This is a genomic window from Streptomyces sp. NPDC005393 (assembly GCF_040606675.1).
Taxonomy (GTDB): Bacteria; Actinomycetota; Actinomycetes; order Streptomycetales; family Streptomycetaceae; genus Streptomyces.
The window spans coordinates 1-57671 of the sequence record NZ_JBEXFG010000030.1 but is presented as its reverse complement, the minus strand read 5'-3'; the positions used below and the strand labels follow the sequence as shown (position 1 = coordinate 57671).

Sequence of the window (57671 nt, the reverse complement as noted above, 5' to 3'; positions counted from 1 at the left end):
CGTGGCCATCAAGGGCCTGATCAACAACGAGGACGAGGCGGCGCTGCGCGCGGCGGTCGAGGAGCGCCGCTATCTCACGATGCTCGACCACCCCGGCATCGTCCGCATCATCAACTACGTGACCCAGCCGGACCCCCGGGGCAGCGGCCGGCTGACCGGCTACATCGTGATGGAGTTCGTCGGCGGGATGACGCTCGCCCAGATCAGGGACCACATCGCGGACGCGGTGCCCCCGTACGACGGGCCGCGGCTGTACGAGCACATCCTGGCGTACGGCTGTCTGGTGCTGCGCGCGGTGCGCTATCTGCACGGCGAGAAGCTGCTCTACTGCGATCTCAAGCCGAGCAACGTCATGCACTACGAGGACCGGGTCAAGGTGATCGACCTGGGCGCGGTGCACCGGCTCGGGCAGTGGGACGGCGGACAGCCCGTCATCACCGAGGCGTTCGCCTCCCCCGAGGTGCTGACGCGGGGCGCGGCCGCCCTCACCGAGCGGCATGACCTGTTCGGCGTCGGCAGGACGCTCGAAGAGCTCTCCGACCACGCCGCGAAGGACGCGCAGCGGCCGCCGGGCCTGGGCGCCGAGTCGTACCGCCGGGTGCTGGCCCGCGCCACCGCCGGCGAACCGGCCCGGCGGTTCGGGTCGGCGGCCGAGATGTCCGAGCAGCTGTGGGGGGTGCTCCGGGAGATCCACGCGCTGCGGCTGAGCCGGGAGCAGCCGGAGCCGTCCACGCTCTTCGCCCCGACGGCGGCGCTGCTGGACTCCGCGCTGGGCCGGATCCCGGGCCTGGAGCGCTGGCTGGCGGGGGATCCGCGGCCGGTCCTCGCGTCCGGTCTGCCCCGGCCCCAGCAGGTGCCGCTCGGGCTGCCGGTGCCGTTCCCGGACGCGGCGGATCCGGGCGCCGCGCTGCTGGGCGTACCGAGCGACAGCGGGCCCCGGCGGCTGATCGAGCAGTTGAACGCCTTTCCCCGCCGCTCCGCCGAGATCCGGCTGCGCACCTGCCGCGCCTATCTGGAGCTGGGCGAACGGGGCAATGCGGCGCGCGAGCTGGCGACCGCGCGGGAGTTCATCGGGTCCGCCGCCCCGTACGACTGGCGGCTCTCCTGGCACCGCGCCCTGCTGCGGCTCGCGGACGGCGCCGTGGCCGAGGCGCGGGCCGAGTTCGACGCGGTGTACAGCGCGCTGCCCGGTGAATACGCGCCCAAGCTGGCCCTCGGCTACTGCGCCGAGCACCTGGGCGACCACGAGGCCGCCAAGCGGTTCTACGACGCGGTGTGGCAGCGCAACCGCTCCCAGGGCAGCGCCGCCTTCGGGCTGGCCCGGCTGCGGCTCGCGGCGGGCGACCGGAGCGGCGCGGCGGACATACTCGGCGGCGTGCCGAAGGTCTCGCGCCACTACGACGCCGCGCGGATCGCCACCGTACGGGTGCTCGCGGGGCGGCTGGGCCGGCCGGAGGCGCTGCCGAGCGCCGAGGACCTGATGGAGGTGCTGACCCGGCTGCCCCGGCTGTATCTGGACGACGGGCGGGCGTCCGGACCGGCCCGGGACCGGCTCACCGCCGAGGTACTGGAGGTCGCGCTCGACTGGACGCTGCGGCAGCAGTCCGACGGCCCGGCGGACGGTGCCCGGGCCTGGGGGCACCTCCCAGCGGTAGCCGGGGGCGAGCCGAAGGAGCGCGCCGCTGTCGAAAGGGAGAGCGCGCGCGGGCCTCGAGGGCTGCGATCGATATGCGGCTACCGCCGCGCGAGGGGCCGAGCACGGTCGACCGTCGACCGGGGGTCCCCCCGGCCGACGACTGGGGGAGGCTGGAGCGCCCCGGAGGCGAACCGAGCCGCAGTAAAGGGCGAACCCGGGCCGCTCTTCGGCGAGGCGGACGACGAGCTCTCGGCGCGCACCAGGCTGGAGCGGACCCTGCGCCGGCTGGCCCGGCAGGCGGACAGCCCCGAGGCGCTCGGTGTGCTGGTCGACCGCGCGAATGGCATCAGGCCCATGACCCGCGTCTGACAGGGGGATCAGATGAGAGCGGACCGTACGAGACAGAGCGCCGTCGCCGGGACGGGCGAGGGCGCTGCCATCACCCTGCGGGCGCACCAGAACAAGTATCTGCCCGCCGCCGCGGGCCGCACCGAGATGCATGCCGTCCTCAGCGTGGAGGCCCGGGGGCTCGGCCCGGCCGCGGCCCGTACCGCCGCGTCCGAGGTCATCGTCATCGACTGCTCCGGTTCGATGAGCTGGCCCCCGACGAAGATCGCGGCGGCGCGCCGGGCCACCGCCACCGCCGTCGGCATACTGCGCGACGGCACCCGCTTCGCGATCGTCGAGGGCACCGAACAGGCCCAGGTCGTCTATCCGTTCACCGGGGGCATGGCGGTCGCCGGACCCGACACCAAGGCCGCCGCCGCCCGGGTCGCGGCCCGGCTGCCGGCCGTCGGCGGCACGGCGATCGGCTCCTGGCTCGATCTCGCCCGCCGGCTCCATCTCCGCGAGCCCGCCGCGATCCGGCACACCCTGCTGCTCACCGACGGCAGGAACGAGCACGACGACCCCGGCTATCTGGATCAGGTGCTGGACGCCTGCGCCCCCTGCTTCACCTGTGACGCGCGGGGCATCGGCGACGGCTGGGACGCCGCCGAGCTCAAGAGGATCGTGCGGCGGCTGCACGGCAAGGCCGACGCGGTCCTGGACGACTCCGCGCTGGCCGCCGAGTTCGAGGAGATGGTGAGCGCCTCGATGGCCAAGGCGCTGGCCGGGGTGCGGATCCGGATCCGGACCAGGGCGGGCAGCCGGGTCGGCTTCGTCAAGCAGGTCCATCCCACCCGGGTGGACCTCACCGACGAGGGCACCCGGCCCGACGAGCGCACCTGGGAGTGCCGGACCGAGGCGTGGGGCGACGAGACCCGCGAGTACCAGGTGTGCGTCCTCGCCGATCCGGCCGGCGACCCGGCGGACGAGGATGTCGAACTGGCCGCCGTGGACCTGGCGGTGGACGGCGACGCCACCCTGCCGCTGCCCGAGCCGCAGTCCGTGCTCGTCCAGTGGACGGACGATCTGCTGCTGTCGTCCCGTATCGACCCCCGGCTGGCGCACTACGACGCCAACTCCGCACTGGGCCACGCCATCACCGCGGGCTGCGACGCGTACGAGGCGGGCGACCGGGAGGAGGCCCGCGACCAGTGGGGGCGGGCGGTGCGGCTCGCACATGAGCTGGGCAACGAGAAGACACTGGACCGGCTGCGCGGGCTGGTCCATATCGTCGACGCCGCCACCGGCGAGGTACGGATCCGCGAGCCGATCCGCCCGCTCGACCTCAACTCGGCGATGATCCTCTCGGAGGAGAGCGTCCGCTTCACCGGTGTCCTGCCCGTGGAGACGGCCGCGCCGCCCGGCCCGGATCGCATCTGCCCGGTCTGCGAGCGCCATTCGCCCGCCGCCGCCGCGTTCTGCCAGCGGTGCGACACCCCGCTGCGCGCCGAGAGGACGAACGGCACGGACGGCGCGGCATGAGCGGCACCCGCGCCTTTCTCGTCCGCCGGCTGATCGCCCTGCTCGTGGTCGCGGCGGTGGCCGTGGCCGCGCTGCTCGCCGCGTACTACGGCGTCAGCCGCAACTCCCGTGCGGTGAGCGACGAGTCGACGCCCGCCATACTGCAGGTCGCCGCCGCGACCGACGCTCTCTCCCAGTCCTACCGGACGGCCGAGCTCAGCCTGGGCGGGTCCACCTCGGACGTCGAGGGACTGGGTGAGAACTACCGCGACGCGCTGTCGACGGCCAATCAGAACCTGGCCCAGGCCGTCAAGAGCACCACCGGCGGCACGTCGGCCGGTCAGTCGCTGCTCACCATCGCCGGGCTGGTCTCCTCGTACAGCGACATCATCGAGCAGGCGTATGTGAACCGGACCAACAACGATCTTCGCGACGCCTATCTGAGCTACGCCGAGACCATGCTGAAGCGGCACGGCGACGGCATCCTCGCCCGGCTCAAGAAGATCCAGGACCGCCAGTTCGCCCTTCTCGACCAGCAGACCTCCTTCGGATGGCTGCTGGGGTGCGCCTGGTGGGTGCTGGTGCCGGTGCTGTTCGGCACGCTGGCGGTGCTGCTCGTGCGTACCCAGCGGTTCCTGCGGCACCGCTTCCGCCGGCTGGTCAACCCCTGGCTGGTCGCGGCCACCGCGCTGCTGATCTCGGTGGTGCCGCTGGCCGTCTTCACGAATCAGACACAGGACCGGCTGGTCTCGGCGCGGCACAGCCTGCACCAGACCGGCATCGGCAGGAACGGCGGCCCGACCGCCAAGAAGGTGGCGCATGTCATGCGGGACACACGCTGGCGGGCCGACGCCGTCGGCTATATACCCCTGGGCGGCGCGGTGCTCGCGGCCCTGATCCTCATCGGGCTCCAGCCGCGCATCGACGAGTACCGGTTCCAGTCCCGATGAGCGCCGCCCACCGCTCCCGGAATGTGACCGCCGCCGTCCTCGGGCTGTGGCTGGTGGTGCTGAGCGCCGTCGGCGCGGGCGACATGCGCGGCCGTCAGTCGAACGCGAGCGTCACCGTACTGGCCTCCTGGACCGGCCAGGAGGCCGCGGCCTTCCACGCCCTGCTCGACCGATTCACCGCCAGGTACGGGATCCGCGTCGACTACCAGGGCACCACCGCGCTGCGCGAGGTCCTGTCCTCGGAGGTCAAGGCGGGCACCCCACCGGACATCGCCGTGCTGCCCAGCCCCGGCGATCTCGCCGCCTACGCGGACATGCTGACCCAGCTCGACACGGTGCTCTCGCCGGGCCGGCTCGACGCCTACGGCCCGCTGTGGAAGCCGGCACCGCGCGGGGACGGGGCGGTCTACGGCATCGCGATCAAGGCCGATCTGAAGAGCATCGTCTGGTACGACAAGGACCGCCACCAGGAACGCGAGTTGCCCGCCCTCGCCACCCGGGGCGGCCAGTGGTGCGCCGGTATGGGCGGCGACGCGACCTCCGGCTGGCCGGGCACCGACTGGATCGAGGACATCCTGCTCCAGCAGCAGGGCAAGGCCGTCTATCAGGCGTGGGCGACGGGCGGTCTGCCGTGGACGGACCCCCGGGTCAAGCGTGCGTGGGAGACCTGGGGTTCCCTGTTCACCAGCACCGCGCGGACCGCGCTGCTCACCGACTTCCGTGACGCCGGAAAGAAGCTGTTCGCCCCCAACCCCCCGTGCGCGCTGGAGCACCAGGGATCGTTCATCCGCGGCGCCTATGACGCCTCCCACCGCCCCCGCGCCTCCTTCGTGTTCTCCGCCGGGCTGTTCCCGCAGGCGGACCGTCGCTCCACCGCCCGGGAGGTGTCCGGGGACTTCGCGGCGATGTTCCGCAAAACCCCGCAGTCGGAACAGCTCATGGACTTCCTCGCCTCGGCGAAGGCCCAGACGGCGTGGGCCGCCAAACCCACCGGCAACGGCACCCGCCCGTTCTTCGCGAACAACGAGGTCCCGGTCGGCGTCCAGCCCGACGACGGGGTCGCCCGGCGGATCGCGCGGACCCTCAAGGACTCCGGTTCACTGTGCCTGGACGCCTCCGACGCCATGCCCACCCGGATGCGGCTCGCCTTCCAGCGCGCCGCGCTGGCCTACCTCAGCGATGTCGGCAAGAAACCGGACCGGCTGCTGACCAGCCTGGACAAGGTCCGTACGAGCATCCGCCAGGGGCCGGGCCAGGCATGGCTGTCGACGGTCTGCGGCTGATCAGCGGCCCCTTTTCGCGGCTCGGTTCGCCTCCGGGGCGCTCCAGCCTCCCCCAGCCTTCGGCCGGGGGGACCCCCGGTCGACGGTCGACCGTGCTCGGCCACTCGCGCGGCGGTAGCCGCATATCGACCGCAGCCCTCGCGGCCTGCGCGCGCTCTCCCTTTCGACAGCGGCGCGCCCCTTCGGCTCACTTGCCGGCTACCGCTGGGAGGTGCCCCCAGCCTGCGGAGCCATCTCGTCCGGGCAGGGCGTGCCGCGCGGCAGCTGGTACTTGCCCGCTATCCGGTAGGTGCCGGCGCGCGGGGCGTGCAGCACGGTCCACTCGTCCTCCGGCTGGCCCTCCTCACCGCCCTCGATCTGCTTGGTGAGGCAGCCCTCGCGGTTGACCGGCAGCGCCTCGCCCCCGTTCACCTTCGGCGCCCTGACGCTGTGCCCGTCGGCGTCCACCAGGCCGAGCCACGGCGAGTACGGGATGCGGATGAGCACCGGGCCCTCGGAGCGCACCTTCAGCACCAGCTCATCGGCGCCCGCGCGCTCCACCGTGGCCGGCGGGTCGGCGATCTGCGTCGGGTCCTTGACCTCGTACAGCTTCCAGTTGGCGTCCGACCACACCTGCCGCAGATAGGGCAGCCTGGTGGACAGCAGGTCGGCCTCCTGCTCCGCGGCGGTGTCCGGGTCGTCGGCGGGCAGCACCACATAGTGCACCGCCCAGCGCTTGAGCCATTCGTGGTAGCCGGCCGGGGTGAGGGTGTTCTCGCCGTAGAAGATCGGGTTGCGGTCCAGGTCCCGCTGCCGGTTCCAGCCGCGCGCCAGATTGACGTACGGGGCGAGCGCGGAGGACTCGCGGTGGCTGCGCACCGGGACCACCTCGATCCGGCCCCGGTCCGCCTTCTCCCGCTTCAGGGTGTCGATCAGCGGGGCCAGTTCACGGGCCCAGGACGCGGAAGGGGTGGTGTGGATGACATCGTCGGCGGTCTTGACCCCCTGCCAGGCCGTGACGGTCGTCAGGGCCAGCACCAGCCCGGTCCAGCGGCGGCCCGCGCTCGTGGTGCGCAGCTCGGCGCGCGGCGGTCTGCGGACGGCGGGCACCACGGCGATCAGCACCACCCCGCCGAAGATCATGCCGAGGCGGGAGATGTTGGTGCCGACCTGAGAGGGGATCAGCCAGGCGAGCACCACACCGAGGCAGTAGAGCCCCGCGCCGACCCGCACCGTCGGCCACTCGGGCGGGGCGAACAGACAGATCGCGGCGCCGGTGACGAACGGGAGGATCACCGACCCGATGGACATCGGCTGCTCACCGGAGAACGGGAACAGCCATGCGGACAGGCCCACCACCACGACCGGTGTGATGCCGAGCGCGTACGCGGCGGGGCGCCGCCTGGTCAGCCACAGGGCGGCGGCCACTATCCCCACGAACAGGCCCGCCACCGGGCTGGACATGGTCGAGAGCGCGGCCAGCACGGCAGCCAGCAGAAACCGCCCGAACCGGTGATGCCAGCGCCGGGACCGCCACTTCGCGGGCCACGCGAAGATCACGGCCACGGCCCCGAGCCCGAACATCGCGCCGAGCCCGAAGGTCACCCGCCCCGAGATCGCGTTGCAGGTGAGCGCGAACGCGCCGTACAGGGCGGGCCACAGCGGCCGGGCGACGGCGCGGCTGCGGACCAGCAGCAGCGCCAGCAGCCCGGCGGTCAGCGTCCCGGCGATCATCATCGTCGAGCGGACGCCGAGGACCGCCATCAGATACGGCGAGATGACGCTGTAGGAGACCGGGTGCATCCCCCCGTACCAGGCCAGGTTGTACGCCGAGTCCGGGTGCTGGAGCGCGAACTCCGCCCACGCGTCCTGCGCGGCGAGGTCACCACCGCTGTTCGCGAGCAGCGCCACCCACAGCAGATGCAGCAGCGCGGCGGCGGCCAGGGCGGCGGGGACGGGATGACGCAGGGTCTGCCAGCCGCGCCGGAGCAGCCCGCTCCGTACACCCTGCTCACCACCGCGCTCCGCCTCCGCCGGGCCGGTCGGCTCGGCAGGCCAGCGCTGCGCGGGTAGGTGTATTCGCGCGGCGGTGCTCTCCTCCGAGCTTCCGCCTTTGTCAGCCCGTGTCGGATCCACGGTGGTCACTGCGGCTCTCCCCGTCTTCCCCCGAGATCTGCCCCCATCTTCCCGCAACCCCGTCCCGGTTTCCCCCGGCTCGCCGCGGCGGGTCGAGGCCGGGGACGGACGCGACGCTAGCACGCACGGGCCCTCCAACTGCCCCGGGCCCCGGCGCGGGTGGCGCGCCGGGGCCGGTCGTCACAACCCGTACCCCTGATGCCCCGTGGGGTCAGCCGATACGGGTCAGCTTTGAGCCGAACGACGGCTCGGACAGGTCGCTCTGCAGGGCCACCGGCGCCTTGAGCTGCCCCGGGCCGGTGCCCACGGTCAGTTCGCCGACGACCGTGCCCGCCTTGGCCGCATGCGGAACGGTCTTACCGCCGTCGGTGATCTTGATGTCGACGGTCAGACCGGCCCAGCCGACCGCCGTGAGGTGCTTGGTGGCCACGACCGGCGTCGTACCGCCGAGACCGTCGTCGACCTGGCCCACGACATCGCCCTTCTTGATGACGGTGGCCGAGGTGAGGGCATCCTGCACGGTGGTGATCAGCTTGTAGCTGTTCGTCTGCGCGAGCTGCAGGCTGGCGTCCAGCGTGGTGGTCGCGCGCTGTTCGAGGACGACGCCGAGGATCCGCTGCTTCTTGCCGTCGATCGTCCGCTCCGCACCCCACATCAGCGCACCGCCGGCCGGGGTCGACGAACCGGTCTTGATGCCGACCACACCGGGCTTCACCAGCAGATTGTTGTTGTTGTAGATCCTGTCCTTGAGGCCGGGGATCTGTATGTTGGGCGTCGCCACGACGGCCCGGAACGCCTCGGACTGCATCGCCGCCTTGGCCAGCTTCAGCTGGTCCCGCGCGGTGGACTTGGTGGTTTCCTTCAGACCGCTGGGGTCGGTGTAGGTGGTGTTCGTCATCCCCAGGTCCTTGGCCGCGTCGTTCATCTTCTTCACGAACGTGTCCAGCGACCCCGCGTCCCAGCGGGCCAGCTGCCGGGCGATGTTGTTCCCGGAGGGGATGAGCAGCAGCTCGAGCATCTGGCGCTCGGTGAAGGTCTGCCCCTCCTTGACCGGCACCCGCGACTCGTCCTGGGACCCGGCCTCCTTGCCCGCCTGAGCGTCGATCCTTATCGACGGACCCTTCTGGTCGGCATTCAGCGGATGGCCCCTGAGCACCACATACGCCGTCATGACCTTGGTGACACTGGCGATCGGCACGGGCTTCTGGTCCCCAGAGATGCCCAGGCTGCCCACGCCCTCGACCTCGGCCGCGGACTGGCCCTGGCCGGGCCAGGGCATGGAGAGCTTGCCACCGCTGAAGGAATAGGTGTCGTCGCTGCTGAGCTTCAAGGACGGGTCCGGCAGCGGCCGCACCGCCTGGATGACGCCCAGGACGACGACGAGCAGCAGGGCCAGCGGCGTCCAGATCTTGACCCGCCGCACCGCCGTACGCATCGGCGTCTCGGGCTTGGGCGGGGTGTTCGTCAGCTGCGCCAGCAGATCGAGCGGCGCGGGCTGCTTCCCGTCGGGCGTCGCGGGCGGCAGCGGCTGCTGCTTGGTGCGCTCGGTCTCGGGCAGCGCCGACGGCTTCGCGGGCGGGGCCGATGGCTTCGCGGGCGGGGCCGACGGCTTCGTCGGGGCCGGGGCCGACGGCTTCGCGGGCGGGGCCGACGGCTTCGTCGGGGCCGGGGCGTCGGCAGACCGAAGCGGTACGAACTTGCTGGTCCGCTCGTTGTCCGACTCGCCGATGGGCTTCTTGCCGGACGTCTTCTCGTTGGACGTCGCCTTGCCGGACGCCGCCTCGCCGGACGCCGTCTTGCCGGACGCCTTCTTCTCGGACGTCTTCTTCCCGGGCGCGCCGATCGCCTTGATGGCGGTGGTCGGCTGATCGACGCCCTTCTCGCCCGCCTCGCTCTTTGTGCCGCCCTCGTCCTTCGTCTCGGACGTCTCGGACGTCTCGGACTCGCTCTTCTTGTCCGCGGCGGGCTTGTCCGCGTCGTCGCCCCTGGCGGAGCCCTTCCCGGCCGAATCCTTTTCCCGCAGCACACCGAAGGCGGCCGTGGGCCGGTCGACCGGCCGCGCGGGGGCGTCGTCGTCCGCGCTGCCGTCCGCGTCGGACGCGTCGCCCTTCTTGGGCTCGCCGTTCTTGGGCTCGTCGTCGGCGGCGGGCCTCGGCTTCACCGTACGGAACACCGCGGTCCGCTGATCGATCGACGGTTTGTCGTCGTCCTTGTCCTTCTTGTCCTTGCCCGCGACTGCCTCATCGGCACCGGCGCCGGCGTCCGTACCCGCCTCGTCGTCCTCGTCCGCCGTGGCGACCCATGCCGCCACCGCCTCGCGCAGCCGGGCATCGCGCCCCTCGGGTACGTCCCCTTCATCCGACTCATCCGACGCGCTGGACTTCTCGGCCTTCTCCGCCGAGTCGGCCTCGCTCTCCGACGTCTCGCTCTCGTTCTCGCCGCCGTTCGCCATGGGGCGGGCCGGCAGGCCCGAGGCGCTCTCCGTCGGCTCCGACCCGGCCTCCGGTTCGGCCTTCGCGTCCGCCTTCTCTGCTGCCTCCGACGCCCGGGAATCGCCGCCACGTTCGCCATCGCGAACACCGGACGCCTCGTCACCGCCCGCGGCGGCCGGGGCCTCCGGCTCCACTTCGGTCTCCGCTTCCGGCCCCGCGCTCGGCTCGTCGGAAGCCGGCTCGGGCTCGGCCTCCGGGCCCTTGGGCGCGACGGCGACCGCCGACGCGCCCCCGGCCGCCTCCCCTTCGCGGGAGACCGCGAGCCGCGGATCGCGGTCTCCCCGAGCCGTCTCCCCCGACGACTTCTGCTGATCCGACCTGCCGGGGGACTCGCCCGCCACCGATGCCTCCTCGAAATGTGTCGCGGGACGCCCCACGCCTTGTGTCGTCACGTCCCGCAGCCCAACCTCTACCAGTGTCCTGTCTGTCCGGCACGCAGCCGCGCAACACCACCGCCGGAGAGTGCTTTCAGGTACTCGCCCACCTGCTAGACGAGAACGACATACCTACCGGTTCCCACTCAAATCCACCAGGCACTCTCGACAGACCAATGTGAGAGGGGTCACCCTGTCATTCATCCACGCGGGGAGGCATGGATGGGCAGGAGCCGCAGAACAATTCCGGAGGAGCTTCTGCTGCTCGCTTTGGACCCGACCACGGGTACCACGGCGCAGCCGCAGTCGCTCGACCTCGGTCTTGCCGGGGCACAGCTAGTAGAGCTGGCTCTGGCCGGACGGATAGCCCCTGACGGGGATCGTATCGCCGTGGTGCTGCCACGGCCGACCGGAGATCCGACTTTGGACTCCGCGCTGGAACTGCTGCGCCGTCGCGGCAGTCCGGTTCGCGCGGTCCACTGGATCGGCGGGCCCCGACTGGGGCTGCGCCAGACGTATCTCACGCACCTGGAGCGGTGCGGCATGGTGCATGCCGTGGCGGGCCATATGTGCGGGGTACTGCCGACGACTCGCTACCAGGCGACGGACACGGCGATCAGCCGGGAGATCAAGAACCGGCTGGACAGTGCGATCCGTACCGGCGTACCGCCGGACCCGCGGACCGCCGCGCTCGCCGCCCTGGCCCATGCGGTCGGGCTCGGCAAGCACCTGTATCCCGGGAACGAGGGGCGCTCCTCGCGCTCCAGGCTCCGGGATCTGATTCGGCATGACCCGATGGGCGGTCTTGTGGCGCACGCCGTGATGGACGTGCAGAACGGTGTCGCGGCGCAGCCACGGCGCGCACCGGCCGCGGGCCGACAACCGGGAGCACGGGCCACAGCGGAGCCCGCGGTCGGGGTTCCGGCCCAGCCGTCCCGCCGCGGGAGCATGGACCGCGTCGGAGCGCGCTGAAGCCTTTCGGGGCCCCTCGGGGCACCGACGCACCACCAGCCCGTCAGCAGGGCGGCGGGCGCCCTTCCGGCACCGTCCGGGCGCAGAGCACGACCGAGCAGGATTCACGCAGCATCGAGCGGTATCAGCACCAACACCGTGCACCACACCGCTCCACCCGACCGCACCGCAGTCCCCACCGATCCGGTTCGGGAGCCGCTGAAGCGCGGGGTGGTGGGACGGCCGACCCGGACGACCGGCCGCCCCACCACCCCGCGCGCGCGTTAGTGCGCCTCTGTGGGGCCATTTCCCAGCGCGGCCCCGTCCGGTAGTGGCAGGCTGCTGAACAGCAGAAATCAGCAGTATGAAGCCGGAGGTGCACGTCCCGTGACATCGAACGTCGGCCCCACTGTCCGGCGACGCCGGTTGGGCCAGGAACTGCGCAGGCTCCGCCAGGAGAAGGGCATGACGGCGGAGGAGGTGGCGGAGGAGCTGATGGTCTCCCAGTCGAAGATCAGCCGACTGGAGAACGGGCGTCGCAGCATCAGCCAGCGCGATGTGCGCGATCTGTGCCGCGCCTACAAGGTCGAGGACAAGGCGCTGGTCGATTCCCTGATGCAAATGGCCAAGGAGTCGCGCCAGCAGGGCTGGTGGAACGCCTTCGGGGACGTCCCGTACAGCGTGTACATCGGCTTCGAGACGGACGCGGCGTCCCTGCGGGTCTACGAACCCCAGGTGCTCCCGGGCCTCTTGCAGACCCCGGAGTACGCGGAGGCGGTCATCAGCGGCGCCCTGCCGGAGGCTCCACAGGAGCAGATCGCCCAGCGGGTGCAGGTCCGGCTCAGGCGGCAGGAGCGCATCACCGATCCACTGAGCCCGCTGCGGCTGTGGGCCGTCGTGGACGAGGCGGCGATGCGGCGCATGGTGGGCAATCCGAAGATCATGAGCGATCAGCTGGAGTATCTGGTCCGCATGAGCCATGAGCCGCATGTGACCGTGCAGGCGCTGCCGTTCGGGATGGGCTCGCATCCGGGCATGAGCGGGCAGTTCACCATCCTCGAGTTCTCGGACGAGTCGGACACGAGCGTCGTCTACCTGGAGGGCGTGACCAGCGACCTCTATCTGGAGAAGCTCACCGATGTGCAGAGCTACAGCATGATGTACGAGCATCTGCGGGCCCAGGCGCTGAACGTGGACCAGAGCCGCCAGTTCATCAGCGAGGTGGCCCAGGACCACGCGCGCCGGCACGAGGAGGGCTGACGGCGCGGCCTCTGCCTCTGCCTCTGCCTCTGCCTCTGCCTCAGGTATACCGAAGGGGCGGAGGCTACACCTCCGCACCGCCCCGCGGAAGGGGCCAGGGGAATTTGCCATCCGGTCGAGTGAATGGCCCACTTTCCGGACGATGTTGCCGAGTAACGTCGGTCTCGCCTCCAAACAGGAGTGCACCTCGTCAACAAAACGCATCGGAGCAACCGTGTCCATTCAGCAGGGAAAGACGAGTATGTGGGTGAAATCCTCGTACTCGGCCGGCAACGGCGCGTGCGTGGAAATCTCCTCCCCGGTCGCCGGCGAGATCGCCGTGCGCGACTCCAAGGACCCGCACGGACCGACCCTCGGCTTCGCCCCCGCGTCGTGGTCGGCCTTTGTGTCCGACGTCAGCCGTGGCGCCTACGACCTCGACTGATCTTCGTAGCGCCGGACCGCGGTAGCGCGGTCGGCGGCGTGAAGCCGCAGCAATGCCACCGAGCCCTCCCGACCGGCCGCCGTCCCTGCCGAGAGGGCTCGCTGCATTTCAGCTTCAGCGAAGTCGGTCGACGTAGTGGTCCGTACCGGGAATCGTCGGAATGAACGGCGCGACGAATTCGACATGGCCTGGTCCAGCGCTTATGACATCGGTGTCGAGACCGGTGAAATATCCCTCCCAGCATTCCCGGGGATCCCGCTCCAGGAACCAGAGCAGGGTCAGCCGGGTGCCGACCCCCTCGACCTGCTTGACGTACGCCATCCGGTCCGCCGCAAGCGGTGTCGGCCGGAAGACGGTGACCATCGCGGCGGGTGAGCCCGCCAGGCGTCCCGGCAGATGGCGGGAGCGCAGCCAGGCGAGCAGTTCCTCCCGCCGCTCGGGGCTCTCGCTGTCGATGACCTCGACGACCAGCCCGGCGTACGGATGGTCGAGGGCGTGATGGTCGCGCGGACCGGCCGCCCCGTCCCGGTAGACGGTCGCCGCATGATCCTGGAAGGCCGTGAAGACATGGGTACGGCCCTGGTGGACCCGCCCGTCCCGGTTCAGCCGCTGGTTGATCCCGACCGTCCACCGCAGGTGTTCCGCGTGGCGGCCCTCGGTGAGGCCGGTAGACGGAGAGATAGCAGCCCGCGGTCACCGGCTGGGCGACCGCCGACTTCTCCGGGTAGCGCAGCAGCTGGAGATCGCGGGTGGCGACCCAGCGGCGGCCGGCGTAGATCCAGGGCATGGCCATCGCGCCCGCGATGAAGTGATCGTCCTCGTAACAGCGGTAATTTCGGCGCACCCCTCTGACCGGGGCTTATGAAGGCCGAAACGGCTGTGACCTGCTAGGACGGGCTGCAGAGGCGATCGGAGGCAGTCAGAGGAAAACGCTCTGATTCGCCCCGGTTCGACCCGGGCCGCTCGGAGGCAGTCAGAGGCTATCCCTCTGCAACTTGCCTCCCAGAAACCTGAGTTGGCAGTGCGTCGATCGGTAGTGTCGATCTCTACGGCTCTCCGCTCCGACCCCGGTCGAGCTGCGATGGGGACGCCTGCCTCCAGAGCGGAGCCAGACATACGAATGCCTCCAGGACCGGAAATCCTGGAGGCTTCGCTGGCACCGTTTGGAGGTCGGTTCCGGACACCACCCGTGGTTTTAGCGGGCCTGGGTGGCGTCCACGTCCTTGCGAGACGACCCCACGTGCCACACCACAACGACCTGGCAGAACCACAACAACAGACCTCTCGCCCGTTCGGCCGACTGGGCCTCCACCGACTCCCACCGGCTGCTAGACCACCTCGGCCTGGTTTATCTCCCTGTACTACGCCGTCGTCCTCGGCCTGCCGACACTGCTGCTGGACGCGGACGCGGCCAGCCCTCGCCGAGTACGACCGCATGGCCACCGCCGGCCTCAGCCTGGACAACCCCCTCGTGGACGGCGAGAACTACACCTCCACCCTCACTCCACCCCCCGGCCACGGCCCCCGCCACCCCGCCTGACAACTCGCCCCAGAGACAGGAGCGCCACGGACCATGAGTAACCCGCAGTACCCGCAGCAGCCCGATCAGCTGCCCTCGGACTACGAGCTCGCGGCATGGCAGGCCGTCTAGCAGTTCAAGGGCCGCCCACTGTCACGAGCGATGAGAAACGCCGGCGAGCAAGTGGCCAACGGCGTCGCGGAACTCGGCAAACGTGCCGCGAAGCAACTGGAGAACCACCCACGGGCGAAGTCGGCGCTTTCGCGTGGACAGGAATTCGTCGCCAAGGGCGCTCAAACGGTCGGCGCTGGGGCGCGCGGAGCCGCCGACGCCCTGCCGGGCTGGAGCGGCACTGCCGTTCAGTCCATACGGCAGACGGTGGGGCGGGCGTCGCGAGCGGGCCTCTCCTCCAAACGCGTGGTGGCGCTCCACAAGAAGCGCGGGCGCGACGTCGCGTCGCTGCCCGACCTGCGCCGCCTCGACCTCGAGCAGGTCGACGCGGTCCGTGGACGGGCGGCGAGCCGGTACTACCCGGCCGTCGCGGCGCTCTCGGGAGCGGGTGCGGGGCTGGTGATCTCCGGAGGACAGCTCGTCATCGCCGCCTCCGCCGGCGCCGCGGCAGCGCCTTCGGGGGGTGCGATCGTCGGCGCTTTTACTGCCGATACCGCAGTCGTCCTCGGACTCGCGTCCCGCGCCGTCGGCCAGGTCTCGCTGTTCTACGGCTACGACCCCGAGGAGCCTGCCGAGAAGCTCTTCGTGATGTCTGTCGTCAACGCCGGGACGGCAAGTTCGGCTACCGCCAAGAACGCCGCGATGGCCGACATCTCGCGGCTCACCCAAGCACTCTTCCGCGGCAAGACGTGGGAGGTCCTGAACGACGCGGTTGTCGCCAAGGTCTCCGCGCAGTTCGCCAAGGCATTCGGCTTTCGCCTCACCAAGAAGGGGCTCGGCAAGGCGGTACCCGCAGTCGGGGTCCTCGTCGGAGGCACCCTCAACTGGATTACTCTGGAGGGGATCGTCGACACCGCCGAGATGCGTACCGGCGGCGGTTCCTCCTGGAGAAGTACCCGCATCTCGCTGACGGGGAGGCATCCGGATCGTTTCCCGACACCGGCCCCGGACGACGCCGACGAGGAGATCAGTCTGCTCGACGAGATAGCCGAGGCGGGCGGACCCGACCTCCACTGACAGTGAGGTGTCCCGGCGGTGAACGTGACCACGCGACCGCCGGGACGACGCGGCTCAGGACCCCGCCGCGAACCCCACGAACCGCGACCACTCCTCACACCCGACTGCGAAGTGAGGACGCGTCACATCCTTGGAGTCCCGGACGCATATGGCCTGTTCGGTGACGGCGACCTCAACGCAGTCGTCGCCCGAGCTGCCGCTGTAGCTGGACTTGAACCAGGCGAGTTCCGTCGTGCTCATAGCTCTCCTCGCAGTCGCTCCAGCAGGCTCCGTGAGTCTTTGGGGTTCAGGGCCTGCGAGCGCAGTGTGTCATAGCGCTGGCAGAGGAGGCTCACCTCTTTTGGGTCAGAGATCAACCGGCCGTTTTCCTGGCCTTCGGAGTACGCGAGCCGCCGCCCCTGCGGGGTCTCCAGGAGTCGTAGAGGACCATCCATGCACGCATGGAACTCGGCGTCCGTAGGCATGACTTGGAGCGTCACGTTGCGAAGCGCTGTGCGCTCCAGCACAAGGTTCAGCTGGTCCCGCAGCACCTCGACACCGCCCAGCCTGCGCCGGAACACAGACTCCTCGATGATGAAGCTGAACGGCACCGTCGGCCACTCGTCCAGCATCCGCTGCCGCTCCAACCGCGCAGCAACCTGCGCCTCCAACTCCTCATCCGTAAGCAACGGAATCCGGTTCTCGAACAGCGCCCGCGCATACCCCTCCGACTGCAACAACCCCGGCACCAGCCTGCACTCATACGTACACAGACTGACCGCCACCCTCTCCAACCGAGCCCACCGCCGAAACCAGGCCGCCAGCCCCGCCTCCCCCCGCGTCAGATACCGCGCCGCCTTCCGTAACGCCCCCGTGTTCCCCGTCGCCTCCTCCGCCCGCTCCACGAACGCCTCGTCCGGCATCCGCCTCCCCAACTCCACCGACCCCACGGTGTGTTTGGAGAACCGAACCAGGTCACCGAACTCGGCCCTGCTGTACCCGGCGTGCTCGCGCAGGGCCTGGACGACGGCGCCGAAGGTCCGCAGACTGTCGGAGGGATCAGGCTCCCGCTCCACCTCACAGCCCGTCAGGCAGTCGTCGCCGTCACTCTCACCGACACCGTTCGTCATACGCGGCCACCTCCAGGTACGTACGCGCGCTACTCCCTGCGATCGACTCACCCAGCGTGACGGCAAGGTCCCCGTACCGTCCACCGATTGTGCCCGTACGCTGACGCACCGTACGGGTCACGCTCCTGGTCCGCGCTCTGGTGCGCCTCCGCATGCGGGAGTTTCGCTACATGCGGCCGAGAGACGACCGGCCGGGCCGCCTGAAGTCTGGGTTCCCGGCGTCACCCGCCGGGCCGGGAAGCCCAGGGGGTGGGGTATGACCCCTGACGGCCTCCACGGACATCGAAACGTGATAGCGACTCTGTCTCTGTACGGGTTCCAAGGTCTGTGAGAGACCCGAACCGACGCCACACGCGCCCCCCTGGCCTGGGCGGATGCCGTCTCGGGTCGTACGCCGGAGTGGGCCGTAACAGGGCTTTCGCTGCGCACCCCAAGGGCCCCGAACCTTCCCCGCGTGGAACTGGTCGGGGCCCTTTGGTGTGCCGAAGCCGGTTACGGAGCGCTCAGGCGGCCGTCAGCCCCGAGTGACCACGCTCGCCAACTTCGTGGCTCCAGACGCCCTTGACGGCCTCCGTCGGCCGGGTGATGGTCGTGGAACGTCATAGAACCCACAGGAGGGTAGAGAAGCCATGGCGCTACGGTTCATCGCGAAAGACCCGAACACCAACGGGACGCAGTGCCCCACGGCCTGGGTGGACGACGAAGCGGAAGAGATCGTCATTCAGGGCTGGAAGGCCGGGGAACAGCTCTTGGCCCAGTGCCGGGAGACGGGCCCGATCCCGGCGACGGAGGCAGTGGTACGGCTGCCCATCCGCATGGTGCCCGCACTCAGGGAGGCATGTGATGTCGCAGACCGACTTGGCGTTCACTGATCTACTCGCCAACACACACCACTCAGCCGTCCATCTGGAGATGCGCGACTCCTACGGGATCGGGGAGGAGGCGGCCGAATTCGAGAGGTGGCGGTCCGGCTGGCGGCCCGACCCGGACCCGGCCACCTGGTGGAACGATTTCCATACCTGGGTCCGCGAGGCGACGGCCCGGGGCGTGGTGTTCCGCCGGGCACGCATCGTGTCCGAGCCGGTGAGCGAGTACATCCGATATGAGAACGCCTGTACGTACCAGAACGTGGCGGCCGGGGAGCTGGTCCGGTGGCTCCCGCGTCGCCAGGCGTCGGACATCGCACTCCCGGGGAATGACTTCTGGCTCTTTGACGGCCGCTTGGTCATGTGGAACCACTTCACCGGTGAAGGCGGTTCGGCTGGGCCGGAGTTGGACGAGCGTCCTGAAGTGGCGAAGCTGTGCACCTCCGCGTTCGATGCTGTGTGGGAGCGTGCGACACCGCACGAGGACTACAAGATCCGATAGACCGATCAGTACATGCCCGCGTCCCCGTCATCAAGCGTCCAGGCAGCCCGTAAGGCGGTTGCCGACCGGCTCCGGGAGATCCGGAGGGACGCGGGCCTGTCCGGCCGTGTCCTGGCCGAGAGGGCCGGTTGGTACAAGTCCAAGGTCTCCCGGTTGGAGAACGCCGTAACCCCACCATCGGACGACGACATACGCCGATGGTGCGCCGCATGCCAGGCGGAGGACCAGGCCGCCGACCTGATTGCGGCGGCCCGGTCCGCCGACAACATGTATGTGGAGTGGCGGCGGGTCCAGCGCACCGGTCTGCGCAGGCTCCAGGAGTCCTATGTCTCCCTCTACGAACGCACCCGGGTGTTCCGGACCTACTGCGCCAACGTCGTCCCTGGCGTCCTTCAGACGCACGAGTACGCCACGGCGCTACTACGGTCCATCAGCCAGTTCCATGAGACGCCGGACGATGTGGCGGAGGCCGTGGAGGCCCGGTTGGCACGGTCGGCGCGGGTTGTCCGCGAGGGAGACCACCGGTTCGCCTTGCTCCTGGAGGAGTCGGTCCTACGGCACCGCGTAGGCGACGCGGAGACGATGGCAGGTCAGTTGGGTTATCTGCTGTCCGCCATGGCGTTCCCGTCTGTGTCCCTGGGCGTGATCCCGTTCTCCGCCGAACGTCGCATGTGGATGATCGAGACGTTCACCGTCTACGACGACGAACAGGCGGAAGCGGAGTTGTTGACTGCACGAGTGAACGTGACCGCACCCACCGAGGTGAGGCAGTACCTGAAGGCGTTCGGGGAGTTCTCCCGTCTGGCGGTCTACGGAGCCGAAGCGCGGGCCCTGATCACAGCAGCCATCAACGCCCTGGAGTGATCTGCGTGGAACTCCGTGGAACTCCCTTGGGGTGGCTCCTCTTCCGTCTCTAACGTGCTGGTCATGGCAACTACCGAGAGAGCCCAGGAAGCGACGGCCGGTAGCGATGTGCCGGAAGTGGGTCGGCTCGCCTATGACTGTCCGCCAAGAAGGTGGGCGTCCTGATGGGCGAGTGGGCCGGGCGGTACATGCTCCGCCCGCTGGAGGGAGGCCGGGAGTGGGACGCCGTGAACGTGCGTCCCGTGACCGCGCGGGAGGAACTGAGCGCACGTCTCGCGGTCAAGAACTCCGGCGATCGGTGGGGGAAATGATCCGGGCGTTAGGCCGGTACGCGGGTGTCCTGTTCATCATCATGGTGGCGGGATCGTGCGGGCCGGTCATCGGCGTGGCCATCGCGTCGTCCGGACCGTAAGCGGCCCGCCCTGGGGGTGCTGGGGCATTTCCAGGGCGGATCATTCACGCACGACCTACCAAACAGGAGCGGTGAGACGACGATGAGGGTACGCATCGACTTGCGCGCCGACGGCGGCGACGACGACAAGGCACCCGGCCAGCCCTGGCAGCCTCCGCAGGACCCGCCGAGCCCCGACGGTTCCAGCCCGGAGGGCGACGGGAAGCACCGCAAGTGACAACCGACGCTCTACGTACGGACCGCCCCAGCCGCAAGGAACTGGGGCGGGTCCTCATGGATTCCGGGGCACTGTCCTCGGACTGGAAGCCGACGTTCGCGGCCGTGGACCGGGCCCTGTTCCTCCCGGACCTTATGTGGCCCTACGACATGAAGGCTCGCGCGAGTGTCCCCGCCGACCGGCGGGAGGACCCGGACGCCTGGTACGACGCTGCGGACAGCAACGTCCCCATCGTGACCCAGTGGGACGACGGGGCCCACCTGGGCCCTGGTCCGGGGAAACTGTCCACCAGCTCATCGTCCATGCCGTCCGTCGTTTACTCCCTGCTCCAGGACCTGGAGGTGGAGGAGGGCATGCGCGTCCTGGACGTGGGCACGGGCACGGGCGAAACGGCCGGCGCATTGGCCCACCGCCTGGGCGGCGAGAACGTGACCACTATCGAGGTGGACGCGTCCGTGTCCGGGGTGGCCCGTGAGCGGCTGTGCCGACACGGCCTGTACCCCCACGTGGTCGTGGGCGACGGGTTCAAGGGCCACCGGGACGCGGCTCCCTATGACCGCATCCTGGCAACGGTCGGCGTCCGCAGCGTGCCCCCGGTGTGGATCGAACAGACCCGGCCCGGCGGGGCGATCCTCGCGCCGTGGGGGACGCTGTACACCAATGCGGACGCCATGGTCCGGCTGGAGGTCACCGGGGATGAGGCCGTGGGCCCCTTCACCCGCTCCGTGGAGTTCATGAAACTCCGCGCGCAGCGGGGCCCCACGGTCCACCATGCCGACTACCTGTCGGCGGGCCCCTTGGAGGACGCGGAGCAGACCACCACGGACATCACGGAGGGGGAGTTCGTCACCGGCCGGTTCTCAGACCTGCCGTTCGTGCTCGGCCTCCGGGTGCCCCAGTGTCGCCAATCCGTGGCGGACAAGCGTGATGGACAGCGACCGGTGTGGTTCTACGGCCTGGCAGACCAGTCCTGGGCGTGCGTGATGTTCCAGGACGGGGAGCGGCATGCGTCCGTCTGGCAGTCAGGCCCCCGGTGTCTGTGGGACGAGGTGACCGACGCCTACCGCTGGTGGAAGGACCAGGGGTCTCCCGAACTGACCCGGTTCGGACTCACGGCCACGGCGCACGGACAACGCGCCTGGTTGGACGACCCGGCAAACGAAACCTGGCACGTCCGACCGCCTGCATGACCCACCTCGCAGGACCGGCCCGCCCGTGCGCCTCCCTCGTAGCGCATGGGCGGGCCTTTGCGCTGCATGGCTATGCGGCGGCCTCCACCGCATCGCCACCTTGCGGAACTACCGGAGCCTGATGCCCTTGGCGCACGACGCACGCAAGCCCATGTTCGACCTGAGACCGGCCGACGGCGCCTTGGGCAGCACCCAGCAGTACGTGAAGACCTGCTTCAAGGAATTCCGGGCACTGGCCCATGAGGTCCTCGCCAGGCTCGGCGAGTTTCCGGAGGAATCCCACCGATCACCAACGGCCAACCGACGTTAGCCCTCCGCCGCGTACCGCACGAACCGTGCCCAACCGTCACGCCCGACCATGAAGTGCGGCCGCGTCACGTCCCTGGAGTCCCGTACGTGGATCGTCGCTGAGCTCGCCGCCGAGATCGGCAGCCCCGGAGTGAGACGCGTTCACCCCCGGGGTGAACGCCTGGGCTTTGTGCAAGAGTCCCGGTAAAAGTTCTGCCGCGCGTTTCGCCGGGCGTGCGGGGTGACCGTGTCGGGGGCCTGCGGCTGCGGGGTGACGTTGGGGTGTCAGGTCTCCCGGTGCCCGCTCAGAACAGTGCCAGGCCCTCGCCGCTGGTGTCCGCGATGACTGGCCGGGACTGGGCGGGGAGGCCGTCCAAGCGGTCAGGACCGGCCGCGGCGGCCACGGCAGGGGCCGTCTCGGCCAACCAGATGCGAAACCGCTCGGCGGCTTCGCGGTAGGGGACTCGCGCCAGGACACGGTGCTCGCCGGAGGGGCAGCAGTCGACGGCGACAGTGAGCAGGCAGGAACGGGGGGCGTTCTGACTGCCCGTCCAGAACACGCGCAGGACACCGCAGGGCTTGCGCCCGCGGGGGGCTCGGTGGGTCGGGCGCAGCGATCGGCAGGCTATGTGGGCGGTCCATGCGGCGAGGTGCGGCAGGGGCAGGGTGGTGCGTGCGCGGCAGCCGGGGCAGCGGTGCCAGTGGCGGAGCCAGTCGTCGGTGTCGGTGTGGAAGAGGCGTGTGTAGCGGTTCGCCACCCGGATGTCGTTGCTGTACAGGTGGTCGGGACGTTCCAGTGTGTTGCAGGACTGGCAGACGGGGGCGCGGACGTAGCCGTGTTCGTGGCAGTGGTCGAGGACTGCGGCGGGCGCGCCGCGGCAGACGGCGCACGCCCACCCGGCCACCCTGCCGGAGGTACCCGGCTTCCTGCTGAGCACCGAGTACAGCTGGCCTTCCAGCTCTGCGTTGTACGGGCGCGGTGAGGCGGTGGGGCCCTCGGGGCTCGTCGTCTGCCGACCGTCGGCGTCTCGGGCCCGCCGGGGGTGGGAGGGCGGCTCGGTGGCGGCTGCGCTTGCCCGGCGGGTCCGCGCGGCTTGCACCCACTGCGCTTCGGTGTGCTCGGCCGCGTCGAGCAGCCTGACCACAGCGCGCGGCAGCCACCACGTCCGCTGCGTCCCGTCGCGGGTCTGCTCCACGAGCATCTGTCGCCAGTCGATCCCCGCCAGATGGTACGGCCGGCCGAGGTCACGTCGTGCTGCCCGCTCGGGGCCGCCCAGCTCCTGCAGTTCCCCCGTGATGCGCCGGCGCCAACGCAGCGGCGTCTCCTCGTCGCACTCCTGCCTCGGCTCCCCACGAAACGGACCGATGCGGACCAGGTCCTGCCGGTCCATCCCCACCGCGTTCAGTTCCGCGGCCGCCCGGCGCACCTCACCCTCCGGGACACTCCACTGACCGCCGCTCGCCCTCACCGTCGCCACCACATGGCCGCCGAGCAGGACGTACCCCAGCCGGGCATGGGCAGGAGAGGAGGTGAATGCCCCAGAAGCCGTCGGCACAGCACTGTCGGCCGTCAGATCGACCCACAGAGCGTCCGCGGCACCCAGGGTGATCAGGCCGTCCGTGCGACCGGGCATGACACGCTCTGACATACCCACAGGCTAACGGCACCGACGCGGCAACGGGTCTCCAAGCGCCTCGGTCAGCCGGGCCGCCCTCCGCAACTCGGCGGCGACGACGCGTCGTGCGACTTCCGATCACCCCGCGTGACGGCAAGATCCCCGTACCGTCCGCGAGTACATGTACAAGATCATCAACAAGGTCGACGAACCCGGGACTGCCCACTGGTGACCTCCATCAGGTCCTGGTTCCTGTTCACGGCCCTCCGCTCTCACCTCGCCCGGCAGCCCGCCTCACGGTGAGCCACCGGTCCAGCTGACAGGACGCCTTGGCCAACAGATCGGCGAGGGTTCCCCGTTCACTTCCGACGGACGCCTTCGACACGCTACGGTCCCGGCAGGCGAACACGAGGGGACGGGACGCCCCTCGGACGCGACATACGGTGACGACGGGGGCGCAGTGGAAGAGGACGCGACGGCTGGGGCGGACAACCGAGGCCTCTTCGACGACTTCGGCGCCTTCCGGACCTCGACCACCGAGGACTTCACCTCCGTACTGACCCACGGTCTGGTCGCCCCCGACGCCAACGTCCTGCTGAACCTGTACCGCTACACCGAGCAGGCACGCGGCGACCTGCTGCGCGCGCTCGGCGCCGTGGAGGACCGGTTGTGGGTGCCTCACCAGGTCCTCGTGGAGTTCTGGCGGAACCGTGAGAGCACCCTCAGCGACGCACGGTCGTCCGGTGCGCAGGCCGCCGAGGACATGGCCGGTCACGCGGCCCAGGCGGAGCGCACCCTGCGCACCTGGGCCAATCGCGTGGCCCTGCCGGAGGAGGAGACCGACCGTCTGCGCAGTCAGCTGAACGAGGTCTTCGACGACGTGCAGGAGACGATCGTCAAGGTCGGCGAGGGCGAGTGGCAGAACATCACCCACGACACGAGCACTGATCCGGTCATCACGGAACTGGAGCCCGCGCTCAACGGCCGGGTCGGCGCTCCGCTGAGTCCGGAGGACCACGACAAGGCGATCGCGGAGGGCATGCGCCGCGTCGAGAAGCGGCTGCCCCCGGGCTACATGGACAAGACGAAGGAGGGCGTGGGAGCCGCCGCCGACTACCTCGTGTGGGAGCAGATCCTCCGGGAGGCCGGTGGCCGCCAGTGCGACGTGCTGTTCGTGACGGCGGACGTCAAGGAGGACTGGTGGCGCAAGGAGCAGGGCTTCAACCGCGGCCCCCGGCCTGAACTGACCGAGGAGCTCAGGACCCGGGGCGGCGGACGGCTCTTCATGCTCACGCCCAAGCGGTTCCTGGAGGTCGCCGCACCGATCCTGGAGTTCGGTCTCCAGGAGGGGTCCGTCGAGGACATTGAACGCGTCGAGCGGATCGGGGCCGAGGACGGAACCTACGGGGGCTGGACGACCGACGCGCTCCAGGAACTCTTCGACCGGCTGACCTACGAGAACTACGAGGACAGGGTCGCCGTCATCAAGTACGCCGCCGAGATGGACGGTGTCGCGGACGCCAAGAGCGTCTACGACATCTGCCAGTACCCCGAAAACCGCTCCCTGAGAGGCTTCACCAAACCGGTCACACGCATTACCGGCCTGCTCCGGAGCCTGGGAAAGATCCCGGAGTCGGCCGTCCAGGCCCTGAAAGCCGAATACGACGCTGGCCCCGGCCCCGCGTCCGGCTTCTCCGTCCACCCGCTCCTCGTACCGCTCGTCAACGAGCTGGAAGACGAGGACGAATCGTGACCGCCGACCGGGCATCTCACGGCACGTGAGAAGTCGGCGAAGCCGCGTTGTCCTACCGGCCATTGAGCAACAGGGCGATGCGATCTGTTCCATGGCCTCGCGCGGCGACTGCGACCACAAGCTCGTCGCGGAGGTGCGCCCCGAGTTCAGCGACGGCACCACACCCCGCTGGCGGGTGTGCGGCGAGTGGCTGACCAGCCACCCGTCAGCCATCGCCCACATCACCACGAACGGCTTCCGGGAGCCCGCCGTCCCTTGACGGGTCAGTGCCGGAGCCCTGCGGTGGCGACTACGTCGGCCGGTACACGGCCTGATCCGGATCCGGCCTCACGATCACACCGTCCTGGGCGAGCTCGCGGAGGTTACGGCGGGCCTCCTTGCCCGCGGCATCGTCGTCCGCCGGTCGGTACCCGGCAACTCGTAGGGCCAGTACGGCACGTTCGGTGTCCCAGGTGCCTCCCAGTGCCGGGATCACCTTGGCGAGCGCCTGCTTGTGCGTCAGCGACTTCTCGGTCATCTCACCCTCCCCTTCCGGAAACCGCCACAGCATGGCATACGGCGGCAGGGCTACTGCTGGCCGGACCAGCTCAGAATCGGAAACCGAAGAGACCGCCCTCCTCGCTCGCGTCCGTCAGCCGTGGGCCGATGACGCGGTCCTCGGCGCTGAAACCGCGCTGGACCGCTACCCGTCAGCAGTCACACCTTGATCAGGCTTCACACATACCCCTTCGCCCCAGTTGTCCGGCGTTTGCCAGTTGCCGTGTCATGGGCATTCTGTATGGGTCTGATCACCTGCGTGGGTGCAGCCTTGGGGGGCCGATGTCACGAGGGGACGTCTGGACAGCGAAGGGCACCACTAGATCGGTCGCAGACCTCGTCGCTCAGTTCGGCCAGGAGGTCCGGGCCAAGCTGCAAGGTCCCGCCGGGGCGGTCAGCAGCAAGGAGGAGAGCCTCACCGCGCCGGTGGAACACCTGCTGCGCGGCATGGCCTCGCGGCAACGCCTCAAACTCATCGCCCACGGTCAGAGTCGCGTCAAGAGACTCGGGATTCGACCGGACTTCGCCATCAGCTGCGGCGGCAGGACCATAGGGCACGTCGAGCTGAAGCAGCCGGGCAAGGGGGTCGATCCGGAGAAGTGGTCGGTGAGGAGCCACGACCGGAAGCAGTGGGAGAAGATCAAGGCCCTCCACAACGTGCTGTACACCGATGGATATGAGTGGGCGGTCTACCGTTTCGGCGTGCAAGTCCGCCCTACCGGGACCCTCGTCGGAGATCTGGAATCCGGAAGTCGGCAACTCGTCGTCGCGGACGACGGGTTCGAGCGTGCCCTTACGCACTTCTTCACGCCGGCGCCCCTCACCCACGGCAGCATCGACGAACTGGTCAAGCGCATCGCGGGAATCTGCGCCCTGCTGCGCGACGAGGTCACCGAACGTCTCACCCGCGAGGAACACGGAGAGGCCGACGCGGCGTTCTCGATCCTGGCCGGGAACTGGAAGGATCTGCTCTTCCCCGACGCTCGTCCGGAGGAGTTCGCGGACCATTACAGCCAGACGCTGACGTTCGCCATCCTGCTGGCCCGCCTCGAGCGCATCGATCTGGAGAGGCTCTCCCTCCCCGATGTCGCGATCCGATTTGGCAAACGGCACTCCCTGATGGGCAAGGCGCTGGCGGTACTGACGGACGAAGCCCTCGATGATCTGCGCGGGATCATCGACACGTTGATCGACGTCATATCCGCCGTCGACCCCGAGATGTTCAAGGACGAGACCGGAGACGCCTACCTCCACCTGTACGAGGGCTTTCTAAGCGCCTACGACCCGGAACTGCGACGGCGGACGGGGACGTACTACACACCCGGCGAGATCGTCCGCTTCATGGTCGGGTTCACCGACGAGGTGCTACGGGACCGGCTCGGCCAGGAGGACGGGTACGGAAGTGAGGACGTCACCGTGGTCGACCCGGCCATGGGCACCGGAACCTTCCTCATCAACATCATCGACCACGTCGCCAAGAACTTGTCATTGAAATACGGCAAGACGCTCAAGTCCGGACTTCTCCGGGACCTCTCGACTCGGCTCGTCGGTCTGGAGAAACAGACCGGGCCGTACGCGGTGGCCGAACTCCGTGTGCACCACGCCTTCCAGTCCCATGACACTGATGTCACCGGTCACCCACCGAGGCTTCTGGTGGCCGACACACTCGACGATCCCTCCGTCGAGCACCACCTGGGCTTGATGTACGAGGCGATCGCCCGCCACCGCCGTTTGGCGAACAAGATCAAGGCGGACGAGAAGGTCATGGTGGTCATCGGCAATCCGCCCTATCTGCGGGGTGCGCGACAGTCGGGCGTCGGACGCTGGGTCACCGACGGCAACCCGAACGATCAGGGCCCGATCCTCGCCCGTTTCCATCCCGAGGACAACGGGCGTGTCGGATATGCCCTCGACAACCTCTACGTCTACTTCTGGGCGTGGTCCACCTGGAAGGTCTTCGACCAGGTGACAGCTTCCGGCACACCGAAGGCGCCCAGCGGAGTCGTCGCTCTCATCACCAACTCCGGATACCTGGACAGTGAGGGCGCGGCCGGCATGCGTCACTACCTGCGCGAGGCGGCCGACGAGGGCTGGGTTATCGGTCTCTCCCCCGAAGGCCCCTACTCCGACACACGCACCCGTGTCTTCCAGGACGTGAAGCGCGAGGTCTGCATCGCCGTCTTCGTCCGCCGGGGTTCCCCGGACGCGAGGAATCCGGCGCGGGTGTGGCGACTCGACGTCCCGGCGGGTACGCGCGAGGAGAAGTTCGGCTGGCTGGAAGGGCTCGGCGTCGAGGGCCACCGGAACGGGACCTCCTGGCAGCTCTGCCCCACGCAGTGGACCGCGCCTTTTCACGTCCCGTCCGACTCCGAGTGGTCAGCCATGCCACCAGTGGACGCCTTGCTGCCCTGGACGAGCTCCGGCAACAAGAACAACCGCAGTTGGCCTGTCTCACCCAGCGGGGACGTTCTGGAACGGCGCTGGCTCAGGCTCGTCCAGGCTCCGGCAGCGGACAAAGCGACGCTGCTGAAAACCACCAGAGACCGCCGTCCGGACAAGCCGGAACCACCACTGCCCGGCCAGCAGGAAAGAGGCAGCCTCGCCGCGGAGAAGGAGACGGTGCCGGTCATCGTTCCCTACGGCCGGATGACCTTCGACCGGCAGTACATCATTGCGGACAGGAGAGTGATCGACTTTCCGCGACCCGCCCTGTGGTTCGCCCACAACGACCGACTCCAGATCTACCTCTCCGAGCTTCATACAGAGTCGGGTCGCCCTGGCCCGGCGGTGGGGTTCACCGCCCTCCTACCCGACATGCATCACTTCAAGGGCACGGAAGGCGGTCGTATCGCGCCCCTCTACCGCCACCCTCACCGGGCGGAACCGAACGTGACCCCCGGACTGCTGCAACTGCTCACCAAGACGCACGGTGTGACGGTTACCGCCGAGGACCTCTTCACATACATCGCGGGAATAGCCAGCCACAGCGGCTACACCGGCCGCTTCGCCACAAACCTGGCCGAGCGTGGCGCCCGTATCCCCCTGACGCGTGACCCGGCCTTGTGGACGGAGGTAGTGGAGGTGGGCAGGCGTACCGTGTGGATCCACACGTACGGCCAGCGTTTCGCCTCTCACCACCACGACAGCCCGCCCGGAACGACCCCGAGACTCCCGCCGGCAGAGCAACCGAGGTGCATCGTCGCAATCGGAGAAAACGACGGACTGCCGGACAGCATCTCCTACGACGTGACAACGCGAACCCTCACGGTGGGCACCGGCTCCATACGTCCTGTGGCGCCGGAAGTCTGGGACTACCGGATCGGCGGGGTGCAGGTGATCCGCAAGTGGTTCAGCTTCCGCAAGCGCAAGCCGGACGTGGAGCGACAGACCCCGTTGAACGACATCCTGCCTCCGACCTGGCCTTCCCGGTGGACCCTTGAGCTGCTGGACCTCATCAACGCGCTCGGCCTCCTCGTAGCCCTCGAGCCCCGACAGGCCCGGCTCTTGGACGCCGTGAGCAGCGGCCCGCTCATCACCACCGACGACCTCCGGGACGAGGGCATCCTGCCCGTGCCTGCCTACGCGACCAAGGAACCGAAGCCACCGCGGAAGTCCCGGCGCACCCCCGGGCCTGGTCAGGAGAGCCTCGACTTCCCGAACTGACATGCGCCCGGCCTGAGTGCCCGACGCCCGTACCGTCAACGGAATGTGTCCGTACGATGACACACCGTACGGATTTCACTCATGGAACGCGCCCCCGCGCGCCCGTCACCGTGGTTCCCATGAGCGCAACCACGCCCCAGGTTCCCGTCGTCCAGCGGACGTTCACGCAACTGCTGTCCTCCACCCGCCGCGGCGCACTCCTCGCTCGGATGCTCGACAGTGCCGCGCCTGGGAGGTGTCACCCGCCGTCACCGAACGCGTGGAGCAGATCGTCGCCGAACTCGCCGCCAACGCCTCTCTGCACGGCAGGGTGCAAGGCCGCGACTTCCGCCTCGCCCTCACCCTCGACACAGCGGCCGACACCCTCCGCATCGCGGTCACCGACGCCCGCGCGGCGACCACCTCCCGGTGCCCGCGCCGGCGGCCCGACCGGAGGAGGAGGCCGAGCCGAAGCGATCGTGGACGCAACGTACGCGCCCCCGACCTCCGCTCCTGTCGGGGTGGAATGGAGGCTCGGCTCCCCGCGGTAAGGGAAACTCCGCCCCTCCCCTCAAGACGGTCTGGGCGGAACTCGAAAATGGCCGCCCTCATCAGCAGGCGAACCGCTCCCTCACAAAAGGGGCTTGACCCCCGGTACCCACTCGAAGCCGAAACCGTACGCCTGGTCGATGAGCTGCTGGTTCGACGACCACGGCTGGGCGGTGAACCAGCGGACCTCCCGCCGGAGGTCGAAGGTGTCGCGCCCCGGCGTCAGCAGGGCGATGGCGCACGAGGTCGCTCCGGCCGGGGAGTCGTCGAGGTGGATCCGCCAGGTGCCACTCTGCGCACTGATGGTGACGATGCCTCCGAGTGTCCGGAAATCGGCCGCACCCTCGTAGATGTACACGTAGACAAGGAGCTTGGTGAACTGGCGCCGGTGCTCAAGACTGACGCGCAGCGTCTCCCCGTCGGAGGTCTCGCCGGTCCGGTCGTCCTGGTCGAGGCTGACGTAGGGCCAGGTGTCGAGATCACCGAACGCCGCTCCGAGAGGCTGCACGGCGGTGCCCATGCCGTCGCAGGTGAGAACCATGCAGCCCAGATCGAGATCGGCCTCGGAGGCGACCGACCAGTTGAGGTTGACCTGGAGGACACCCCGCCCCGCGATCTCGGCGCGTGGTGTCCGCCGGGTGAGATCCACCGTGCGCGGCACCGGCTCCCGCGCCGTCCGCCTCTCGGACTCGGCGGGAGCCCCGCCTCCGGTCAACTGGATGACACCCCGTCGCCTGCCGTCACCGCTCAAGGAAGCCCCCCTGGTTCAGCGCTCCACATGACCGCTTCATGCCACGCCGTCCGCCGATGAGATCGTCGTCTATTATGGCGCGACTGGTGAAGAAGATGTGAGAGTCTCCATCAGTTCGTTCTGCGCGGCAGGGGGCACGCGCCGCTGATCCCGGCCCGACCATCGCCGCACTTGGATACGCAAGAACGTCCCGGCGTCACCGGGCAGGGGTGGGAATGTTCGCGGGGATACAACTCGACAAAGGGGTGACGGCACGTCACCTCGAGGACCTGGCGCAGGATCCTGCGCTCGCACCGCGCGCCGAGGAGCTGCGCGCGCTGGCACAGGCCCTCGGCTCCACCGACACGCAGGCCCTCGACGCATGGGTCGATCTCGACCTGATGGGGCATTTCGCCCGGCCCGAGAGCGTCGCCGAGCCCGTGGTGGAAGGCCGGGGCGCACGGTTCGACTCCGTGCTGGACTGGGTTCTCGGAGCCCTGGTCTTCCTGCCGCTGCTTTTCACCTGGTTCGGCCTGTGGCAGGCGTCCAGTGCGTACGGGGCGCTCACGGGCGACGACCCCAAGGCTGCGGGCCGGCCGTTCCTGCAGCTCTGGCAGTCCGGTTTCGACGGACACCTGGGAGAGGTCTTCCGGTTCGGACACGTCGCCGTGGGCGGGTGCCTGACCCTGGCGATGCTGTTCGTTCTCACCGCCGTGCACGGCTACCGGCGTACCGCGGCCGAACGCCGTGCGGAGGAGGCTCGCGGACGCACCCGTGCGGCCCTTGCCCGCCTGGTCCCGGTCCTCACCAGGGCACAGCTCTCGCTCAACGAACACCGGTTCGCCTCCCCGCAACGCTTCGCGGCAGAGCTCAACTCGGCGGCCGGCCGGCTCCAGCGCATGCAGACCAAGGCCATCACCACGCAGGAGAAACTCACCCAGGCCGCCCAGGTGGTGGGTGAGGCCATGGACAAGGCGGAGCAACGTCTTGCCCAGGCGGAGGCGTACGTGCGGCCGATCGAGCAGGTGGTGCTGCGGATCGAGGAGACCGTACGGGACAGCGGGACGGCCATCCAGACCGCCGTACAGGGCTTGGACGATCCGGTGACGCAGGCGGGCCGGCGGCTGGCCGACGCGGTCAACGGACAGACCAGTGTGCTCGACAAGGCGGCGGAAGAGCTACGGGCGGCCGGTGACGCGATGCGCGATCTCCTCGCCCGTACCGCGGACCGGCTGGAGACCGCGGTCGGCGCCAACGGCACCAGCGTCCACGAGGCGCTGACGGACGCGGCTCAGCAGGTCGAGGACTCCCTGACGGTACTGGCCGCCTCGCAGCGCGGGTTCACCACCGGCATCGAGGTCGTCGCAGATGTCAACGGCCGGCTGCTCAACGACCTCGGTGCGGTGGCCGAACGCACCGGTGAGGCCGCGGAGGTCTCCCGCGAGGCGCTGCTCGGCATCGAGGCCCGCAGCCTCGCCCTGCACGAAGCGGCCGACCGTTTCACCGGTGTCACCGACGCCCTGGTGCGGGCCCTGCGCGAGACCGAGACGGCCCGCGCCGAGACCGAGGCGGCGCGGGTCGAGGCAGAGGCGGCGCGGGCGGGAGCCGAGGCGGCCCAGAAGCGGGCCGAGGACGAGCTACGGCAGGCGAAGGAGCTGCGGGCCGGGATCGGATCCGGACGGTGAGCCCGGTGAGAAGGAGGTTCCGCTTCACTCCGATGCATCTCGCCGGGTGGCTCTTCGCCGACATGCTGGTCGTACTCGCCCTCGTGTCCATGGGAGACCGGGGCGATCCGCTGGCCGCGCACCCCGCCACGCGGCCTTCCCCGTCCGCCGCGTCCCCCGACGCCGAGCCGTCGCCCGAACCGAGTCCGACTCCGCCGGGTCCCCGGTCGGTCGAACGCAAGCCGGTGAAGGTCCATGTGACGGCGACGGTGGGTGACACGGCAAGGATGGTGAAGCAACTCCGGGCCGCCACCGCCCGCTACGAGGGCCGCGCCGCCGCCTTCGTGCTGACCTTCGGCCAGGCCCCCGAGCCCGGTGACGGTCAGGCGTACGCGCGCGAGATCAACACGTCGCTGCGCAAGGCGCGTCCGGACATGTTCACCGACGCGACGACGCGGGACTTCTGGAACGGCGGTTCGGCGAGTTCGGCCGACCTGGAGATCTACTTCTACACCCGTTGACGGCTGAGCCGTCACCTACGCCTACGCTCAGGAGAGCTCATGCAGATCCTGCCCTTCTACATGGTGTGCGATGAGTCCGGTTCCATGGCGGGAACCGGCGTGGACGCCATCAACTCGGGCCTGCCCGACCTGCACCACGAGATCAGCACCAATCCGAGTGTCGCGGACAAGACCCGGTTCGCCCTGATCGGGTTCTCCACTCAGGCGTCCGTGCTGCAGCCGCTCGCGGACCTGAGCGAGCTGACACAGCTGCCGTCTCTGTCCGCGGGCGGGGTGACCTCCTTCGGAGCCGCCTTCAGTCTGCTGAAGGACACCATCGAGAAGGACGTCACGGCGTTGAAGGCGGAGGGCCACGACGTGTACCGGCCCGTGGTGTTCTTCCTGTCCGACGGCATCCCCACGGACGACGGCTGGCGCACCGCGCTCAAGGAGCTGAACGGGTTCCGCTACGCCCCGAAGATCATCGCTTTCGGGATCAGCGACGCCGACGCCGCGATCATCACCGAGGTGGCCAACTTCAAGGCGTTCATACAGCAGGAGCCGTCCATCACGCCGGCCGTCGCACTCCGCGAGTTCGCCTCGAGCCTCACCCGGTCCATCGTGAGTTCGGCGACCAGTATGGCCGCACAGGGCGGGGACGGGTTCCAGCTGCAGGTCGACGAGCAGGTGCCTGGCTTCACCAGCCTCTCCCTGGACAAGCTGTGAGCGGCCCGATGAACTACGACGAATCCCGCGGCGCCTACGACGATCCGGGGCATGACCACCGCCGCATGGGCGAGGCCACCGATCCCGACGGCCTCGACGCGCACATCGCGGGCCTGCCGTACGGGGTCATAGCACACGAGACGATCACTCGGGCCCCTGAAGCCGCCGCGCCGACGCTACCGCCGGACCCTCAGGCGTCCGAGGGTCCCGTGCCGTTCGCGGAGCCCGAGACCGAGCCCCTGCGAGGAGTTCCGGTGCACGTCGGTCACCACCCTCCCAGCTATCCGCCCCACCCCCTGGGACGACCCTCCATGCGGGACGCGGACGCATTCGCCCCCTTCTCCCCCGTGGTCCTGTTGGACGGGGCCCAAATCGGGCGGTTGACCGTGCGTGCCGCTTCTGTGCGTGGCGATTCCCACAACTGGGAGGGCAGCTGCCGCCAGGACGCCATGGCGGTGACGCGGATCGGTCCGCCGGAGGCGGAGCTGCTTCTGCTGGCGGTCGCCGACGGCGTGGGCTCGGCGCTGTACTCGCATGTGGGCTCCTACCAGTTCTCGCGCCTGGCAGCCGTCTACCTGGACCGGGAGGCCGAGGGCATCCACGCGGCACTGTACGCTCGCGACGAGGACGAGCTTCGCGTCCTGGCCACCAAGGCGGTCGCCGGCGCGGCCGCCGAACTGCGCTCCGGGTGGGCGCGTGCCGCACAGCACCAGCCCCGTCCCTACGCCGACCAGGACTACGCCACCACGCTGCACGTCCTCCTGATCCCCACTGACGCGCGCATCCGCGACCGTGTTCTGTGCAGCGTGGGTGACGGCGGCCTGTTCGTGCTGCGTGAGGGCCGCTGGGAACACGGGGACCCGGACGGCGGCGGGGAACTTCTCGACACCCGCACCGAGGCTCTCCCGCACGCCTACCGCAGCGTCAAGGCCACTTTGCTGCGCACCGTGCCGGGGGAGGTTCTTCTGCTGGGCACCGACGGCATCACCAACCCTCTCACCCAGAAGGACCCCGAGTTCGCGCGCCGTCTCGCCAACGCGTGGGGCGGGCCCGAGGTCCCCTCTTTGTCCGACTTCCTGTGGCAGGCGCAGACACGGGCCAAGTCCTACGACGACGACCGGACCGTCATCTGTGTGTGGGAGGAGCAGGCATGAGCGCGGAGGACGGCGCCGACGTCACCCGCTCGTCGCTCACGCTGGGGGACCGGGCCGGCAGCGGCGGTCAGGGTGAGGTACATGCCGTCGGCGACGGATCGCTGCTCTACAAGGAGTACAAGGACCCGTCCAAGGTCAATGGCCGTGCGCTCGCGGATCTGGTCGCGTTCCGGCAGGGGCTCGGCCAGGCCGAGCGGGGCCGCTTCGACACGCTCGCCGCCTGGCCCCTGTGCCGTGTGGTCGAGGGCGGCCGGACGCTCGGTTTCCTCATGCGGCGTGCCCCGTCTCCTATGACGTGGCGCACCGCGACCGGGACGATGAAGCTCCTGGAGTTGCAGTACCTGATCAGGCCTCCGAAAGTGGCCTGGCAGGAAGTGTCGCAGCCGACTGCTGAGCAGCGCCGGGCTCTCGCGTTGGCCTGCGTCGAGGCCATCAGCTGGTTCCACGGCGCCGGAGTGGTGATCGGGGACATCTCGCAGGCCAACGTCCTGTGGTCCCTCACGCCCGAACCCGCCGTCCACTTCCTGGACTGTGACGGCTTCCGCCGGGTGGGGCGTGACGCCGTCCAGGCCCAGGCCGCCACTCCCGACTGGAACGACCCGCTCGCGCCGTCCATCGAGGCGAGCGTCGACACGGACGCGTACAAGACCGCCCTCACCGCGGGGCGCATTCTCGCGCAGGAGCCGTACCTCAGGCCGAACCAGGAGCTGCGGCCCGTCGCCGGTTGTCTCAACGAGCGTCAGGTCGCCGCAGCGGGAAGGCTCTTCGCCCAGGCCGCGGGCGAGCGCGGAACCCGGCCCCGCCCGAGCGAGTGGCAGACCGCGCTGAGCGACCGCGGCACCATCACCCTGACCGCGGCGGCGCCCCGGCCCCGCCCGTCCCTCGATCACACGGTCCTGGACGGGGTACGCAACCGGACACCGATCGACTTGCGCGCACCCCGTCAGTAGACAGGGATCCGGTGCTGTGCGGCCCCGGATCCCTCTGGCTCCGTGTGCTTCGGGCTTCACGGGCCCGCGCAGCCCGGTTGCCCGACACCGACCCGGCCAGGCAGGACCAGGAACCCCTGGTAGGCCGCGTCCTCCCGTAGAAGCTATTCCGCGACCTCCGAGGCAGGCCCACGGCATCCGCTACCCCGGCAGGGCAGACTCCGTGACCGCAGGAGGCTGCGCGGGAAGATGTGGTCCTCGTGGAAGTGGTCCCTGGTGTCGACGCCCGGGTACAGCATCGCGAGCATCGGCGGCAGCCCTCGGGGTAGGAGCGCTCGTTGAAGAGGATCGGCTCGTCCAGGACGCGCACGGGACTCGCGATCGTCGCCCGGCCGATGACCCGTCCCAGGTCCCGCGTCGGACTCCGGAAGCAGCCGCGCATGGTGTAGAGCAAGACCTCGTCACCCTCCCCCAACGCGCGCGCCGCCTTGGCTGCCGGAAACGCCATCCGCTGCTCGGTGACCAACCGGCTCAGTGCGGCGCAGTCTCCGATGATCAGCAGGTGCGCGGACGGCATGCGGTCACCTTGGCGGGCTTGCTCGACCAGCCCGACACCTCCAGGGCGTACACAAATTCGAATACTTGGAATCACGCAAACATGTTGACAGTGCTAACACGCTATCGCCATGCTCGAATTGCCAACAAGGCGCACCAGCAGTCCGCGTGGCCTCTTCTGCCGCGCCCGACAACGGGAACCGACCATGACCGATCAGCCTCCTGCGTCCCTGCGCGATCTCCTCCTCGACCGCCTGTGCCACTCCGACCTCGCACCTCAGGTGCGGGAGCTGCTGCGTGAGCTGGTCCCCGACGAGCCGGTCAGGAGCAGCGGAGGGCGAGCCGGGCCCGTGCAGCTCCGGTCCATCACCGCCGCCGGCTGGCGCGGCATCGGTCCGCGGACCACCCTCGAGCTGCCGCCCGGGCCCGGCCTGGTCGTCGTCGCGGGTCCCAACGGCTCCGGCAAGTCGAGCTTCGCCGAAGCCGCCGAGACCGCACTGACGGGCCGCAACTCCCGGTGGGACGGGCGGCGGGCCACGGACTGGCAGAAGGGCTGGCGCAACCTGCACAGTCCCGACGTCACCCCTGAGGTCTGCGTCGAGCTGGCCGTCGGCGAGCGGGGCGAGGCGGTCACCCTGCGGCGGACCTGGCACGGGCTCAAGGTCGATGAGGCGCGTACCAAGGTCGAGGGACCGGACGGCGCGGAGCGGAAGCTGGAGGAGGTCGTCGACGCCGAAGCGCTGGACCTCGCCCGGCCCTTCCTGCCGTACAGCGAACTCGGTTCGATGATCAACGGCACGCTCGGCGGCCTGCACGACGCGTTCTTCAAGCTCCTCGGGCTCGAACTGCTCGCCGAGTTCGACGGCCGGGTCAAGGACGCCGCGAGCGAGTGCAAGCAGACGATCGATCACTCGGACGCGCTCACCGCGCAGCTCCTCGACGCGCTGGGCACGCTCGACGAGCCCAGGGCCCGCGAGGCCGCGCAGGCGCTGTCGGGAGCCAAGCGCGACCTCGGCCGGGTAAGGGCGCTGCTGGAGAGCCGTACCCCGGCCGCCGAGGCCGAGCTGGCACGGCTGCGACAGCACGCGAGCCTCGCCGGGCCGGATCTGGCGGAGGTCGGCGGGGCTGTCGTCCGGCTGCGGGAGGCCGCCGCCGGTGCCGAGGAGGCTCGGTACGGCAGTGCCGAGGAGGCCCGCCGCCTGGCCCGGTTGCTGGAGGCGGCGATCGAGCACCAGCGGCGCTCGCGGAACACGGACTGCCCGGTCTGCGGCGCCGAGAACCGGCTGGACCGGGCGTGGGCCGAGCAGGCGCGGGCGGAGGTGGAGCGGCTCCAGACGGAGGCCGCCGGCGCCGAGGCCGCCCGGCAGGGAGTGGCGGTCGCCGTGCGGGCGGCGCACGACCTCGTACAGCCGGTTCCGGTGTGGCTGCGCGGCGAGACCTCCCCGCTCACGGCGGTGTGGCAGGAGTGGTCCCAGTGCCGGGACGTCACCCACCCCAGGGAGCTGGCGGACCGCGTCGAGCGTGCCGCGACCGCTCTGGATGACGCCTGCCGACAGGTGCGGGAGGAGGCCGCCGGGCGACTCGCCGAGCACGACGGTGCCTGGCAGCCGTTCTCCGTGCGGCTCGCCGAGTGGCTCGGCGCGGAGGAGGCGGCCGAGGCCGCGCGCGAGCGGCGCAAGCACGCCCTCAAAGCCCGCACCTGGCTGCGGCCGATCATCGACGAGCTGCGCGACGAGCGGCTGCGCCCGTTCGCCCGGCGGTCCCAGGAGGTGTGGCAGAAGTTGTGCGAGCACAGCAGCGTCACGCTCGGATCCGTCACCCTCGCGGGCACTCCCGGTCGCGGCAAGGTCGAGCTCGACGTTTCCGTGGACGACATGTCCGCCCCCGCCTACAGCGTGATGAGCCAGGGCGAACTGCACTCGCTCGCGCTCTCGCTCTTCCTGCCGCGTGCCACGCACGCGGACAGTCCGTTCGGGTTCCTCGTCATCGACGACCCCGTGCAGTCGATGGACCCCGAGAAGGTCGAAGGGCTGGCCCGGGTGCTCGACGCGTGCGCCCAGGGCAGGCAGGTGATCGTCTTCACCCACGACACCCGGCTCCAGCAGGCCGTCGCACACCTCGGCATCAGTGCGACCGTCCTGCGCGTGAGCCGCCAGACCGACTCGGTGGTGGGCGTGGAGACGCTCACCGACCCGGTGGAACAGGCTCTCGCGGAGGCGCGGGCCGTCTCCCTGGACCCCAACCTGCCGCAGGACGTGGCCGATCACGTGCTGCCCGCCATGTGCAGGGTGGCGGTGGAAGCCGCCTGCCTGGAGACCGCTCGGCGCAGGCTCCGCGACGAGAAGGGACTCGGGCTGCGGGCTGTCGAGGAGCGCGTGGAGTCCCTTGAGCGCACCAAGTCCTATGTGTCCCTCGCCTTGCTCGGGGACGAGCAACAGCGCGCCCGTGCGGCTGTCGAGCGGATCTGTCCTGGGGGCTGGACGCTGATCGAGGCCTTCAACTCGGGTGCCCACACGCCCCTGCCGACCGTCGAGGACCGCAAGGTTCTCGTCCGCCGGACCAAGACGCTCGCGGCGGCGATCCGGAGCAGCACGGGGACTCAGAGCGCCGGCGGTGCCCGATGAGCGCGTCCCCGGAGACCCTCGTGACCGCCGCCGGCCGTCTCCTGCTGCCCGAGCCCGGCACCGTGACCACTCTGGTCCCCGGCCTGCGCGCCCGTGCCGCCGCGGTCCTGCTCCGCATGGCGCTCGACCAGGCCCTGGACGCCTACTGGCAGCGGGTCACTCCGTCGATGACGCGGATCGGCAAGCACCGGATGCTGTGCCTGGAGTGGTATGCGGGCCACGACACCGCCCGCCGGTGCCGCACCACCTGGTCGGCGCTCAGCGCGGCATGCCACTACCGCACGTACGAACTGCCTCCGGCCCCGGCTGAGATCCACACCCGGTTGTTGGAGGTCACCGCCCTGCTCGCGGCCCTGCGCGGCAGACCGGGCACGGTACCGGGTGACAGAGGAGACGTCCCTGGTCGTCCGGGGCCGTGTCCGGGAAGCCGAGCAGATACGGCGGCGGTTCGGAGCGACGCTGCCGGTGGAGGTGGAGTACGACGAGTTCACCACCGACATCGCGGAGAACCGCCTGCTGCGCGCTGCCGTCGAGCGCCTCCTGCGGCTGCCCGGCGTCTCCCACGATGTGCGTCGCGGACTGCTTCACCAGCGTGCCCGCCTGGCCGATGTCACGGTGATCGTGCGCGGCCGGCCGCTGCCTGCCTGGCAGCCGAACCGGCTCAACTCGCGCTACCAGCACGCCCTGCATCTCGCCCGTGCCGTCCTGGAGAACGCCTCCGTCGAGCACGCGCCCGGCGGGCTGCGCGTCGACGGGTTCCTGTTCGACATGAACAGGCTCTTCGAGGACTTCTTGACGATGGCACTGCGGGAGGCATGCCGTGGCCTCGGGCACTCGGCGCGGCTCCAGGATCCGCATCACCTCGACGAGGCGGCCGCGATCCGCATGAAGCCCGATTTCGTGCTCTACGGGCCGAACGGCGCCCCGTGCGCCGTGGTGGACGCCAAGTACAAGGCCGAGAAGCGGGACGGTTTTCCGGACGCCGACCTCTACCAGATGCTCGCGTACTGCACCGCCCTGGGCCTGCGCGAAGGCCACCTGGTGTACGCCAAGGGCAACGCGCCGCACGCGGCCCACACGGTGCGACACGCGGGCATCGTCATCCACCAGCACGCCCTCGACCTCGGCCAGGAACCCTCCGGGCTGCTCTCGGACGTGGAGAAGGTGGCCGTCCGGCTGGTGAGCACCCCGTGCGTATGATCGACCGCTGAGTGTCCGTTCAGGGTGGGGAGTGCGCCTCGTGCCGCAGCTCGCGTTCGCCAACAGCTTCTGGGAGAGCTACGACGTCCTGGAGCGGCCCGTCAAAGCCGGCGTGCGCAAGGCGATGCAGAAGTTCCAGCAGCTCACCGTGCCCGAACTGCAGGCGGACAAGGGGCTGCACCTGGAGTCCGTGGAGAACGCGCGCGAATCGCGCATGCGGACCATCCGTATCAACGACTTCTGGCGGGGCGTGGTTCTCGCCCCGGACGACGGCAGTGACGTCTTCCTGCTCGTCAACGTCGTCCCCCACGACGACGCCTACACCTGGGCCGCGAAGCGCCTGTACACGACGAACTCCGCGACCCGGGCGCTGGAGGTCCGCAACGTCGCGGCGATCGAGCAGCTGACCCCGGCCCTGGAGAAGGCCGCCGCGGCCGCCGACTCGCTGCTCTTCGCGAAGTACTCGGACACGGTGCTGCGCGAACTCGGCATCGACGACCAGGTGCTCAGGGCCGTGCGGACCATCGTCGACAAGGCACAGCTGCGGGCCTTCGAGACGCTGCTGCCGGAGGACCAGTGCGAGGTACTGCAGTACCTGGCCGAGGGGTTCAGCCCCGAAGAGGTGTACCGGGACGTGGTCGCCGTCCGGCGGCCCGTCGACGCGGGGCCCGACCCCGACGAGAGCCTGGCCGTCGTCATCGCCAACACCAGGAGCCGCATCACCCTGGTCACCGGCCCGCAGGAGCTCGCCGACATCCTGGAGAAGCCGTTCGCGGCCTGGCGCGTGTTCCTGCACCCCTCACAGCGCCGCGTCGCCTACCGGGTGTCGTACGGCGGCCCGGTGCAGGTCACCGGCGGCCCGGGGACCGGCAAGACGGTCGCGGCACTGCACAGGGTCAAGCACCTGCTCACCCGCTCCTCGGACGCCCGCGTGCTGCTCACCACGTTCACCAACGCCCTGGCCGCGTCGTTGCGGGAAAACCTGACCGTCCTCCTGGACGACGACGAGTCGCTGCTCACCCGCGTCGAGGTGACCACGGTCAACGCCTACGCGCACGGCATCGTGACCCGCCTCGACGGCCGGGCGCCCTCCCCGATCGGCGACCGGGAGGAGCGGCAGGTGTGGCAGCGGGCCGTCAAGAAGCTCGGCCTGCCATGGACGGAGCAGTTCCTGGCCCAGGAGTACCGCCACGTCGTCCTCGCCCAGGACCTGCGCACCCTGGACGACTACCGCGCGGTCTCCCGGCGCGGTCGCGGCAGCGCACTGTCACCGACCAGGCGGGAGCAGCTGTGGCCGGCCGTCGAGCTGTTCGAGTCCATGCTGCGCGACCAGAAGGTCACCACTCACCTCAAGGTGTGCGCCCGTGCGGCCGAGCTCCTGGCCGCTTCCTCACCCACGCACGACCACGTCGTGGTCGACGAGGCACAGGACCTGCACCCGGCCCAGTGGCGCGTCCTGCGCGGCGCGGTGGCGCCCGGCAGCGACGACCTGTTCATCACCGGCGACCCGCACCAGCGCATCTACGACTCGAAGGTCTCACTCGGTTCGCTCGGCATCTCGGTGGCCGGGCGCACACACCGCCTGCGCATCAACTACCGCAGTACGGAGGAGATCCTCGCCTGGTCGACGGGGATCCTCAGCCCGGTGTCGGTCGGCGACCTGGGCGGCGACGGCAGCGACACCCTGGCGGGCTACCGGTCGCTCCTGCACGGCCGCAGACCGCACGTGAACGGGTACGGCTCGGAGCAGGTGGAGATCGCGGCGCTCGTCGAGCGCGTCGAGGGCTGGATCGCGCAGGGCATCCGACCCTCGGAGATCGGCGTGTGCGCCCGCTTCAACGTGCTGCTCGACAAGGCGTACGACAAGCTGGCCGCGGCCCGGGTGCCGGTGGTCCGGGTCAGACACAATCCGGGGTCGGATGCTGAGGGCGTGCGACTGGCCACCATGCACGCCATGAAGGGGCTGGAGTTCCGCTGCGTCGCCGTCCTCGGAGCGACGGCGAGCGCGCTTCCCTTCGCCCGCGAAGTGACGCCGGCCTCCGTGGACGCGCTGCAGCAGGACTCGGATCTGCTCCGGGAGCGGTGCCTGCTGTTCGTGGCGTGCACACGGGCGCGGGAGGCGCTGGCGGTGTCGTGGAGCGGATCGGCCAGTCCATTCGTTCCGCAGGCGAAGTGACGTACAGTCCGGATGACGTGACTGCTCGTCAATCTCCTGGTGTGAGCGCCCCGTTGCCGAGCCCGTCCCGTGCCAGCGCCGCCGCCTGTTTGCTGAGTTCGGTCACCTTCCGCGCCCGATCCTCGAACTCCTGCAGTGCGCGGAACGCCGCCCCGTACCGGCGCTGCTCGGCGATGTCCATCTGCGGGATGCGGGCCCCCTTGCCGTCGAGCCGGTAAGTGCCACTGGCGCTTGTGGACCGGCGGGTGTTCGCCGCGCTGCGCAGAAAACCCTGGAGATAATCGGTGTCGAGCTGATCGCTCACCGAGATCGGCTCCGGATCGCCGTACTCGACCAGCCCGGCACGCGCGAGGTCGGAGACACTGACGGACGGCCCCTCCAAGGAGCTGGGGCCGACGCCCCCCATCAAGGTCGGCAGCAGGTCGGCCAGCAGCCGCACCTGCTCGGTCAACTCCTGCCGCAGAGCCCGGTACTCGGTCGCGTAGTCGCGGTGGGACTCCTCGACGTGACGGCCGGGAGTGAGATCCACGGCGTCGTCGAGGAGTTCGATCAGGGGTACGTCCGCCGTCTGGTCGGGCCCTGGCTCCAGCGGACCGTCCGGATCGTTCGCCGTAAGGTCGACCATGCGCACCCTGGCGACGGCATGATCCGGGGACTGCGGGCGACGCAGATGCCAGAGGTGCACGGGGAGCGCGTGCGACGCAGCGCTGCCGGGTGGGAGGGCGATGATGTCCGTGAGAATGCCGCGCCGCACGAGCTCGGCCCGGATACGGCGGCCGGCCTTGCGGTAGGCGACCGATGCGGGCATGACCATGAGGACGCGCCCGCCCGGCGCAGTGTGCGCGTAGGCGTGCTGCAGCCAGGCGAGTTCGCCTTCGGCACGCGAGGGTGTGCCGAGCTCCCACCGGGGGTCGAGAAGCAGGTCCTCGCGCCCCCAGTCGGTGGCACCGACGGGCGGATCGCAGACGACGAGATCGGCCTTGAGGTCCGGCCAGTGGTCGTCGCGCAGGGAATCTCCGGTGAGGATGTCGACGCCGGTGCGTCCCGTGAGATCGGCTCGCAGCTGTGCGAATCGAGCACTGCGGGCGTCGGCCTCCTGACCATAGCGCTTCGGCCCGAGCTCGGATCCGACGGTCAACAGGAGCGTTCCGATACCGCACGCCGGGTCGAAGAGGGTCGCATCAGCGGGCACCTCACCGGCGAAGTGCCGCACGGCACGGACGATGCGCGGTGATGTGACCTGGTCGGACCCGGCCCGGCGCACCGAGTCGGTGAAGCGCTCGGTGAGCGCGCTCACCACGTCACCGGGTGAACCACTGTCGCCGAGCTGCCACGCCAGTCGAACGGCGTCCGTCGGCAGAGCTTCGGGGGCCTCGCCCTCGGCACCGGCGAAGAGCTGGGCGACATCGGCGAGCCCGCCGATCATCTCGTCGCCGTAAGCCGCTCGCAGGGCCTGCCACAGCTGCACCTCCACCGAGACATCCTGGCCCTTGCGCTGCTTGTCCAGCCACGCCTGCACCTCGGCCAGGTCGAACAGCGGACTGCTCGCACCCCCGCCTGCGGGCGCGGGAAAGTCCTCGTACCGCCGCCTCCAGTTGGAGACTGCGGCACGTGTGACGCCAGCGAGCCGGGCGATCTCGGAGCCGGTGACAAGCGGTCCACCGACTGGCGGGGCGGGATGGTCTGCCATGCACGTCACCGTACACGGGTCCTACGACTCCATCAATCAAGAGTGTGCGTTGACAGTGTACACGTGTCCATGTCCACTGCCTGGATTTCGTTGAGGACGAGGGCGGCACAAGCGATGTCGCCGATCCAGCCCAGGCTGAGCATCATGCGCCGCAGGGCGCGCCATCACTGCTCGAGTCCGGCCCAGGGCGGGAGCGCAACGGCGTCCCGCATACATCCACGGCCCTATCGTCAGAGCCGTTGAGTGTCCGCGCCGGTGCCAAGGTGGTCGAGTCGCGGCGAGAGGAGCGCATCGGTCGCCTGCCCGCCCTGGCCGGCCGGCTTGACCCGCACCACCGGCAGGCACTCGCCGCGCCGCTGCCCGCACTCCTCGACATGGCCCGGCTCACCGCCCAACCACCCAACAGGCCGACGACACCGCTGCCTCTACCCAGTAAGGAACCACGCCATGACCACCCCTCACGCCTTCCCCCTGGAGCCCACCCCGATCCAGGTGTCCGACAAGGTCCTCGATGACCTGCGCGCCCGTCTCACATTGACCCGTCCGCCGCTGGACGAAGGGAATGGGGACTGGTCCTACGGCGTCCCGGACAGCTACCTCCGTGAGCTGGTCGCCTACTGGCGGGACGGCTACGACTGGCGCAAGGCCGAGGCCGCCATCAACGTCTACGAGCACTACGAGGTGAGCGTCGCCGGTGTCCCGGTGCACTTCATGCGCAAGCGCGGCCGCGGCCCTCGCCCGATCCCGTTGATCCTCACCCACGGCTGGCCGTGGACGTTCTGGCACTGGTCGAAGGTGATCGACCCGCTCGCCGACCCGGCCGCGTTCGGCGGTGACCCCGCCGACGCGTTCGACGTCATCGTGCCGTCCCTGCCCGGCTTCGGTTTCCCCGGCCCGCTCACCGGCTTTTCGGACGTCAACTTCTGGAAGGTCTCCGACCTCTGGCACACCCTGATGACCGAGACCCTGGGATACGAGAAGTACGCCGCCGGGGGCTGCGACATCGGCGGGATCGTCTCCAGCCAGCTCGGCCACAAGTACGCCGACGAGCTGTACGGCATCCACATCGGCTCCGGGCTGCCGCTCGACTTCTTCACCGGCCCCCGCGCCTGGGACTTCGCCCGGAATCGGCCCCTCACCGACGACCAGCCCGCCGACGTCCGCGCCCGCATCATCGAGCTGGACCACCGCTCGGCGTCCCACCTCGCCGTGCACATGCTCGACGGCGCCACCCTGGCCCACGGGCTGAGCGACTCGCCCGCCGGACTGCTCGCCTGGCTGCTGGAGCGCTGGAACGCCTGGAGCGACAACGGCGGTGACGTGGAGTCCGTCTTCACCAAGGACGACCTGCTCACCCACGCCACGATCTACTGGGTGAACAACTCCATCGCCACGTCGATGCGTTACTACGCCAACGCCAACCGCTACCCCTGGGCCCCCGCCCACGACCGCACCCCGGTCGTGCAGGCCCCGGTCGGCCTCACCTTCGTCACGTACGAGAACCCGCCCGGCATCCACACCGCCAACGAGCGCGTCCGGGCATTCAAGACCGGCCCGCAGGCCGATTGGTTCAACCACGTCAACGTCAACGCCCACGACCACGGCGGCCACTTCATCCCCTGGGAGAACCCCGACGCCTGGGTGAGTGACCTGCGCCGCACCTTTCACGGCCGCAGGCCCTGAACGACCCTGCGGGCTCGTCCGGCAACGGGCCAGGCGAACGTTGCCTGGCGGGGGCGTGCGCGTCGGCCGACCGGCCCGCACCGCCCGCCACGCCGTCTGCCTGAGCCGTCCTCCCTGCGGGACCCCGCTCGCCGCCACCCTCCCGGGAGCCCTGTCATGCCACCGCCACGCCCGTTCCGTCAGCGGGCCTCACCATCAGCGCCGTGCTGCTCCTGCTCACCGCCCTGACGGCCAAGGCCCTCCCGTCAGCCGTGCCCGCCACGGGGCCTCGTTGTCCTCCGGTCGGTGAAGTCCTGGAAGTCATTCACTCGGTCGCGGGCGCCACGGACTGACGCCTGCCGTGCGGCGGCCATGCCCCGGGCCGCCGGTCACCCCGTGTGGTGATCGGCGGCCCGGGTCCGCTCATGTCCGGGGGGTCGCGGTGAGGTCGCGCTGCATGAGGAGGGTGTCGATCCAGCGGCCGTGCTTACGGCCCACCCCGGCGAGCCGGCCCGCCGGGGTGAAGCCGAAACCGCGATGCAGGGCGGCCGAGGCGTCGTGGCCGGTGTCGGCGATGACCGAGACGACCTGCCGTACGCCCGCTTGCGCACAGCGCGCGAGCAGGGCGTCGAGCAGGGCGCGGCCGAGGCCCTCGCCGGTCCGGCCGGGGGCGAGATAGATGGAGTCCTCGACGGTGTGGCGGTAGGCGGGCTTCGGCCGCCAGGGCCCGGCGTAGGCGTATCCGGCGATCGTCCCGGCGACTTCGGCGACCAGGAACGGCAGCCCGCGGTCGGTCAGCTCGGCCAGCCGCCGCGCCCAGCCCTCGGCGGTCGGCGGGGTCTCCTCGAAGGTGGCGACGGTGTCGGTGACGTAGTGGGCGAAGATCGCGGCGACGGCGTCGAGGTCGGCGGGCGTGGCGTCACGTATGACGGCAGAGGCATTCACGGCCCCACCTTATGGTGCGCGCGGCGCGTCACTCGGGGCTGCCGGGGCGCGGGCGGTGGCGATGGCGAGGCTCCTGAAGCCGTCGATCACCTGCCGGGCAAAGGCGAAAGCGGAATGAGAGACAGGTGGGGCAGTGCGAAGGTTTCGGCTCGTAGAGGCAACCTTTCCCCCGACTGGGGCCATCATCCGGAACGTACTATCGTCGGCCGTCTGCGCCGACCGCCGCCGATCCCCCAACCGCCGACCCCGAGCCGCCGAGCCACCGATCGGCTGATCCCGCCGACCCCAGGAACCACTGGAGCCAGCCCCGTGACCGCGACACAGACGACCACCGACGCCCGGATCCATCCGGCCCGCTCCTTCGCCCTGCGCCACCCCACCCTGTGCGCGGCGGTCTTCTGCCTGCTGTCCTTCACGGGCTTCTGGATCGCGCAGCGGGCCGCCCATGTGTCCATGGTCGACCTGCTGGTCTACCGCGCCGAGGGATGGACCGTACGTAACGCGACGGATCTGTACGACATGCGGGCGACCCAGCACAATCTGCCCAATACCTATCCGCCCTTCGCGGCCCTGGTCTTCACCCCGCTGACCGTCATGGGAACGGGCTTCCTGCGGACCTTCGGAACCGCCGTCAACCTCGCCCTGATGGTCGCCCTCGCCCATCTCTCCCTGCGGCTGACCGGCCTGCCGCGCCGGCTCCCCCGCCCGGCCGCCGTACTGGCCCTGGCCGCCGTCGCCGTGTGGTGCGAGCCGGTGTGGACGACGCTGCGCTACGGGCAGATCAATCTGCTGGTCACGGTGGCGGTGCTATGGGATCTCACCCGCCGGGCGGGCCACCGGTGGGCGGGCGTCGGGACCGGGATCGCGGCCGGGATCAAGCTCACCCCGGGGCTCTTCGTCGTCTTCCTGGGGCTCGCCGGACTGGTGCTGGGGGTGCGGCGGCTGCGGGCGGGCGAGCCGTTCCGGACCAGCCTGTGGAACGACCATCTGCGGCGTGCCGCCGTCGCCACCGCCGCCTTCGGGTGGACCGTCGGCGTCTCGGCGCTGGTCCTGCCGCACGACTCCCGGCGCTTCTGGACCGAGGTCCTGTTCGCGACCGACCGCCCCGGCGATGTCGAGGGCGCGGGCAACCAGAACCTCCGCGGCGCCCTCGCCCGGGTGCTGCACACCCCCGACCCCGGCGCGTGGTGGCTCGCCACGGCCGCCCTGGTCGGCTGCGTCGGCCTCACCACGGCGGTCATCGCCCAGCTCGCCGACGACACCCGCCTGCCGAACGCCCGCGCCTGGGCCGCCGTCACCTGCGCCCTCACGGCCCTGATGATCAGCCCGATCTCCTGGTCCCACCACTGGGTGTGGGCCGTCCCGATGGTCCTGCTGCTGGCCCTGGATGCGGCGCGCCGGCGCACGGGGGCGTGGACGGCCTGGACGGTGGTGACCGGGCTGCTCTTCTGCTCCTTCATGGTGTGGTACGCACCGCACAGTCAGAAGACCCGAGTGGAACTCCACCAGACCCCGCCCCAGATGCTCCTCACCGGGATCTACCCGCTGATCGCCCTGACCTTCCTGACGGTGGCCACCACCCTCACCCTCCGCACCCTCTCCCGGCCCGCGTCCACCCCGAAAATGCCCGCCCGGCACTCAGCCCGCGAGCTCCGTCCGGCCTCGCGCTAGCGGCCGGGCGGTCGTATCAGCCGAACCAGGCCACCTGGATGACGACAATGCGCTCACCGCGCACATCCGTCAGGCAGGTCATCAAGAGCCCGGCGGCCCGGCTACCCGCGCGGGTAGCGGGTGAGCCAGGCGGGGGACGAGCCGGCGGGGCCGTGGAGGGCCGGGCCCTGGGTCATCTCCATCGCGAAGTCGTCGGCCAGCTCCAGGATCGTGCCGCGCCCCTCCACCTCCGCCAGCCACGCCGGCGGCAGCGCCGTCTCTCCGTGCAGGGCGCCCAGCAGGTTGCCGCAGACGGCCGCTGTGGAGTCGCTGTCCCCGCCATGGTTGACGGCGAGCAGCAGGCCGTGGCGTACGTCCTCGGCGACCAGGGCGCAGTACAGCCCCACGGCCAGCGCCTCCTCCCCGGTCCAGCCCTCGCCCAGGGACGCGACGCGCTCGGGGGTCGGCAGCCCCTGCCGTACGGCGCCGAGCGCGTGCCGGAGCGCGTCGGTGGTCTCCTCGTGGCCGGGGCGGGTGGCCAGATGGGCGAGGGCGCGCTGGACGGCGCCGTCCAGCGCCTCGCCGCGCGCCAGCCCGTGCACGATGAGGGCGAAGGCGCCGGCCGCGAGATAGCCGGTGGGGTGGCCATGGGTCTGGGCCGCGCACTCGACGGCCAGCTGGAAGACCAGCTGCGGCTCCCAGCCCACCAGCAGTCCGAAGGGCGCGGAGCGCATGACGGCGCCGCTCCCCTTGGCGTCGGGGTTCTTGGGCGCGTCGAGGGTGCCCATGGCCTCGTCGGCGAGCCCGGTGATACAGGCGCGGCCGGGCGCGCGCTGGGCGTAGAGCCACTCCTCGCGGGCCAGCCAGCCGGCGTCCTGACGGCGCTCGTCCGGGCCCCAGTCGCGCTGGGTGGCGTACCAGCGGCGGTGGGCGGCGTGGATGTCGGTGGGCGGATGCCAGGCACCCGTGTCCCGGCGCACCTGTGCCCGTATCAGCCCGTCGACGGTGAAGAGCGTCATCTGGGTGTCGTCGGTGACCCGGCCGCGCCGTCCGTACGCGGGCAGGAAGTCCGTCACGCCCTCGGGCCCGTGCTCCGTCCGGATGTCGGACAGCGAGGAGAACTCGACGGCCGCCCCCAGCGCGTCCCCGATGGCGCCGCCGAGCAGACAGCCGCGCACCCGGCTGCGGAAGTCGTGCTGTTCGGCACGGCCCCATACCCCGGTCGCCGCGCTGGCGGTTGCAGTCACGACCTTGCCCCTTTTCGTCGCTGCATGAATGGCCTGGATTAGCTTTGAACTGTAATGGACACCGAATGATCGCCTCGGGGCCGCCGTCGATTGTGAAGGCGTCATCACGGGTGACCCGACGGGCCACCTCATTCCGAAAACGCGAAGCGGCCGGGCCCGGTGTTCACCGGACCCGGCCGCTTCCGCGCCGCCGCGCCTCCGCACCGCTCCCTACGGCTCGGGCGTCCTGATTACCTCGATGACGCTCGCGAAGCCGCCCCTCCCCCCGGCGCCCCTCGGCGATCGCCAGCCCCATCAGCGCCCGCACGGCCCGCAGCGGCCCGGCGTCCACGCCCCGCGTCCCCCTCGCCTCGATGATGTGGTCGACGCCCGTCGCCTCCATGGCGAGAATGTCGAGTTCGCCCGATAACGGCGAGCATCCACGCCCGCCGCGACCTGGCCGGCGATTCCGGGCAGCAACGCGAGGAATTCATGTACGTACGGCAGGAATTCCTTCGCCGTTACCCCGTCCGAGCCGACCAGGGCGAGGGAATGCACCTAGGAGCGTGTCCCAGTAACCGGCAACTGTCCGGGCAGTCGTGATCGGCGGGACCGGGCGTGATCGCCCGGCTCTCGCCTCCGGGTGCTCGGGAGCGTCGCGTCTCGTTGGTTCGTAGCTCGGCGGGGGCATGGTGGTCCGGTGGTATGCCCGGTTGGTCAGCCGGTCGCGGCGGCCGGAGCGGCGCTCCCGGCGTGTCGGAAGATCTTGAGGAGGTTGTGGCAGGCGGCCGGCAGCTGCCATTCGCCGCGGGCGCCGTCCTGGCCCCGCAGCAGGAGCTGGCGGCCGTTCTGGCAGGTCATGATCTGGCCGAAGACGGGTTCGACGATGGCCTTGCGGCGGCTGTAGGCGGCTTTGCCGGGCTTGGTCCGCAGCTTTCGGGCCATGCGCTCCTTCAGCGTGGCGTTCTTGGGGATGCGTCCGCGGGGTGCGGGCGGGACCTGTTCGTCGTGGCTGAGGCGGCCAGTGGCCATGAAGGTGTCGGTGCCGCAGGCCAGTTGGCGTTCGAAAGGCGCCTCCCGGGGGCCGTCTCCGTCAGTCGCCCAGGACCGGCAGCAACTCCGGGAGGTGGCCGTCCGAGGCGAGGGCGGCGGCCTGGCGTTCGTCCGGGACGGGGCCGTAGGTCGTGGTGCGGGGGCGGGCGGGGCGGCCGGCCAGCTCGGCGATGGCGATCAGGTCCTGGATGGAGCGGTAGGAGCCGTAGGAGGAACCGGCCATACGGGAGATGGTCTCCTCCATAAGGGTGCCGCCGAGGTCGTTGGCTCCGGAGCGGAGCATGTCGGCGGCGCCTTCGGTGCCCAGTTTGACCCAGCTGGTCTGGATGTTGGGGATGTGGGGGTGGAGGAGGATCCGGGCCATGGCCGTGACCGCGCGGTTGTCGCGGGTGGTGGGGCCGGGGCGGGCGATGCCGGCGAGGTAGACCGGGGCGTTGGTGTGGATGAAGGGGAGGGTGACGAACTCGGTGAAGCCGCCCGTTTCCTGCTGGATCTCGGAGAGCAGACGGAGATGGGCCAGCCAGTGGCGCGGCTGGTCGACATGGCCGTACATCATCGTCGACGAGGAGCGGATACCGAGGGAGTGCGCCGTTTTGATGACCTCGACCCAGGTCGCCGTCGGCAGCTTGCCCTTGGTGAGGATCCAGCGCACCTCGTCGTCCAGGATCTCGGCCGCCGTGCCGGGGATGGAGTCGAGGCCCGCGTCGCGCGCCGCCTCCAGCCATTCGCGGATGGACAGGCCGGTGCGGGTGGCGCCGTTGACGACCTCCATCGGGGAGAAGGCGTGCACGTGCATCCCGGGCACGCGCTCCTTCACGGCGCGCGCGATGTCGAAGTAGGCGGTGCCGGGCAGGTCGGGGTGGATGCCGCCCTGCATGCAGACTTCCACCGCGCCCACGTCCCACGCCTGTTCGGCGCGGTCGGCGACCTGGGAGAGGGAGAGGGTGTAGGCGTCGGCGTCCGTGCGGCGCTGCGCGAAGGCGCAGAAGCGGCAGCCGGTGTAGCAGACGTTGGTGAAGTTGATATTGCGCGTGACGATGTACGTGACGTCGTCGCCGACCGTCGCGCGCCGCAGGTCGTCGGCGATCCGGCACAGGGCGTCCAGCGCGGGCCCGTCTGCGTGCAGCAGGGCGAGAGCCTCGGGGTCGGTCAGCCGGGTGGGGTCGTCGGCGGCCTGGGAGAGGGCGGACTTCAGGTCGGAGTCGATACGGGAGGGGACCATACCGGGGGCGGCCGCCTCGCGCAGCGCCTCCCAGTCGCCGTAGACCTCGTCGAAGTCCTCGCGGCGGTCGCCGGTGCGGCCCTCGGTGTCGATGGTGTGGTGCAGATCGGTGCGGCCGGAGGCGGTGAAGACCTCGTCGGGCTCCTGCCAGGGCAGCCCGGCCGGGCGCGCGTCCTCGCGGGCCAGGCCCGTTTCGGGGTCGGCCAGCGCGCGGACGTGCGGCAGCAGCCGGGGGTCCAGCCAGGGCTCGCCGCGCTGGATGAAATCCGGGTAGACGGCCAGCCGTTCCCGCAGTTGGAAGCCGGCGGCGGCGGAGCGCTCGGCGAGCTCGTCCACCTGGGGCCAGGGGCGCTCGGGGTTGACGTGGTCCGGGGTGAGCGGGGAGACGCCGCCCCAGTCGTCGATACCGGCGCCGATGAGCTGCTCGTACTCCGCGTCGACCAGGTTCGGGGGCGCCTGGATGCAGGCGGAGGGGCCCAGAATGTGCCGGGCGACCGCGACCGTGGCGACGAGGTCCGCCAGTTCCGCGTCCGGCATGCCGCGCATCGCGGTGTCCGGCTTGGCGCGGAAGTTCTGGATGATGACTTCCTGGATGCCGTGGTACGAGCGGGAGACGCGGCGCAGCGCGAAGAGCGATTCCGCGCGCTCCTCGGGCGTTTCCCCGATCCCGATCAGCAGCCCGCTGGTGAAGGGGACGGAGCTGCGCCCGGCGTCCTCCAGGACGCGCAGCCGGACGGCCGGCTCCTTGTCGGGCGAACCGTAGTGCGGACCGCCGGGCTCGCTCCACAGCCGCTCGGCGGTGGTCTCCAGCATCATGCCCATCGAGGGGGCGACGGGCTTGAGCCGCTGGAAGTCGGTCCAGGTCATGGCGCCCGGGTTGAGGTGGGGCAGCAGCCCGGTCTCCTCCAGGATGCGGATCGCCATGGCCCGTACGTACGCGATGGTGTCGTCGTACCCCTCGGCCTCCAGCCATGCGCGCGCCTCGGGCCAGCGGTCCTCGGGGCGGTCGCCCAGGGTGATCAGCGCTTCCTTGCAGCCCATTTCGGCGCCGCGGCGGGCGATGGCGAGCACCTCGTCGGGGGACATGAACATCCCGTGGCCCGCGCGGCGCAGCTTGCCGGGCACGGTCGCGAAGGTGCAGTAGTGGCACTTGTCGCGGCAGAGGCGGGTGAGGGGGATGAAGACGCTGCGCGAGTAGGTGATGACGCCGGGGCGACCGGCGGCCTCGAGACCCGCGTCGCGGACGCGGGCGGCGGAGGCCGCGAGGTCCCCCAGGTCGTCGCCGCGCGCCTGGAGCAGCACCGCCGCCTCGGCGGTGTCCAGCGCCACGCCGTCGCGGGCGCGCTTGAGCGCGCGGCGCATCGCGTTGGCCGTGGGGCCGGTCGAGGCAGTCGGTTGGTTTCCCTGCGCGCTCATGGTCATCCTCCGAGCATACGAGCGGGCTGTGACACCGCCAGACGGGCCGGGGCTGCGGTTTTGTGGGGCTGATCACGGCGGGTTCCGGCCGTGGGCGGGAATACGGGGCGCCGGAGCATGGGCGTTACAAGTACTGGGCGTACGCGTCCAGGGTGCGCAGGATCTCGGCCCGGTCCCCGGACGGGAGCTGGACGACGACCTCCTCGATGCCCAGGTCCGCGTAGTGCGCGAGCTTGCCGGGCGAGGGCAGCACCCCGTACGGCACCACCTCCAGCGCCGTCGGGTCCCGGCCCGCCTCCGCCCACACCCGGCGCAGCGCGGGGAGTGTCTCCGTCAGGCCCCGGCCGCCGGTGGGCATCCAGCCGTCGGCGTACGCGGCGATATGCGCGAAGAGCCGGGGGCCTGCCGCTCCGCCGATCAGGGTGCGCGGCCCGGTGAGCGGGTCGCCCGCCGGGCGCGTCCCCACCGGTTTGGGGTGCGCGAAGCCGGCGCGTACGGATCCGAACGGGCCCTGGTGGGCGGTGGGCTCCGCGGCCCACAGGGCGCGCATCAGCGCCATCCGGTCGCGTACCAGCTCGCGGCGGTCCGGCCGGGTGACGCCGTGATCGGCCGCCTCCTCCACGTTCCAGCCGTAGCTGATACCGAAGGTGAACCGCCCCTCGGACAGGAAGTCGAGGGTGGCGACCCGCTTCGCGAGGCTGACGGGGTCGTGCTGGGCCACCAGGGTGACGCCGGTGCCCAGCCCGAGCCGCTCGGTGACCGCGGCCGCCTGACCGAGCGCCACGAAGGGGTCGAGGGTGCGCCCGTACGGACGCGGCAGCGGTTCGCCCCTCGGGGCGGGGGTGTCGCGGCTGACGGGGAGGTGGGTGTGCTCGGGCAGATACAGCCCGGCAAAGCCGCGTCGCTCCAGCTCACGGCCGAGCCAGGTGGGCCGGACGGACTCGTCGGTGAGGAAGACGGTGGTCGCGATGCGCATGAAGGATGCACCTCCGCGTGGGCCGGATGTGGCTGCGCGTATGTTCCCTCACCGCCATGGAGTTATCCACAGGGCTTTCCGTGGGTGTCACCCACGCGTACAACGGTGTCACTTGGGTGTCGGACGGCACTTCGGACTCTGGGGAGCACGCATGCAGCGACGCGACGTACTCAGGCTCTCCGCGCTTGCGGGCGCGGCGGGGGTGCTGACGCTCGATCCCGTGACATTCGCACAGGCCGATGACGCCGGCGGCGGTGGCGGGGGCGGCCGTGAGCAGACCCGGACGGTCACCGGCCATCTGCCGACCGGCGCGCCGGACTTCGTCTACGTACCCGTCGAGGTCCCGCGCGGCGTCCGCGAGATTGCCGTCTCTTACTCGTACGACAAGCCGGCCGTCCCCGCCGGTACGCAGGGCAACGCATGCGATATCGGCATCTTCGACGAGCGCGGCACGGACCTGGGCGGGCGCGGCTTCCGCGGCTGGTCGGGTGGCGCCCGTACGGAGTTCGCGATCAGCGCCGAGGAGGCGACGCCCGGGTATCTGGCGGGGCCGGTGAGGCCGGGCACCTGGCATGTCGTGCTGGGGCCGTACACGGTCGCCCCGCAGGGGCTGGACTACAAGGTCACCCTCACCCTGCGGTTCGGTGAGCCGGGCGAGACGCCAAAGGCGGTATATCCGCCGCAGCGGGCCAAGGGGCGCGGCCGCGCCTGGTACCGGGGCGACTGCCATCTGCACACCGTGTACTCCGACGGCAAGCGCACCCCGGCCGAGGTGGCCGCCGCGGCCCGCGCCGCGGGGCTCGACTTCATCACCACCACCGAGCACAACACCACCTCCGCGCACGGTGCGTGGGAGGGACTGTGGGGCGATGACCTGCTGATCCTCACCGGCGAGGAGATCACCACGCGCAACGGCCATGTGCTCGCCCTCGGCACCGACCCGGGCACCTTCATCGACTGGCGCTACCGGGCACGGGACAACGCCTTCGGGCGCTACTCCCGGAAGGTCCGTCAGGCGGGCGGACTGGTCGTGCCCGCCCATCCGCACGGCACCTGTGTCGGCTGCAACTGGAAGTTCGGCTTCAACGACGCGGACGCGGTCGAGGTGTGGAACGCGGACTTCACCCCGGACGACGAGGTCTCGATCTCCGAATGGGACAACACGCTGGTCACCGCGGTCCGGGATGACGGCCGCTGGCTCCCCGCCATGGGCAACAGCGACGCCCACCGCGAGCCGCAGGTCGTCGGCCTGCCGCAGACGGTCGTGCTCGCCGACGACCTGTCACGCGGGGCCATCCTGGAGGGCATCCGCGGCGGCCGCAGCTGGATAGCCGAGTCCTCGGCGATCGACCTCGCCTTCACGGCGGTCGGCGGGCGCGGCGAGCACGCGGGCATCGGCGAGCGGCTGAAGGTGGGCCGGTCGGACGAGGTGACGGTCCGGCTGAAGGTCTCGGGGGCGGGTCCGGACTGCCAGGTGCGGTTCATCACGGACCAGGGGCAGCTGTACGGGGCCGCGTTGCCGGGCTCCGGGGCGGGGACGGTGGAGTGGCGTACGACGGCGTCGTACGCGGCGTATGTACGGGCCGAGGTGCGGCATGCGGCGGCGGATGGCGGGGCGTCGGGTGTGCCGGGGCGGATGGCGGCGATGACGAACCCGATCTGGCTGGGCGAGCGGTAGCGGAATCCTGGGGCCTTGCTCGGTCAGCCGTAGGAGGCCGACCACTTGCCGCGCGTGAAGTGACACACGCCGTCGGGCGTGATGTGCACGCGACTGCCGTAGATCGGTAGGCCGCCCTCGGCATTGAGCCGGTGCCGGATGCGTTCCAGCGTCGTCCACAGTCGCCGCGGGCCGCCCTGGTGGACCGTGGGCGGCTGTATCACGTCGCCGAGGCGCGAGCCCATGAGCCGTCGGCATGCACGAGCCACGCCAGCGGCGCAGCGCGCAGTGCCCCGCCATGAAGCCCGCGTTGACGGCGATCCGGCCCGGTGTGGTTCATATCGGTGACGCCCGGTATGAACCCCAGGATCTCGTGGCTGCCGGCGCCGCGCCCCGAGCCGAACTCGAAGCGGCCGCCCAAGAGACGGTCGAGCATCGCGACCTTCTCGGCGACCTTGACGGGGTGGTTGACCTGCGGGAGCGGGTTGAAGATGCCGGACCCGAGGTGGATGCGGTCGGTGGCGTGGGCGAGACAGCCGAGGAAGACGTCGTTCGCGGAGAGGTGGGAGTACTCCTCCAGGAAGTGGTGCTCGGAGGCCCATGCGTACTTGAAGCCGGACCGGTCGGCCTGGACGACGTACTCGGTCTCCTCCACGAGTGCGTGGTGTCCGGCCTCGGGGTCGGTCCGGCGCCGTCGCCCCGGGACGTATCCCTGCACGAAGAGTCCGAATTCCATGGAGATTCACCGCCGACGGGCCGGTGGGACGGACGGCCGTATGCGGGGGCGGTAGCGCCGAGGCCTGGCCAATGCCGTCCGCCGGGCCGTTTTCGGCGCCGGACCGGGTGCGTCCCGGAAATCGCTTGATGTAACACTTGCGCCAGATCAAGCGTTTTTTGGGGGGAACCCGGGGGCGCCGCCGCGAGGGGGTCCGGACCGAGCCGGTCCGGGACCGAGTAGGAGCCCGGCCGCATCCGCTCGTAGGTGATGGCCTCCAGCCGGACCTCGTCCCTGGCGTATCCGACGGCGGTGTCGAGCCGGGTGAGCGGCCGGCGCAGCTCCTCGTACACCCACCAGTCGGCGAGCGGCCCGTCGTCGCCGGGCGCCCCCATCGTCGGGGCGAACCGGCCGCCCACGAAGGTCATCTCCTTCGGCGGCGCCCGGACGATCCGCGGCGCGATGTCCCGGTACTCCGACGGGAGTCGGTCCCGCCAGACGTGAGGGGGTTCGACCGTGTGGTCGTCCACCGAGATTATCTTCTGGAAGCTCTCCATGAGTGTCACGGCAGCGCCGATCTGATGGATCGTCAGCTACCGGATCGGCCCCGGACACGTCGCTCTCTTTACTGACGTACGAGCCATGGGCACGGCAGACTGGCCGTACAGAGAAGGTACGTGCGGGGGGCACCATGGTCGGCGACAAGCGGCTTGGGCAGCAGGAAGGTTCCACCGGATCCGCACCGGACCGGTCCTGGCGCGGCGAGGAGGCGGAGCTCACCCTCGGCGGCACCCGGATCGACCTGGAGTGGGAGGACGGGCACCATCCCGAGGCCGTGCCGGAGCTCCGGCCGCACGAGAGCGACGTCGCGGGGCCCGGCGCGGGCGCCCGCCCGCCCCGCCCCCGGGCGGGTGCGGCCGTCGTCCGTCCCGCGCAGCTGCCCGCGGCGGTGGCGGACTTCACCGGCCGAGCGGATGTCGTAGGGGAGCTGAACGACCGGCTCACCGCCCGGACCGAACCGGACGGCCGACCGGCCGCCATCGCCATCGCCGGCACCGGAGGCATCGGCAAGACGACCCTGGCCGTGCAGGTCGCGCACACCGCCCGCCACCACTTCACCGACGGTCAGCTCTATGTCGACCTCGGGGGCGCGGGCTCCTCCCCCGCCGACGCCGAGGCCGTCCTCGGCGCCTTTCTGCGTGCTCTCGGCACCCCCGACGCCGCCATCCCGGACGGCACCGAGGAGCGCGCCGCGCTCTACCGCTGGGCGCTCGCGGGCCGCCGGGTCCTCGTCCTCCTGGACAACGCCCGCGACACCGCGCAGATCGGGCCGCTGCTCCCGGGCGACACCGCGCCGGGCTGCGTGGCGCTGGTCACCAGCCGCGCTCATATGGCCGGTCTGGAAGACTCCCATGTCATCGACCTGGACGCGATGAGCCCCGCGGAGGCGTTCGACCTCTTCGCGCTCATCGTGGGCGAGGAGCGGGCGGGCGTCGAGCGCTCCGAGGTCATGGACGTGGTGGCGGCCTGCGCCTTTCTGCCGCTCGCGATCCGCATAGCGGCCTGCCGGCTCGCCTCGCGCCGCACCTGGACGGTCTCCGTGCTCGCCCGCAAGC

At 70.4% G+C, this 57671-nt stretch carries 41 protein-coding genes and 8 pseudogenes (1 of these 49 running past the window's edge); 29 read left to right on the top strand and 20 right to left on the bottom strand.

Going from position 1 to position 57671, the window contains the following annotated elements:
• The 4 genes in view from ABZS71_RS23300 to ABZS71_RS23285 are tightly spaced (at most 12 nt apart) and all read left to right on the top strand, a layout consistent with a single transcriptional unit that may run on beyond the window.
• Positions 1 to 2005: the 3' portion of a tetratricopeptide repeat protein gene (locus ABZS71_RS23300; RefSeq protein WP_356213126.1), read on the top strand. The gene continues 680 nt to the left of window position 1, outside the view; the window shows 2005 of its 2685 coding nt (coding positions 681–2685); the start codon falls outside the window, past its left edge; it ends in the stop codon at positions 2003 to 2005.
• Positions 2006 to 2017: 12 nt separating this feature from the next.
• Entirely contained in the window at positions 2018 to 3505 is a 1488-nt protein-coding gene (locus tag ABZS71_RS23295; RefSeq protein ID WP_356213123.1) for a VWA domain-containing protein, read from the top strand.
• A complete protein-coding gene (locus ABZS71_RS23290; RefSeq protein WP_356213120.1) occupies positions 3502 to 4434 on the top strand; it encodes a hypothetical protein in 933 nt (310 codons plus the stop codon). The genes ABZS71_RS23295 and ABZS71_RS23290 overlap by 4 nt, the downstream gene beginning before the upstream one ends.
• Positions 4431 to 5717 carry an ABC transporter substrate-binding protein gene (locus ABZS71_RS23285; RefSeq protein WP_356213117.1) on the top strand — a complete coding sequence of 429 codons (1287 nt, stop codon included), beginning with the start codon at positions 4431 to 4433 and terminating at the stop codon, positions 5715 to 5717. Before ABZS71_RS23290 ends, ABZS71_RS23285 begins: the two co-directional genes overlap by 4 nt.
• A 198-nt stretch (positions 5718 to 5915) precedes the next feature.
• Here ABZS71_RS23285 and ABZS71_RS23280 read toward each other — a convergent pair whose 3' ends face one another.
• The gene (locus ABZS71_RS23280) at positions 5916 to 7841 is read right to left on the bottom strand and encodes an MFS transporter (RefSeq protein ID WP_356213114.1); all 1926 of its coding nucleotides are present in this window, start codon (positions 7839 to 7841) and stop codon (positions 5916 to 5918) included.
• 202 nt (positions 7842 to 8043) lie between these two features.
• A complete protein-coding gene (locus ABZS71_RS23275) occupies positions 8044 to 10665 on the bottom strand; it encodes a D-alanyl-D-alanine carboxypeptidase (RefSeq protein WP_356213111.1) in 2622 nt (873 codons plus the stop codon).
• Between the two features lie 255 nt (positions 10666 to 10920).
• Here ABZS71_RS23275 and ABZS71_RS23270 point away from each other — a divergent pair, with 255 nt between their 5' ends.
• From ABZS71_RS23270 to ABZS71_RS23260, 3 genes are all read left to right on the top strand, one after another.
• Positions 10921 to 11670: a GPP34 family phosphoprotein gene (locus tag ABZS71_RS23270; RefSeq protein ID WP_355845515.1), complete on the top strand. Its 750-nt coding sequence runs from the start codon at positions 10921 to 10923 to the stop codon at positions 11668 to 11670.
• 366 nt (positions 11671 to 12036) lie between these two features.
• The gene (locus ABZS71_RS23265; protein WP_355854354.1) at positions 12037 to 12909 is read left to right on the top strand and encodes a helix-turn-helix transcriptional regulator; all 873 of its coding nucleotides are present in this window, start codon (positions 12037 to 12039) and stop codon (positions 12907 to 12909) included.
• Between the two features lie 214 nt (positions 12910 to 13123).
• The gene (locus ABZS71_RS23260; RefSeq protein ID WP_355854351.1) at positions 13124 to 13333 is read left to right on the top strand and encodes a DUF397 domain-containing protein; all 210 of its coding nucleotides are present in this window, start codon (positions 13124 to 13126) and stop codon (positions 13331 to 13333) included.
• A gap of 114 nt (positions 13334 to 13447) precedes the next feature.
• On the opposite strand, the pseudogene ABZS71_RS23255 reads toward ABZS71_RS23260, so the two are convergent.
• Positions 13448 to 14156 (bottom strand): annotated as a pseudogene (locus ABZS71_RS23255) (hypothetical protein); the annotation flags it as partial.
• 858 nt (positions 14157 to 15014) lie between these two features.
• On the opposite strand from ABZS71_RS23255, the gene ABZS71_RS23250 reads away from it, so the two are divergent.
• Positions 15015 to 16040 carry an EcsC family protein gene (locus ABZS71_RS23250; RefSeq protein ID WP_356213108.1) on the top strand — a complete coding sequence of 342 codons (1026 nt, stop codon included), beginning with the start codon at positions 15015 to 15017 and terminating at the stop codon, positions 16038 to 16040.
• 54 nt (positions 16041 to 16094) lie between these two features.
• Here the strand turns inward: ABZS71_RS23250 and ABZS71_RS23245 are convergent, their stop codons facing one another.
• Complete coding sequence (locus ABZS71_RS23245; protein WP_355854345.1) at positions 16095 to 16280, bottom strand: DUF397 domain-containing protein; 186 nt, start codon at positions 16278 to 16280, stop codon at positions 16095 to 16097.
• The gene (locus ABZS71_RS23240) at positions 16277 to 17149 is read right to left on the bottom strand and encodes a helix-turn-helix transcriptional regulator (RefSeq protein WP_356213105.1); all 873 of its coding nucleotides are present in this window, start codon (positions 17147 to 17149) and stop codon (positions 16277 to 16279) included. Before ABZS71_RS23240 ends, ABZS71_RS23245 begins: the two co-directional genes overlap by 4 nt.
• A 629-nt stretch (positions 17150 to 17778) precedes the next feature.
• On the opposite strand from ABZS71_RS23240, the gene ABZS71_RS23235 reads away from it, so the two are divergent.
• The 6 genes from ABZS71_RS23235 (at position 17779) to ABZS71_RS23210 (ending at position 21510) form a co-directional block, all read left to right on the top strand.
• A complete protein-coding gene (locus tag ABZS71_RS23235; protein ID WP_355854339.1) occupies positions 17779 to 18021 on the top strand; it encodes a hypothetical protein in 243 nt (80 codons plus the stop codon).
• Positions 17993 to 18517 carry a DUF6879 family protein gene (locus tag ABZS71_RS23230; RefSeq protein ID WP_356213102.1) on the top strand — a complete coding sequence of 175 codons (525 nt, stop codon included), beginning with the start codon at positions 17993 to 17995 and terminating at the stop codon, positions 18515 to 18517. Before ABZS71_RS23235 ends, ABZS71_RS23230 begins: the two co-directional genes overlap by 29 nt.
• 12 nt (positions 18518 to 18529) lie before the next feature.
• Positions 18530 to 19381 (top strand): helix-turn-helix transcriptional regulator, encoded by an 852-nt coding sequence (locus tag ABZS71_RS23225; RefSeq protein ID WP_355854333.1) that lies wholly within the window; start codon positions 18530 to 18532, stop codon positions 19379 to 19381.
• 494 nt (positions 19382 to 19875) lie between these two features.
• Positions 19876 to 20010, top strand: coding sequence for a hypothetical protein (locus ABZS71_RS23220; RefSeq protein ID WP_355854327.1), 135 nt, complete (start codon positions 19876 to 19878; stop codon positions 20008 to 20010).
• Entirely contained in the window at positions 20007 to 21200 is a 1194-nt protein-coding gene (locus ABZS71_RS23215) for a methyltransferase domain-containing protein (protein WP_356213099.1), read from the top strand. The genes ABZS71_RS23220 and ABZS71_RS23215 overlap by 4 nt, the downstream gene beginning before the upstream one ends.
• Positions 21201 to 21327: 127 nt before the next feature.
• The gene (locus ABZS71_RS23210) at positions 21328 to 21510 is read left to right on the top strand and encodes a hypothetical protein (RefSeq protein ID WP_356213096.1); all 183 of its coding nucleotides are present in this window, start codon (positions 21328 to 21330) and stop codon (positions 21508 to 21510) included.
• On the opposite strand, the pseudogene ABZS71_RS23205 reads toward ABZS71_RS23210, so the two are convergent.
• Positions 21507 to 21602, bottom strand: a pseudogene (locus tag ABZS71_RS23205) (DUF397 domain-containing protein); the annotation flags it as partial. The gene ABZS71_RS23210 and the pseudogene ABZS71_RS23205 sit on opposite strands and share 4 nt — an antisense overlap.
• 191 nt (positions 21603 to 21793) lie before the next feature.
• On the bottom strand, positions 21794 to 23137 hold the full coding sequence (locus tag ABZS71_RS23200) for an endonuclease domain-containing protein (protein ID WP_356213093.1): 1344 nt from the start codon (positions 23135 to 23137) through the stop codon (positions 21794 to 21796).
• 427 nt (positions 23138 to 23564) lie between these two features.
• Here ABZS71_RS23200 and ABZS71_RS23195 point away from each other — a divergent pair, with 427 nt between their 5' ends.
• Both ABZS71_RS23195 and ABZS71_RS23190 read left to right on the top strand, forming a co-directional pair.
• Positions 23565 to 24857 (top strand): PIN domain-containing protein, encoded by a 1293-nt coding sequence (locus tag ABZS71_RS23195; protein WP_356213090.1) that lies wholly within the window; start codon positions 23565 to 23567, stop codon positions 24855 to 24857.
• Between the two features lie 91 nt (positions 24858 to 24948).
• Positions 24949 to 25116, top strand: coding sequence for a hypothetical protein (locus ABZS71_RS23190; RefSeq protein WP_356213087.1), 168 nt, complete (start codon positions 24949 to 24951; stop codon positions 25114 to 25116).
• 30 nt (positions 25117 to 25146) lie between these two features.
• Here the strand turns inward: ABZS71_RS23190 and ABZS71_RS23185 are convergent, their stop codons facing one another.
• On the bottom strand, positions 25147 to 25374 hold the full coding sequence (locus ABZS71_RS23185) for a hypothetical protein (RefSeq protein WP_356213084.1): 228 nt from the start codon (positions 25372 to 25374) through the stop codon (positions 25147 to 25149).
• Positions 25375 to 25676: 302 nt separating this feature from the next.
• Between ABZS71_RS23185 and ABZS71_RS23180 the strand changes: the two genes are divergently transcribed.
• Positions 25677 to 29057, top strand: coding sequence for a type ISP restriction/modification enzyme (locus ABZS71_RS23180; RefSeq protein WP_356213081.1), 3381 nt, complete (start codon positions 25677 to 25679; stop codon positions 29055 to 29057).
• A gap of 610 nt (positions 29058 to 29667) precedes the next feature.
• On the opposite strand, the gene ABZS71_RS23175 is transcribed toward ABZS71_RS23180, so the two are convergent.
• Positions 29668 to 30246: a tellurium resistance protein gene (locus ABZS71_RS23175; RefSeq protein ID WP_356213078.1), complete on the bottom strand. Its 579-nt coding sequence runs from the start codon at positions 30244 to 30246 to the stop codon at positions 29668 to 29670.
• Between the two features lie 335 nt (positions 30247 to 30581).
• On the opposite strand from ABZS71_RS23175, the gene ABZS71_RS23170 reads away from it, so the two are divergent.
• The 8 genes and pseudogenes from ABZS71_RS23170 to ABZS71_RS23135 all read left to right on the top strand — a co-directional run bounded on the left by ABZS71_RS23170 (position 30582) and on the right by ABZS71_RS23135 (position 41843).
• The gene (locus ABZS71_RS23170) at positions 30582 to 32000 is read left to right on the top strand and encodes a hypothetical protein (RefSeq protein WP_356213075.1); all 1419 of its coding nucleotides are present in this window, start codon (positions 30582 to 30584) and stop codon (positions 31998 to 32000) included.
• A 32-nt stretch (positions 32001 to 32032) separates the two neighbouring features.
• Positions 32033 to 32500, top strand: coding sequence for a hypothetical protein (locus tag ABZS71_RS23165; protein ID WP_356213196.1), 468 nt, complete (start codon positions 32033 to 32035; stop codon positions 32498 to 32500).
• Between the two features lie 39 nt (positions 32501 to 32539).
• The gene (locus tag ABZS71_RS23160) at positions 32540 to 33205 is read left to right on the top strand and encodes a VWA domain-containing protein (protein WP_356213072.1); all 666 of its coding nucleotides are present in this window, start codon (positions 32540 to 32542) and stop codon (positions 33203 to 33205) included.
• Positions 33206 to 33213: 8 nt separating this feature from the next.
• Complete coding sequence (locus ABZS71_RS23155; protein WP_356213069.1) at positions 33214 to 34359, top strand: protein phosphatase 2C domain-containing protein; 1146 nt, start codon at positions 33214 to 33216, stop codon at positions 34357 to 34359.
• Positions 34356 to 35309, top strand: a complete 954-nt coding sequence (locus tag ABZS71_RS23150; RefSeq protein ID WP_356213066.1) for a hypothetical protein — start codon at positions 34356 to 34358, stop codon at positions 35307 to 35309. The genes ABZS71_RS23155 and ABZS71_RS23150 overlap by 4 nt, the downstream gene beginning before the upstream one ends.
• A 740-nt stretch (positions 35310 to 36049) precedes the next feature.
• On the top strand, positions 36050 to 38467 hold the full coding sequence (locus tag ABZS71_RS23145) for an AAA family ATPase (protein WP_356213063.1): 2418 nt from the start codon (positions 36050 to 36052) through the stop codon (positions 38465 to 38467).
• Positions 38468 to 38842: 375 nt separating this feature from the next.
• Positions 38843 to 39667, top strand: a pseudogene (locus ABZS71_RS23140) (restriction endonuclease); the annotation flags it as partial.
• A 40-nt stretch (positions 39668 to 39707) separates the two neighbouring features.
• Entirely contained in the window at positions 39708 to 41843 is a 2136-nt protein-coding gene (locus tag ABZS71_RS23135; protein WP_356213060.1) for a UvrD-helicase domain-containing protein, read from the top strand.
• 28 nt (positions 41844 to 41871) lie between these two features.
• Here the strand turns inward: ABZS71_RS23135 and ABZS71_RS23130 are convergent, their stop codons facing one another.
• Together ABZS71_RS23130 and ABZS71_RS23125 are read right to left on the bottom strand one after the other, a co-directional pair.
• A complete protein-coding gene (locus ABZS71_RS23130) occupies positions 41872 to 43533 on the bottom strand; it encodes an N-6 DNA methylase (RefSeq protein ID WP_356213057.1) in 1662 nt (553 codons plus the stop codon).
• A gap of 230 nt (positions 43534 to 43763) precedes the next feature.
• Complete coding sequence (locus tag ABZS71_RS23125; RefSeq protein ID WP_356213054.1) at positions 43764 to 43928, bottom strand: hypothetical protein; 165 nt, start codon at positions 43926 to 43928, stop codon at positions 43764 to 43766.
• A 52-nt stretch (positions 43929 to 43980) separates the two neighbouring features.
• On the opposite strand from ABZS71_RS23125, the gene ABZS71_RS23120 reads away from it, so the two are divergent.
• Positions 43981 to 45216 carry an epoxide hydrolase gene (locus ABZS71_RS23120; protein WP_356213052.1) on the top strand — a complete coding sequence of 412 codons (1236 nt, stop codon included), beginning with the start codon at positions 43981 to 43983 and terminating at the stop codon, positions 45214 to 45216.
• 402 nt (positions 45217 to 45618) lie between these two features.
• On the opposite strand, the gene ABZS71_RS23115 is transcribed toward ABZS71_RS23120, so the two are convergent.
• A complete protein-coding gene (locus ABZS71_RS23115) occupies positions 45619 to 46140 on the bottom strand; it encodes an N-acetyltransferase family protein (protein WP_356213050.1) in 522 nt (173 codons plus the stop codon).
• A 309-nt stretch (positions 46141 to 46449) separates the two neighbouring features.
• Between ABZS71_RS23115 and ABZS71_RS23110 the strand changes: the two genes are divergently transcribed.
• Positions 46450 to 47811 carry a glycosyltransferase 87 family protein gene (locus ABZS71_RS23110; protein WP_356213047.1) on the top strand — a complete coding sequence of 454 codons (1362 nt, stop codon included), beginning with the start codon at positions 46450 to 46452 and terminating at the stop codon, positions 47809 to 47811.
• Between the two features lie 101 nt (positions 47812 to 47912).
• Here the strand turns inward: ABZS71_RS23110 and ABZS71_RS23105 are convergent, their stop codons facing one another.
• The 5 genes and pseudogenes from ABZS71_RS23105 to ABZS71_RS23085 form a co-directional block, all read right to left on the bottom strand.
• Positions 47913 to 49037, bottom strand: a complete 1125-nt coding sequence (locus ABZS71_RS23105; protein ID WP_356213044.1) for an ADP-ribosylglycohydrolase family protein — start codon at positions 49035 to 49037, stop codon at positions 47913 to 47915.
• Between the two features lie 163 nt (positions 49038 to 49200).
• Positions 49201 to 49574, bottom strand: a pseudogene (locus ABZS71_RS23100) (hypothetical protein).
• Between the two features lie 159 nt (positions 49575 to 49733).
• A pseudogene (locus ABZS71_RS23095) lies at positions 49734 to 50081 on the bottom strand (transposase); the annotation flags it as partial.
• Between the two features lie 28 nt (positions 50082 to 50109).
• Entirely contained in the window at positions 50110 to 52713 is a 2604-nt protein-coding gene (locus tag ABZS71_RS23090; RefSeq protein ID WP_356213041.1) for a bifunctional FO biosynthesis protein CofGH, read from the bottom strand.
• 118 nt (positions 52714 to 52831) lie between these two features.
• Entirely contained in the window at positions 52832 to 53683 is an 852-nt protein-coding gene (locus ABZS71_RS23085; protein WP_356213038.1) for a TIGR03619 family F420-dependent LLM class oxidoreductase, read from the bottom strand.
• A gap of 151 nt (positions 53684 to 53834) precedes the next feature.
• Between ABZS71_RS23085 and ABZS71_RS23080 the strand changes: the two genes are divergently transcribed.
• The gene (locus ABZS71_RS23080) at positions 53835 to 55361 is read left to right on the top strand and encodes a CehA/McbA family metallohydrolase (protein WP_356213035.1); all 1527 of its coding nucleotides are present in this window, start codon (positions 53835 to 53837) and stop codon (positions 55359 to 55361) included.
• 23 nt (positions 55362 to 55384) lie between these two features.
• Here ABZS71_RS23080 and ABZS71_RS23075 read toward each other — a convergent pair.
• The 3 pseudogenes from ABZS71_RS23075 to ABZS71_RS23065 form a co-directional block, all read right to left on the bottom strand.
• Positions 55385 to 55611, bottom strand: a pseudogene (locus ABZS71_RS23075) (protein-L-isoaspartate(D-aspartate) O-methyltransferase); the annotation flags it as partial.
• Positions 55612 to 55668: 57 nt separating this feature from the next.
• Positions 55669 to 56076: pseudogene (locus tag ABZS71_RS23070) on the bottom strand (LLM class flavin-dependent oxidoreductase); the annotation flags it as partial.
• Between the two features lie 200 nt (positions 56077 to 56276).
• Positions 56277 to 56612 (bottom strand): annotated as a pseudogene (locus ABZS71_RS23065) (amidohydrolase); the annotation flags it as partial.
• 134 nt (positions 56613 to 56746) lie between these two features.
• On the opposite strand from ABZS71_RS23065, the gene ABZS71_RS23060 reads away from it, so the two are divergent.
• On the top strand, positions 56747 to 57671 hold a 925-nt coding region (locus ABZS71_RS23060; protein ID WP_356213032.1), incomplete at its 3' end, for an NB-ARC domain-containing protein.

Bases quoted from the DNA above. Each gene is read 5' to 3' on its own strand.
- ABZS71_RS23295 (WP_356213123.1), top strand. From the start codon at position 2,018: ATGAGAGCGGACCGTACGAGACAGAGCGCCGTCGCCGGGACGGGCGAG.
- ABZS71_RS23290 (WP_356213120.1), top strand. From the start codon at position 3,502: ATGAGCGGCACCCGCGCCTTTCTCGTCCGCCGGCTGATCGCCCTGCTC.
- ABZS71_RS23285 (WP_356213117.1), top strand. From the start codon at position 4,431: ATGAGCGCCGCCCACCGCTCCCGGAATGTGACCGCCGCCGTCCTCGGG.
- ABZS71_RS23270 (WP_355845515.1), top strand. From the start codon at position 10,921: ATGGGCAGGAGCCGCAGAACAATTCCGGAGGAGCTTCTGCTGCTCGCT.
- ABZS71_RS23250 (WP_356213108.1), top strand. From the start codon at position 15,015: ATGAGAAACGCCGGCGAGCAAGTGGCCAACGGCGTCGCGGAACTCGGC.
- ABZS71_RS23245 (WP_355854345.1), bottom strand. From the start codon at position 16,280: ATGAGCACGACGGAACTCGCCTGGTTCAAGTCCAGCTACAGCGGCAGC.
- ABZS71_RS23240 (WP_356213105.1), bottom strand. From the start codon at position 17,149: ATGACGAACGGTGTCGGTGAGAGTGACGGCGACGACTGCCTGACGGGC.
- ABZS71_RS23235 (WP_355854339.1), top strand. From the start codon at position 17,779: ATGGCGCTACGGTTCATCGCGAAAGACCCGAACACCAACGGGACGCAG.
- ABZS71_RS23230 (WP_356213102.1), top strand. From the start codon at position 17,993: ATGTCGCAGACCGACTTGGCGTTCACTGATCTACTCGCCAACACACAC.
- ABZS71_RS23225 (WP_355854333.1), top strand. From the start codon at position 18,530: ATGCCCGCGTCCCCGTCATCAAGCGTCCAGGCAGCCCGTAAGGCGGTT.
- ABZS71_RS23220 (WP_355854327.1), top strand. From the start codon at position 19,876: ATGAGGGTACGCATCGACTTGCGCGCCGACGGCGGCGACGACGACAAG.
- ABZS71_RS23200 (WP_356213093.1), bottom strand. From the start codon at position 23,137: ATGTCAGAGCGTGTCATGCCCGGTCGCACGGACGGCCTGATCACCCTG.
- ABZS71_RS23190 (WP_356213087.1), top strand. From the start codon at position 24,949: ATGGCCTCGCGCGGCGACTGCGACCACAAGCTCGTCGCGGAGGTGCGC.
- ABZS71_RS23185 (WP_356213084.1), bottom strand. From the start codon at position 25,374: ATGACCGAGAAGTCGCTGACGCACAAGCAGGCGCTCGCCAAGGTGATC.
- ABZS71_RS23180 (WP_356213081.1), top strand. From the start codon at position 25,677: ATGTCACGAGGGGACGTCTGGACAGCGAAGGGCACCACTAGATCGGTC.
- ABZS71_RS23165 (WP_356213196.1), top strand. From the start codon at position 32,033: ATGCATCTCGCCGGGTGGCTCTTCGCCGACATGCTGGTCGTACTCGCC.
- ABZS71_RS23160 (WP_356213072.1), top strand. From the start codon at position 32,540: ATGCAGATCCTGCCCTTCTACATGGTGTGCGATGAGTCCGGTTCCATG.
- ABZS71_RS23155 (WP_356213069.1), top strand. From the start codon at position 33,214: ATGAACTACGACGAATCCCGCGGCGCCTACGACGATCCGGGGCATGAC.
- ABZS71_RS23150 (WP_356213066.1), top strand. From the start codon at position 34,356: ATGAGCGCGGAGGACGGCGCCGACGTCACCCGCTCGTCGCTCACGCTG.
- ABZS71_RS23145 (WP_356213063.1), top strand. From the start codon at position 36,050: ATGACCGATCAGCCTCCTGCGTCCCTGCGCGATCTCCTCCTCGACCGC.
- ABZS71_RS23130 (WP_356213057.1), bottom strand. From the start codon at position 43,533: ATGGCAGACCATCCCGCCCCGCCAGTCGGTGGACCGCTTGTCACCGGC.
- ABZS71_RS23120 (WP_356213052.1), top strand. From the start codon at position 43,981: ATGACCACCCCTCACGCCTTCCCCCTGGAGCCCACCCCGATCCAGGTG.
- ABZS71_RS23090 (WP_356213041.1), bottom strand. From the start codon at position 52,713: ATGACCATGAGCGCGCAGGGAAACCAACCGACTGCCTCGACCGGCCCC.
- ABZS71_RS23085 (WP_356213038.1), bottom strand. From the start codon at position 53,683: ATGCGCATCGCGACCACCGTCTTCCTCACCGACGAGTCCGTCCGGCCC.
- ABZS71_RS23080 (WP_356213035.1), top strand. From the start codon at position 53,835: ATGCAGCGACGCGACGTACTCAGGCTCTCCGCGCTTGCGGGCGCGGCG.